Source organism: Clostridium sp. UBA5988, assembly GCF_002435615.1.
In the GTDB taxonomy this organism is placed as follows: Bacteria; Bacillota; Clostridia; order Clostridiales; family Clostridiaceae; genus Clostridium_J; species Clostridium_J sulfidigenes.
In genome coordinates this window covers 1-41,075 of sequence record NZ_DJBA01000065.1, presented here as the reverse complement: position 1 = coordinate 41,075, position 41,075 = coordinate 1, and the positions used below count along the sequence as shown (strand labels likewise).

At 31.5% G+C, this 41,075-nt stretch carries 36 protein-coding genes and 2 pseudogenes; 4 read left to right on the top strand and 34 right to left on the bottom strand.

Features of this window, described 5'->3' with window-relative positions; all coding sequences use genetic code 11:
* Nucleotides 1–400: 400 nt before the first annotated feature.
* From B3J31_RS14175 to B3J31_RS14105, 15 genes are all read right to left on the bottom strand, one after another.
* Nucleotides 401–1,837 carry a carbon starvation protein A gene (locus B3J31_RS14175; protein WP_346868385.1) on the bottom strand — a complete coding sequence of 479 codons (1,437 nt, stop codon included), beginning with the start codon at nt 1,835–1,837 and terminating at the stop codon, nt 401–403.
* A gap of 105 nt (nt 1,838–1,942) precedes the next feature.
* On the bottom strand, nt 1,943–2,644 hold the full coding sequence (locus B3J31_RS14170; protein WP_150845172.1) for a response regulator: 702 nt from the start codon (nt 2,642–2,644) through the stop codon (nt 1,943–1,945).
* Between the two features lie 4 nt (nt 2,645–2,648).
* Nucleotides 2,649–4,322 carry a LytS/YhcK type 5TM receptor domain-containing protein gene (locus B3J31_RS14165; RefSeq protein ID WP_150845173.1) on the bottom strand — a complete coding sequence of 558 codons (1,674 nt, stop codon included), beginning with the start codon at nt 4,320–4,322 and terminating at the stop codon, nt 2,649–2,651.
* Between the two features lie 214 nt (nt 4,323–4,536).
* Nucleotides 4,537–6,051 (bottom strand): xylulokinase, encoded by a 1,515-nt coding sequence (xylB, locus tag B3J31_RS14160; protein ID WP_346868386.1) that lies wholly within the window; start codon nt 6,049–6,051, stop codon nt 4,537–4,539.
* A 25-nt stretch (nt 6,052–6,076) separates the two neighbouring features.
* Nucleotides 6,077–7,114, bottom strand: coding sequence for an NAD(P)-dependent alcohol dehydrogenase (locus tag B3J31_RS14155; RefSeq protein ID WP_346868387.1), 1,038 nt, complete (start codon nt 7,112–7,114; stop codon nt 6,077–6,079).
* 229 nt (nt 7,115–7,343) lie between these two features.
* A complete protein-coding gene (locus B3J31_RS14150) occupies nt 7,344–8,330 on the bottom strand; it encodes a substrate-binding domain-containing protein (RefSeq protein ID WP_150845176.1) in 987 nt (328 codons plus the stop codon).
* A gap of 65 nt (nt 8,331–8,395) precedes the next feature.
* Complete coding sequence (locus B3J31_RS14145) at nt 8,396–9,412, bottom strand: ABC transporter permease (RefSeq protein ID WP_414632087.1); 1,017 nt, start codon at nt 9,410–9,412, stop codon at nt 8,396–8,398.
* 13 nt (nt 9,413–9,425) lie between these two features.
* On the bottom strand, nt 9,426–10,922 hold the full coding sequence (locus tag B3J31_RS14140) for an ATP-binding cassette domain-containing protein (RefSeq protein ID WP_150845178.1): 1,497 nt from the start codon (nt 10,920–10,922) through the stop codon (nt 9,426–9,428).
* 259 nt (nt 10,923–11,181) lie between these two features.
* Complete coding sequence (locus B3J31_RS14135; RefSeq protein WP_346868389.1) at nt 11,182–12,780, bottom strand: response regulator transcription factor; 1,599 nt, start codon at nt 12,778–12,780, stop codon at nt 11,182–11,184.
* Nucleotides 12,767–14,569, bottom strand: a complete 1,803-nt coding sequence (locus tag B3J31_RS14130) for a sensor histidine kinase (RefSeq protein WP_346874150.1) — start codon at nt 14,567–14,569, stop codon at nt 12,767–12,769. Before B3J31_RS14130 ends, B3J31_RS14135 begins: the two co-directional genes overlap by 14 nt.
* Complete coding sequence (locus B3J31_RS14125) at nt 14,566–16,113, bottom strand: ABC transporter substrate-binding protein (protein ID WP_346874149.1); 1,548 nt, start codon at nt 16,111–16,113, stop codon at nt 14,566–14,568. Before B3J31_RS14125 ends, B3J31_RS14130 begins: the two co-directional genes overlap by 4 nt.
* A 148-nt stretch (nt 16,114–16,261) precedes the next feature.
* Nucleotides 16,262–16,498 carry a hypothetical protein gene (locus B3J31_RS14120; protein WP_150844996.1) on the bottom strand — a complete coding sequence of 79 codons (237 nt, stop codon included), beginning with the start codon at nt 16,496–16,498 and terminating at the stop codon, nt 16,262–16,264.
* Nucleotides 16,499–16,638: 140 nt separating this feature from the next.
* Nucleotides 16,639–17,406: an ABC transporter ATP-binding protein gene (locus B3J31_RS14115; protein ID WP_346868392.1), complete on the bottom strand. Its 768-nt coding sequence runs from the start codon at nt 17,404–17,406 to the stop codon at nt 16,639–16,641.
* Entirely contained in the window at nt 17,403–18,215 is an 813-nt protein-coding gene (cbiQ, locus tag B3J31_RS14110) for a cobalt ECF transporter T component CbiQ (protein WP_150844994.1), read from the bottom strand. The genes B3J31_RS14115 and cbiQ overlap by 4 nt, the downstream gene beginning before the upstream one ends.
* Before the next feature lie 14 nt (nt 18,216–18,229).
* The gene (locus B3J31_RS14105) at nt 18,230–19,330 is read right to left on the bottom strand and encodes an energy-coupling factor ABC transporter permease (protein ID WP_150844993.1); all 1,101 of its coding nucleotides are present in this window, start codon (nt 19,328–19,330) and stop codon (nt 18,230–18,232) included.
* Nucleotides 19,331–19,384: 54 nt separating this feature from the next.
* Here B3J31_RS14105 and B3J31_RS17030 point away from each other — a divergent pair, with 54 nt between their 5' ends.
* Nucleotides 19,385–19,537, top strand: a complete 153-nt coding sequence (locus B3J31_RS17030; RefSeq protein ID WP_414632872.1) for a DUF3955 domain-containing protein — start codon at nt 19,385–19,387, stop codon at nt 19,535–19,537.
* Between the two features lie 140 nt (nt 19,538–19,677).
* Here the strand turns inward: B3J31_RS17030 and B3J31_RS14100 are convergent, their stop codons facing one another.
* From B3J31_RS14100 to hypB, 3 genes are all read right to left on the bottom strand, one after another.
* A complete protein-coding gene (locus B3J31_RS14100) occupies nt 19,678–20,664 on the bottom strand; it encodes a DUF5692 family protein (protein ID WP_346868393.1) in 987 nt (328 codons plus the stop codon).
* Nucleotides 20,665–20,730: 66 nt separating this feature from the next.
* Nucleotides 20,731–23,409 (bottom strand): FAD-dependent oxidoreductase, encoded by a 2,679-nt coding sequence (locus tag B3J31_RS14095; RefSeq protein ID WP_150844991.1) that lies wholly within the window; start codon nt 23,407–23,409, stop codon nt 20,731–20,733.
* 242 nt (nt 23,410–23,651) lie between these two features.
* Nucleotides 23,652–24,323, bottom strand: coding sequence for a hydrogenase nickel incorporation protein HypB (gene hypB, locus B3J31_RS14090; protein WP_150844990.1), 672 nt, complete (start codon nt 24,321–24,323; stop codon nt 23,652–23,654).
* A gap of 267 nt (nt 24,324–24,590) precedes the next feature.
* On the opposite strand from hypB, the gene B3J31_RS14085 reads away from it, so the two are divergent.
* Nucleotides 24,591–25,199: a TetR/AcrR family transcriptional regulator gene (locus tag B3J31_RS14085; protein ID WP_346868394.1), complete on the top strand. Its 609-nt coding sequence runs from the start codon at nt 24,591–24,593 to the stop codon at nt 25,197–25,199.
* 88 nt (nt 25,200–25,287) lie between these two features.
* Here B3J31_RS14085 and B3J31_RS14080 read toward each other — a convergent pair whose 3' ends face one another.
* Nucleotides 25,288–25,821: a GNAT family N-acetyltransferase gene (locus B3J31_RS14080; protein ID WP_346868395.1), complete on the bottom strand. Its 534-nt coding sequence runs from the start codon at nt 25,819–25,821 to the stop codon at nt 25,288–25,290.
* A 77-nt stretch (nt 25,822–25,898) separates the two neighbouring features.
* Entirely contained in the window at nt 25,899–26,081 is a 183-nt protein-coding gene (locus B3J31_RS14075; protein WP_346874148.1) for a hypothetical protein, read from the bottom strand.
* A 314-nt stretch (nt 26,082–26,395) separates the two neighbouring features.
* Between B3J31_RS14075 and sstT the strand changes: the two genes are divergently transcribed.
* On the top strand, nt 26,396–27,628 hold the full coding sequence (gene sstT, locus B3J31_RS14070; RefSeq protein ID WP_150844987.1) for a serine/threonine transporter SstT: 1,233 nt from the start codon (nt 26,396–26,398) through the stop codon (nt 27,626–27,628).
* Between the two features lie 168 nt (nt 27,629–27,796).
* Here the strand turns inward: sstT and B3J31_RS14065 are convergent, their stop codons facing one another.
* The 7 genes and pseudogenes from B3J31_RS14065 to B3J31_RS14035 form a co-directional block, all read right to left on the bottom strand.
* A complete protein-coding gene (locus tag B3J31_RS14065) occupies nt 27,797–28,405 on the bottom strand; it encodes an acetate uptake transporter (RefSeq protein ID WP_346868396.1) in 609 nt (202 codons plus the stop codon).
* Between the two features lie 187 nt (nt 28,406–28,592).
* Nucleotides 28,593–29,255 carry a rubrerythrin gene (rbr, locus tag B3J31_RS14060; RefSeq protein WP_150844985.1) on the bottom strand — a complete coding sequence of 221 codons (663 nt, stop codon included), beginning with the start codon at nt 29,253–29,255 and terminating at the stop codon, nt 28,593–28,595.
* A 339-nt stretch (nt 29,256–29,594) separates the two neighbouring features.
* A pseudogene (locus tag B3J31_RS17025) lies at nt 29,595–29,690 on the bottom strand (sigma factor-like helix-turn-helix DNA-binding protein); the annotation flags it as partial.
* A gap of 254 nt (nt 29,691–29,944) precedes the next feature.
* Nucleotides 29,945–30,184, bottom strand: a complete 240-nt coding sequence (locus B3J31_RS14050) for an MTH895/ArsE family thioredoxin-like protein (RefSeq protein ID WP_150844984.1) — start codon at nt 30,182–30,184, stop codon at nt 29,945–29,947.
* 83 nt (nt 30,185–30,267) lie between these two features.
* Nucleotides 30,268–31,272, bottom strand: a complete 1,005-nt coding sequence (locus B3J31_RS14045) for a permease (RefSeq protein ID WP_150844983.1) — start codon at nt 31,270–31,272, stop codon at nt 30,268–30,270.
* 286 nt (nt 31,273–31,558) lie between these two features.
* A complete protein-coding gene (locus B3J31_RS14040; protein ID WP_346868397.1) occupies nt 31,559–33,229 on the bottom strand; it encodes a ribonuclease J in 1,671 nt (556 codons plus the stop codon).
* Between the two features lie 27 nt (nt 33,230–33,256).
* Nucleotides 33,257–33,454, bottom strand: coding sequence for a helix-turn-helix domain-containing protein (locus tag B3J31_RS14035; RefSeq protein WP_198028608.1), 198 nt, complete (start codon nt 33,452–33,454; stop codon nt 33,257–33,259).
* A gap of 355 nt (nt 33,455–33,809) precedes the next feature.
* Here B3J31_RS14035 and B3J31_RS14030 point away from each other — a divergent pair, with 355 nt between their 5' ends.
* Nucleotides 33,810–34,052 (top strand): hypothetical protein, encoded by a 243-nt coding sequence (locus tag B3J31_RS14030; RefSeq protein ID WP_150844981.1) that lies wholly within the window; start codon nt 33,810–33,812, stop codon nt 34,050–34,052.
* A gap of 201 nt (nt 34,053–34,253) precedes the next feature.
* Here the strand turns inward: B3J31_RS14030 and B3J31_RS14025 are convergent, their stop codons facing one another.
* From B3J31_RS14025 to B3J31_RS13995, 7 genes and pseudogenes are all read right to left on the bottom strand, one after another.
* Nucleotides 34,254–36,050, bottom strand: coding sequence for an ASKHA domain-containing protein (locus B3J31_RS14025; RefSeq protein WP_346868398.1), 1,797 nt, complete (start codon nt 36,048–36,050; stop codon nt 34,254–34,256).
* Between the two features lie 2 nt (nt 36,051–36,052).
* Nucleotides 36,053–37,072 (bottom strand): methylcobamide:CoM methyltransferase MtbA, encoded by a 1,020-nt coding sequence (locus B3J31_RS14020; protein WP_346868399.1) that lies wholly within the window; start codon nt 37,070–37,072, stop codon nt 36,053–36,055.
* 57 nt (nt 37,073–37,129) lie between these two features.
* On the bottom strand, nt 37,130–37,999 hold the full coding sequence (locus B3J31_RS14015) for a uroporphyrinogen decarboxylase family protein (protein WP_346868400.1): 870 nt from the start codon (nt 37,997–37,999) through the stop codon (nt 37,130–37,132).
* Between the two features lie 18 nt (nt 38,000–38,017).
* The gene (locus B3J31_RS14010; protein ID WP_346874151.1) at nt 38,018–38,281 is read right to left on the bottom strand and encodes a GTP-binding protein; all 264 of its coding nucleotides are present in this window, start codon (nt 38,279–38,281) and stop codon (nt 38,018–38,020) included.
* A 171-nt stretch (nt 38,282–38,452) separates the two neighbouring features.
* Nucleotides 38,453–38,929: pseudogene (locus B3J31_RS14005) on the bottom strand (GTP-binding protein); the annotation flags it as partial.
* Nucleotides 38,930–39,220: 291 nt separating this feature from the next.
* Nucleotides 39,221–39,907, bottom strand: coding sequence for a phosphatase PAP2 family protein (locus B3J31_RS14000; protein ID WP_346868401.1), 687 nt, complete (start codon nt 39,905–39,907; stop codon nt 39,221–39,223).
* Nucleotides 39,908–40,108: 201 nt separating this feature from the next.
* On the bottom strand, nt 40,109–40,867 hold the full coding sequence (locus tag B3J31_RS13995; RefSeq protein ID WP_346868402.1) for a class I SAM-dependent methyltransferase: 759 nt from the start codon (nt 40,865–40,867) through the stop codon (nt 40,109–40,111).
* Nucleotides 40,868–41,075 lie beyond the last annotated feature (208 nt).

Here is a 41,075-nt window from a genome sequence, read left to right as displayed (position 1 = left end):
AATTCGGTGAATAATTCAGGATTAATATACTCATGATTAATTTACTACGCAAATTATTTTTTTTCATAGAGACCTCCTTTTCATATAAATATACAGTAGTTACCATTTATCTTAAAATACTATTACTTTAATCGACTATGAATCCTAATTATTACAATTGCATACTTCTATAATAAATTTATAGTTACAAATTGTAAACTATTTTATTTATTGTAATATAATCCTTATCCAGGTGTGTAACAACTCTTCACTCACTCTTTAAACTAGATGGAAGTATTAGAGATGGTATCAACCACATAAAAATATATAAAAAAGTACCTATAAGCTAAACACTTTTTGTGTATCTAGCCTATAAGTACTTTTATTCCATTAGTATTTTTATAATGAACTTTATAGAATTTTAAATTTTACCTTTTGCTTTTGTTTCTACTTTTTTTGCTGCTATTAAGAAAACTACCATTGCTACAATTGCACTTACAATTCCTATTGGATATGAAATACTTTGAGAAAGCTTAAAGCCTTCTGGTGCAATTAAAATGTAAGATGTACATACTGCTGTCATAAATGTAGCTGGTATAGTAGCAATCCAGTGTTTTTTACCTTTAGTAACTAAGTACATGCCTGATGTCCATAATACTATTGTAGCTAAAGTTTGGTTAGACCATCCAAAATATCTCCATACTATTCCAAAATCCATCTTAGTTAATATAAAGCCTACTACAAATAAAGGAATACTAATCATAAATCTATTTTTAATAGGTCCTTGATCAAGTTTAAATGTATCAGCTATAGTTAATCTTGCACTTCTAAATGCTGTATCACCAGAAGTTATAGGACATGCTACAACTCCAAGTATAGCTAATAACCCACCAACTCTTCCTAGTAAGCTTCCGCAAATTTCATTTACTACCCAAGCTGCTGTATGACCTTCCATTGCCATAGTTGCATTTAACTCTGCTACTCCACCAAAGAAACTCATTGCTGCCGCTGCCCAAATTAAAGCAACTACACCTTCTGCTATCATTGAACCATAGAATATTTTTCTACCTTGCTTTTCACTAGTTATACATCTTGCCATTAAAGGTGATTGTGTAGCATGGAACCCTGAAATAGCTCCACAAGCAATAGTTATAAATAGCATTGGAAATATTGGGTTTTTATCTGGGTTTGAATGCATATTAATCAAATTAGCAGGTATTATTTCTGGTATATCAAATCCACCAAAAATTAATGCAGCACCAACACCAATTGCCATAACTAATAAACAAATTCCAAAAATGGGGTATATCTTTCCAATAAGCTTGTCTATAGGAACCATTGTTGCAATTAAGTAATAAGCAAATATAATATATATTAATACTGTAATGTTCAATCCTGTTAATCCTTTTAATATACTTGCTGGTCCCGTTACAAATACAACTCCTACAAGAACTAAAAGTATTACTGAGAATACTCTCATAAAGTTTTTGAAGCCTTTTCCAAGGTATTGACCTACAACTTCAGGAATACTTGTCCCATCATGCCTTACTGAAAGCATACCAGAAAAATAATCGTGAACTCCACCTGCAAATATACATCCAAATACAATCCACAAAAATGCTGATGGACCCCACATTGCACCTGCAATTGCACCAAAAATAGGTCCTAAACCTGCTATGTTAAGAAATTGAATTAAGAAAATTTTGTATGCAGGCATTTTAACAAAGTCTACACCATCCTCTAGCCTTACAGCAGGAGTTTGAATTTTTTCATCTGCTCCAAAAGCCTTTTCCACAATTGTACCATAAATAAAATAACCTATAATAAGAGCAATAATCGCTAAAATAAATGATACCATTTGTACCCCTCCTAATTAATTATTTGTTAACAAAATTATAATATGTTTTTTAGGAGTTTATACGGTTTCATACATGAAAAAACAAAAAAAGCACATCAAGTGCTTTTATATGCCCATTATATGCTTAAACTCACCTATATTATTTCTACTTACGGGTATATCAACTTTCTCACCTTGTAATTTTAACATAAAGGTGTTGTTAAACCACGGAACTATCTCTGTAATTTTATCAGTATTAATAATATAAGATCTATGACTTCTATAAAAGAGTTCTTTGGGAAGTTTTTTATAAAATTCTGAAATACTACAGTTTACATTATATTGTACTCCATTAATATAAATTAAAGTTTCTCGTTCCTTTGCTTCACAATAGGAAATATCCATTATATTTTTTACAATCATCTTATTATCTTTCCAAAGGGTTATTTTATTATTTATACACTTTTTATCTGAAAGTTTATCAATTTTCTTTAGTGTACTAACTATTCGTTCTTCTGAATAAGGCTTTAATATATAGTCATAAGCTTGAATTTCAAAAGCATCTACAGCATAATCTTTATGGGCAGTAATAAAAATTACAAGGGATTGTTTTGGAAAATGATTAATAATTTTACATAATGCTATGCCATCTAGTTTTGGCATATTAATATCTAGGAAAATAATATCTGGTTTATTTTCTTCAATATATTCTAAAGCCTTAATAGAATCATCAAATTCATTCACTATTTTTATATTACTGAAATTGTTTATAAAATATTTTAGTTCTTCTCTTGAAGGAGATTCATCATCAACAATAATACAATTCATACCATCACTCCCTTATTTTATTTACATTGAAACTGATTCTAGTACCACTTTTCAATGCTTCTATCTTTAATCCTTCACCATAAATATATTTTAATCTATTATGGACATTTGATATGCCTATTTTATTTTCTTCCATTTTATCTTCATAGACTTTTTCTATAATATCTTCTGAAATTCCAATTCCATCATCTTCAATTGTTATCATAATGTTGTCCTTGGAAACTTTTTTAACTTCAATTGTCACTGTGCCTTCACCTTTACCTTTTAAAATACCATGTTTTATGGAATTTTCAACTATTGGCTGAATGATAAGACTTGGAATCTTAACATCTAAATCATCTTCAATATTATAAACTACGTGAAGTTTCTCTCCAAATCTTGCTTTTTCTATTTCTACATATGCTTTAACCTGCTCTAGTTCTTTATAAATATCTACATGGTTTTCGCCTATATCTAAATTATACCTTAAGTAGGTAGATAAATTAATAATTAACTCTCTTGCTTTATTTGGATTAAATCTAATAAAGGAAATTATTGTGTTTAGCGCATTAAATAGAAAATGCGGATTTATTTGGGATTGCAACGCCTTTATTTCAGCCCTATTTGCCATATTTTTCAGTTCTCCAAGCTTACTTATTTCTAGCTGGGTAGAAATAATTTGGGATAAGCCTACAGCTAAATTTATATTTCTAAAGGAAATAGCATTATCAGTGCAATAATATATTTTTAATGTGCCTATTACTTCATCTCCTTCTTTTAAAGGAGCAATAATTGCAGATTTTAAACTACAATTTAAATTAGGACACTCTATCTGATTTGCATTTGTTAGAGAAAGTAAATTTCCTCCTTTAATAACTTTTTTTGTAGCTTCTGTTATAATCTTCTGACCCTTTATGTGATGGTCAGCTCCTACTCCTACGTGAGCTAATATATTTTCTTTATTCGTTATAGATACTGCATCTGCATTAATAGATTCCCTTATTATTCCGCATATCTGTTCTAAGGAATTTTCATTCATTTCTCTAAAATAAGGTAAGGTTTTATTTGCTATCTCTAAAGCGATTTGTGCTTGTTTTGCTGCAATTTCTTCCTTTTCTTTAAGTATTTTTTGAATTATCAATATTAGAATTGCAATTCCAATACCATTAGCAAAACTCATAGGAAAATATATGCTCTTTACAATGGTTAATGCACTACTAAAGGGATGTGCCATTGTAAGTATTAAAATCATTTCTAAAATTTCAATTAAAAGTCCTCCAAATAACCCATAAAACCACTTGTTATTTTCACTTGATTTACTATATATTAAACCTGCAACTATTCCCGAAATTATAGTAGTTATTGTACAAGGTATTGATGTAATTCCTCCAATATCTACAAGCAATCTATGAATCCCAGCTATAATACCTGCCATTGTCCCTACAAAAGGTCCGCATAGTATTCCCCCAGTCATTACACCAATAATTCTAGTATTAGCAATAGCTCCATTAACCTCTGTTCCTGTGTAGGTTCCCAAAATTCCAAAAGCTCCAAAAATTATTGAAAGCACAATTAGATCTTTCTTTTTAAATTTATCCTTTTGTACTATTTTCTTAAAGCTCCCTAGTCTTGAAACAAAGAAAGCAATAAGGATTACATACCCTAAATTATTCGTAAGATTTCTTAGCAATTCAACCATTAAAATTAACTCCATTTCACTAAACACATATTTTTAAAACATATATCGAATATTTTACCAGTTGTTTTTTATATCTAAATAAACTTCTATAAATATTATATATAAAATTCTAAAATATATAAACAAAGTTATTAATACTTGTGGTGTTAAATAAGAATGAGCACCCCTAGGAGTGCTCATTCTTAACTTAATAAATTGTAATATAATTAATCTATTATAATAATTCAAAAGTTCCTTTTAAATCATTATATATCTTCTTATAAATCTCATAATATCTTTTATATACTAGGGAATTTTCTTCCTTTGGAAATTGTACACTATTTTCAGAAATTGCTATGCTACAAGCCTCATGTATATCCTTATATACGCCAGTTCCAACTCCTGCAAGCAATGCTACCCCTAAGGCTGGTCCTTCTGATGATTTATTTGTAGATACTTTACAGTTAAACATATCTGCTAATATTTGGCGCCATAGTTCACTTTTTCCGCCTCCACCTGACACCATCACATTAGTAGGATTCATTCCTGTGTCTTTAATGATTTCCATGCAATCTAAAAGTGAATAGGATACTCCTTCAATTACAGCTCTTAGCATCTCATTTTTTGTATGAGCAGCTGAAAGTCCAAAGAATACACCCTTTGCCTTAGGATTCAAATGTGGTGTACGCTCTCCCATGAGATATGGAAGATATATTAATCCCCTTGAACCTGCAGGCACTTTTTCTGCTTCTTTAGTCATAAGTACATATGGATCAATTCCCATACCTTTTGCTACTTCAATTTCATTAGTACAAAAATTATCCCTAAACCATTTTAAAGAAAGTCCTGCACCTTGGGTTACTCCCATCATATGCCATGCACCTGGCACTGCATGACAAAAGGTGTGTACTCTTCCTTTCTCATCAATTATAGGTTCATCTAAATGTGCAAATACTACTCCTGAAGTACCTATAGTGGAAGATATTTGTCCACTTTTTATAATGCCATTTCCTATTGCACCAGCTGCCTGATCTCCTGCTCCACCAACCACTGGTGTATTCTCTTTAAGACTAGTAACCTCCGCTGCTTTTTTATGAACTTTTCCACTGACTACAATTGATTCATGTACATCTCCTAAATACTCTATAGGAATATCTAAAGCATTAAGGACTTCCTTAGACCAGCACCTATTTTTAATATCTAAAAGCTGCATTCCTGAAGCATCAGATACCTCCGTAGCAAATTCACCTGTAAGCATATATCTTATATAATCCTTAGGTAATAATATTTTCCTACATTTTTCATATATTTCAGGTTCATTATTTCTAACCCAAAGTATTTTAGATGCTGTAAATCCTGTTAGAGCAGGATTTGCTGTAATATCTATTAATCTTTTTTCTCCAACTTTTTCTGTAATCTCAACACATTCCTTAGCTGTACGTTGGTCACACCAAATAATAGATTTTCTTAATACATTTCCATCTCCATCTAACATAACTAAACCGTGCATTTGTCCAGATAAGCCAATACCACTAATGTATTCCGGATTTATATTACTATCTTTTATAACCTGATTAATTGTTATACATACTGCCTTCCACCAATCTTGTGGGTCTTGTTCTGCCCAACCAATCTCTGGCTGATATAATGGATATTCTGCTGTAGAAGAGGAAATCGGATTTCCTCCCCTATCAAATAGCACTGTTTTAGTACCTGAGGTTCCAATATCTATGCCTAATAAGTACTTCATCTTCTAGCCACTCCAATCAAAATTATTAAAGCTTAATAACTGCCTTTACTACATCATTTTTATTTTCTATAACATAGTCAAAGGCTTCCTTTGTGTCACTAAAATCAAATTCATGGGTAACTATTCCATTAACATCAATTTTCCCATCAGAAATTGCTCCTATAGCTGCTGGATATATGTTTCTATATCTAAATACGCTTTTTATTTCAACCTCTTTAGTCATAATTTGCATAAAATCAAACTCAATTATATCCTTTGGTGCAAGTCCTACTAATACAATAGCTCCACCCCTTTTTACTAAGTAAGGTGTCTGCTTTATTGTATGTTCAGATCCTGCTGTTTCAATAACCACATTTGCACCAGCATTGTTTGTAATCTCATTTATTACAGCTAGTACATCTTGATTTTTAGCATTTATAACTTTAGTTGCACCTAATTTTAGGGCATAATCTAATCTCTTATCTATAACATCTACAACAATAACATTTGTAGCACCATATGCCTTACAAGCTAATAAAGTTACTAGACCTATACATCCTACACCTAAAACTACAACTGTATCCCCTAATTTTACATTTCCTTGTGATACAGCATGTAATCCTACTGCTAAAGGTTCAACTAAAGCACCCTCCTTAGTTGATACATTGTCTGGTAGTTTAAAACACATATTTTCTGGATATGTTATATAATTCATTAAAGAACCATGATATGGTGGTGTTGCTAAGAACTCAACCTCTGGACACAGGTTATACTTACCGCTTTTACAAAACTCACATTGACCACAAGTTTGACCTGGCTCTAATGCAACCCTATCTCCAACTTTTAAATTTTTAACTCCAGGACCTACTTGAACTATTTCTCCAGCACATTCATGACCTAAAATAAAATCTCCATCTACTATGAAGTCTCCTATTCTACCATGCTCATAATAATGTACATCTGAACCACATATTCCTACATATTCTAATTTTATAAGTACTTCTTTATCCTTTGGAACTGAAACTTCAATATCTCTTGTTTCCATATTATGAGTTCCACACATATATACTGCCTTGTTTATCATCTTTATTCCTCCTAAAGTCATCTTAAAATAAATAATAAGTCAAAGATAGGAAGTATATTTTGAGTTAGACAAGGAAACAGGTTCCAAAGATAGTAGCACTATCTACGGGTTCTGTTGACGTAGTATAACACAAAATAGACGAGGATTCTGGCTTATTTTTTTTTGAAGATGCCTAAATTAATTTCAACTATAGACCTTGCACAAAACTGTACAAGGTCTACCTTTTTTGTTAGTCTATATTACCTGCTTTTTTATGAATTTCTATAAACTCATCAGCGTTATCCTTTGTGATTAATGGACAATCTACCATTATAGTATCACGCTCTACTTTACCAGTCATAACATCATATGTTAGCTTAACAGCTTTTTCTGCAAGCTCGTAAGCACTTTGAAGAGTAGTTGATGTCATTTCCCCATTTTTTATAGCTAAACAAGCTTCTGCTGTTCCATCAACACCATAAGATAATATATTTGTCTTTCCTGCTGCTTTAGCTGCTTCAAGAGCTCCTACACACATGTTATCATTCATAGATATTATTGCATCAATTTCTCCATGAGTTTGAATCCAGTCTTCCATTAATCTCATCGCTTCATCTTTATTCCAATTTGCGATTTGCTCATCTAAGATTTTAACGTCTGGTCTCTTTGCAAAGAATTCTTTTTCCCATCCTTCACGTCTCTTATCAGAGTGCATATTACCTGCTGGTCCCATAAGAACTACAACTTTTCCATTTTGAGGAACTTGCTCTAAAGCAAGTTTTGCATTTTTAGCAGCTTGATCAACTGGGTCTGCATCTACTGCCGCTGCTCTATCATTATCATTAATACGGTTGTTTACTGTAATAACCTTAACTCCTTTATCCATAGCTGTCATAGCTGGTGCTACTTGTGCTTCAGAATCAAATGGTTGAAGAAGAATTGCATCATATTTCTTTGTAACCGCATTCTCAATATGAGATGCTATAACTTCATTCTTGCTATCTCCATCAAATATATCTACCTCTACATCCTTATAGTTTGCAGCTACTTCATCCTTTACTGCATTTGCAAGCCAAGCAGCAAAAGAATCTCCTTGTGCTCTTGCAATATATGCAACTTTATAAGTCTTTTCACCTTCTGCAGCTGGTTCCTCCTTTGATGTATTAGTACATCCCACAGTAAGTGATAATGCTAATAAGGATGACATAGCTAAAGCTAATATTTTCTTTGTTTTCATATCAATTTCTCCCCCTAATAATATTATTTTTATTATATTTTGATTTTTACTTAACTTGATTTAATCTAAACAGAACTTCCTTCGGTTTCTACTAGGGTTTTGTCTTTATTTTTATCAGCAATACTACCTAGTTTTCTGCTTTCTCTTTTGTTCTTAGATTTTATATCGTAAATTACTGCAAATGCAATAATTACTCCCTTTACTACTTGTTGCATATAAGATTGTATTCCTACTAGGTTCATTATATTGTTTAAGAATCCCATAATGAATGCTCCTGCAAGGGTTCCACCTGCAGTTCCAATTCCACCAGTAAAGCTTGTTCCACCAATTATTGCAGCTGTCATTCCTTCAAATTCTGCTCCTATACCAGCATTAGGAAGTCCAGCATTAACACGAGACATAAATAACACACCTGCGATTCCAACAAATATACCATTTATGAGATAAGCCTTCATCTTAGTTTTATTTACATCTATTCCTGAAGCTCTTGAAGCCTCTTCACTACCACCTACAGCATAAACACATCTACCTAGCTTTGTATGTTTTAGGATGTACCAAGTTAAAAGAGTAATTCCAGTCATGAATATTACAGGAATAGGAATAAATCCTATAGAGTTTTGTCCTAGTACAATAAAGTCTCCTATTTGATAAATATTTTGACCATTAGTAAACAATAAAGCTGCACCTCTTGCTACAGTTTGCATAGCTAATGTGGCAATAAATGGAGGTGCTTTAAACTTAGTTACCATTATCCCATTGATAAAGTTACATATAACACCTACAAGTACTCCAACTAGCACTGCTATTTCCAAAGAACCTGTAGCCTTAAAGGCTGCAACAGAAAGCAGACCTGATAAAGCCAGAACTGAACCTGCTGATAAATCTATAAGTCCACATATAATTAAAATTGTTTCACCAAAAGCAATAATAGTTGTTATTGATATTTGTCTTGATATATTTGTTAAGTTTTCTCCTGATAAAAATACAGGACTGATTAAAGAACATGCCATAAACATAGCAAGTAATACAACGTAAATACTATATTTACTTGAGGTTCTTGACCATTTATGTCTAATATCTATCATCTTCATCCTTCTATTCCCCCCTTGTAGCTAACTTCATAATAGCTTCTTGTGTAGCCTTTTCTCTATCTATCTCTCCAGTAATTTTTCCAGATGCCATAACATAGATTCTATCGCACATACCTATGAGCTCTGGTAATTCAGAACTTATTATTATTACTGCTCTATTTTCTTTTGCAAGTTCTGTAATAAGTTTATATATTTCGTACTTTGCTCCTACATCGATTCCCCTTGTTGGCTCATCAAGTATAAGAACATCTGGATTTCTAAGCATCCACTTTGCAAATATTACCTTCTGTTGATTTCCTCCGCTTAGAGAATCAATAGAGGTTTCTAAATTAGGACATTTCACCTTCATTCTTTCACATATATTTGATACACTACTAATCTCTTTTTTACTATGTAGATGACCCTTATAAAAGAATTTCTCTAAATTAGATATGGATACATTTTCAGTTATACTTCTAATTCCTACTATTCCATATCTCTTACGATCTTCTGATAGCATAACTATTCCATTATTAATACTATCTTTTACATTTTTTATTTTTATTTCCTTACCCTTAACTTTAATCTCACCTGATAGGTATGGGTCTAGTCCAAATATTGTTCTAGCCACTTCACTTCTACCTGCTCCCATAAGACCTGCAAAACCTACAATTTCTCCTCTTTTCACATGGAAATTAATATCCTCAAAGTGTTTTCCATCAGTTAGTTCTTTAACCTCTAACATGGTTTCTCTGATTTTAATATCTTCCTTAGGATATGCATTGGTAATTTTACGGCCTACCATAAGAGAAATAACCTTGTCTATATCTAACTCACTAGCTGGCTTAGTATCAATAACAACACCATCTCTTATAACTGTTATTTCATCAGCTATTTTAAAGATTTCTTCCATCTTATGAGATATGTATATTATACTTACACCCTTACTTTTTAATTCAGCAATCTTATCAAAGAGAATTCCTACCTCTTTTCTAGTAATTGCAGATGTAGGTTCATCCATGATAATAACCTGTGAATTATAAGACATAGCCTTTAGAATCTCTAGCATTTGTATATCTGATACTGTAAGATCCTTAAATTGTGTTGTTGGCGAATAGGGTAAATTTTCTTGTTTTAAAAGTTCTTCAGTATCTTTTCTAATCTTCTTCCAATTAATTTTCCCTAATTTATTTACAGGCTCTCTTCCTAAAAATATACTTTCTTCAATAGTAATCTCAGGTATATAATTCAGCTCTTGAAATATCATAGATATACCATGCTTACGAGCTTCAATAGGATTCTGTATCTTAACTTCTTTTCCATCTATATGAATACTTCCACCATCAGGCTGATATATACCATTTATTATCTTCATAAGTGTAGACTTACCAGCTCCATTTTCTCCACAAAGCACATGAACCGTTCCCTTTTTAACAGAAAAACTTACATTTGCTAAGGCAGTTACTCCTGGGAAAAATTTCTGTATACCTTTTAATTCTAGCTTTGGTATATTGCTCTCCACCTTTATCCCCCCTTGTAAACTTTTAATTTCACTCTATGGCATAATTATAATAAAAAAATTATTAACCTATAATGGAAAATAACCTTAGTTTTGTGCAAATTATTCTCGCCTAATTTTTCACAAAGTTCTTTGTGTAATATATTAATATATTTGTGCAACACAATTATATATATTTCTACATTTTTTTCATTAATCTTAATTTTGTATAAAAAAAATACTACTTAACATAGTTAAATAGTATTAATGTGCTACACTTTATCTATTTTTGTATGGTATCTTTATATTGACCTACAGTTAATCCTGTTACTTTTTTAAAAGTCTTATAAAAATACTGTTGATCTGTAAATCCCACCCTTTGATAAATAACTTTCATACTGTCTTCACCTTTATTAATCATTTCCTTCGCTTTTTCTATACGCAGATTAATAATATAAGAAGAAATATTTATTCCTGTCTCTTTTTTAAATAAAAATGATAGGTATTGTTTAGATAGATTAATATGAGTAGCGATATCTTCTAGGGTAACTTTACTTGAATAATTTTTTTCAATGTACTCCACAACTTTATTTATAATATATTTAGAATTCTGATCATCCCTTATTCTTAGAACTAACTGACATATTTCCTCTAAAAATTTACACATTAGTTTTGATATAAACATAATTCTTGTAGAATCCATAATTTTATTGTAATAACCCTGATATAAGGAATCATAATCATTACCTTGAAAATATTCTTCATACCTTTCTAATATACTAACAATAATATTACAATACATAAGCTTACATGTTAATTCTGATATTTTACAACCATTTATTTTCTTTTCTATACTCTCTATATGCCTTTTTCCACCCTCTAGATTTCCTTCTTCTATAAAGTTAATAAGAATACTCTTAGATTGTTTTTCGAATTTCAGCATATTTATATCCTTCAATTCTTTATTTTCTCTAGTTTCCACCACAGAACCCAAAGGCAAATAGAATATATCTTTTGATCTTTCTACATATTCCTTAAAATAATTTGGGAATTCTCTAATCTCACTAAATATAGGTGTATATATTACATCTAACTTAATATTAAAATATTGAATTACAGTGGTTTTTATATATTTAATTACTTCTTGCACTTCACCATATTTAATATCTTCCTTGGATATAAAATATATAAGTCCATCCTCCTGTTCCTTCAAAAGACATTGTATTTTTTCTTTAGAAAATATCCACGTTATAAGCTCTATCATAGCATTTTTCACATTTTCTCTTTCTTTAATGGAGGCAATAATATCATTAGCTTCAGGGAAGAAACCTAAAATAGAATATTTCCCTCCATAAATATTAAAGTCTACATGTTTAAACCCCTCAAAATCTACTTCATCAAAAGAACTTGAACCATCTATAAGATAATCTATAAGCTGATTTTTAGTCTTCATTAAGGTTTCACTAGCCTTGTCCTTACCTAGTGCATCCTTATCCATATTGTCTAAATTTCTTTTTACCTCTAGCATGGTACTTATAAGTTCCTCATCCTCTACCTCTGATTTAAGAATATAATTATTAGCTCCACATTTTAGAGCTTGTCTTACATTTGTAAAATCATCATAGCAGGTTAATACCAGTATTTGAGTTACGCTATCTTCTTTTCTTACTTCTTCAGTTAACCATAAACCATCCTTCTTAGGCATTTTTATATCTGTTATAATTACATCTGGGTTATATAGCTTATACATCTCATAGGCCTTTTCACCATTTGGAGCCTCACCTATAACTGTAAAGCCTATGCTATTCCAATCTATTGTGGATTTTAATCCTACTCTTACAAGAACCTCATCATCTACAATTAAAACCTTATAAACTTTCATCACCCTCTTTATCTACTAAAAAGTCACCAGTAGTTTTCCTCATTATACTCCTAGGAATGGTCACCTTAACATAGGTACCTATTTCACTTCTATTTCCTATTTTAATTCCATATTCTTCACCACAATAAAGCTTTATTCTTTCATTAACATTGTTTAATCCAACTTTACTAAATTTATTTACATCCTTTTCTTTAGTAAAGATTTTTTCTAAATCCTCTTCACTAATACCAGGTCCATTATCTTCTACAAGAATAATTAAGTTTTCACTTTCTATACATGCCTCTATAGATATTTCCAATGGTTTCTCTTCTTCATCTTCCCTAATTCCATATATCAAGGAATTCTCTACAATAGGCTGTAAAATTAGTTTAGGTATTGAGCAATTAAGACAGCCTTCATGAATATTATAAATAATGTTAACTTTTTCATTGAATCTTAGATTTTGTATTTTAATATAATTCTTAACGTAATCTATCTCATCCTCTAAAGTAATCATTTCCTTTCCTAAGTTTATACTTACCCTTAGAAGTTTTATCAGTGAAGTTACTGCATTACTTACAGATTTATCCCCTTGTATCTTTGCCATCCACTTTATAGTATTTAAGGTATTATACAAGAAGTGTGGATTAATCTGAGCATGCAATGTCTCAAGTTCTAACTCTTTTTTTATTCTTTCTTCTTCTACTAACTTATCAACAACTTCATTCATCTTCCCTATCATATTATTAAAGCTGTTTCCAAGTTCCCCTAACTCGTCAATTCTATCTATATTTATACGCACATGCAAATCTCCATCTTCAGCCTTCTTCATCATATTTCTCATACTCACCATGGGTTTTGAAATTTGAGACGAAAAGAATAAACAAATTATTATAGTTATAACTACATAAATTATTACACCTATTAACATATATCGTTGCATATTTGTAATTTCTTTGTATAGATACTCTTTAGTTACTATCTTTACAATCTTCCAATCTGTTGATGTAATATTAGAGTATATACATACCTTTTCAACATTATCATCAGTAAACTCTATTGAACCCATATCTATATTAGATGATAGAACTTCTTTTGCATAATTTTTTTCTTCTATATTCTTTCCTATAATTTCTTTATTAGGATGGCTAATTATTTGACCCTTTTCATTACAAATAAATAATTCGCTATTCTCCTCTGTAATTAGACTTTTATAGGAATCCTCTAATATGGTTTCATCTACATCAATAAATATTGTTCCCATATCCTTTAAGCTATTTAAGTCTATTATCTTTCTTCCTAAAGTAAAATAATTCTTAGGAATTTCTCCCGATAATATCTTAACTCTAACAGGAATAGTATCAAACCAAACTAACTCACCATGAGTCTTATTGATATTATTAATATTAATTACCTGCTTCACATAGGTTTTGCTAGCCCCTACATTATAAATATTATGTTTAGTTGTAAGGTATATACTTTCCACCTCTTCATTTGTAGTACAAAAATTTCTCAGTATATTATTTAATTCCTCATGACTTTCAGTTGACGACCCTTTCAAACTTTCAATAAAATCTCTATTAGTAACAACCATGTCTGACAGGTCAGCAATGCTATCAATTATAAAATTAATATTGCTTCCTGCTTCATACACAGATTGTTTTGCAGATTCACTATACTTTGTAGTAATAATTGATTTCATCACATTGTTATAAATAATATATATAAATCCAATAGGTATAAATATTAGTAGAATAAAAATAACTAGCAATTTGTTTCTAAAGCTCTTTCTAATCCATGAAGTTCTCATTTTATCCCCGCTCTTAATTGTAGTAAACTCAACTCTTTAAAAATTTTATCTGCTACTACCTTAGGATCTAAATCATTCTTAACCATATCTCTTACATTATTAATAATTATTTGCTCTACAAAATAGAAATTACTAATCTTAGATCTAAAATATACATTCTCCTCTTTCCAGACCTCTAGTAGTGCAGGTAAGTGATTTAAATTACTTATTTCATTTGTATTACTTTTTACATTTTCTATAATATCTTGTACATCCTTGCTATTATATACAGATTTTCTCGGTGGCATGCTTCCACCTTCTGGTTCCCATAAAACCATACTTTGAGTCTGAGGTGCAGTTGCCCAAACTATAAATAACCAGGCAGCCTTCTTTTCAATTTCTGAAGCATTACTATTAATTCCTATTCCTGCTCCTCCATATATATTGGCACTTCTCACATTTCCATAGGGCAAGATGCTATAACCAACCTTACCTGCCACTTTAGATAAATTAGGATTTTCTACTACAGCTCCATTTTCATCCCAGTTTGCCATCATTGCAATTTCACCATTTTTAAAAGCTTCCGCAGTATCCGTCCAATTCCAATTAATACTATCTGGTGCACCAACTTCTACCATCTGCTTGTACATACTTAATCCATCTTCAAGGTTATTATTTTTAATTGAAACCATTTTTGGTTTTTCTACTCCTAATGTATTAACATAGGGATCATCAAAATAATCCCCTCCATAGGATTCAAGGACATTAGAAAAATCGCAATATACTGAATTATGTAATTGAGCCATTTGTGCACTTCCATATTTAACTTCTTCATCTGGAACATTTTCATCAATCCATTTTGAAACAATACAATACCTTTCCCAAGTAAAATCTTTCTGTCCTGGAGTCCAATCAAATCCATTTTCAGCCATAAACTGTTCTCTATACTTTTCGAAAATATCCTTTCTATAAAAGAAAATCATAGTTGTAGTATCAAAGGGTATGGCACATAACTTAGTTTTATCTCCAAAGTAGGATAAAATATTTACCTGATCATCAAAGAAATCCTCCATACCACCTGGTATATGAGGCATTCTAGGATCATTATTATATAAATTTAAATCCTCTAGATTATTATGAAACCTGTTAAGAGTTTGATATGGATCTACATAAACAAGTTGAAACTTTGCTCTTTCAGATATAAAATCGTTATTTATCTTATTTATCATTGTACTATAATCCATTGGTCTAATGTTTACTCTAATACCAGTTTTCTCAGTAAAATTTCTACACTCCCTAGAAAGAATATTAGCATTTATATTATTTTCTACTACAAAATTAAGGGTAGTACCTTGAAATTCTCTCCATTGAAATCCCTCTGGTGTTTCTATATTGGGTAATTCATTATCCCATGGATAAAAAGGCGCTTTAATTTTATTACTATTTAATTCATCATCTTTAGACCTAGCCATTATTATGTTTTCGCTATAAGTAGTTAAACAAAGCATCATTACAGTCATAATTACAATAAAAATATAAATTATTTTATTCCTAATAATAATCACCTTCCTCCTTTGTTTTTATATAAAATTCTATTCCATTTAGCTACATTATACATATTTAAATGATTAAATCACTATTTTTTCATTAAAATGCTACTCTATTAAAAAATACTAAAAAAAGAACCCTCATAATGAGAGTTCTCCAATGAACTTATTTTTCTTTTAATGATTCTGGTAATAATTCTTCAATCTTGTTTACAGGTATACCATTTCTGAATTTAACATCCATTCCACAAACTACAGCATAAAACCTAGCATATACCTGTTGAATTTCTTCAACTTCTGGTGAATCTGTTCGATATGAAAAATATAAATTAGTCAATTCAATGGCAACATCATATTCATTCCTTTGTATTGGTGTTGATTTCAACTTCATGTCTTCTTCCATCTAATCACCCCCTAATATTATTTTACATTAAATACCATGGTAATGCAACTAAGAATACTTTATGATGAATCTCAAAGTAAAGTTTATAAAAGTTAAAGCCGCTACTTAAAAACATAAGTAATGGCTATTTAATAAATATATTAAACTTTTATATTTTTTGAAGCTCCACAGATTGGACAATTTTGAAGTGAAAGAGGTATTTCTAATCCACAGTCATTTAGTAATTCCTCGTTATTTAAAATATCCACAGTGTTTCCGTCTGCAGCAATTTCACCTTCTTTTATCACGATAACCCTTTTACAAGTATCAAATACCATATCTAAATCATGACTAGTTATTATCTTTGTATGCTGAAAGCCTTTTAATAAATTGATTAATCTTCGTCTTGATTTAGGATCTAAAGCTGCTGTTGGCTCATCCATAACTAATACATCCGGTTCCATTGATAGAACCGATGCAATTGCAGCAGCTCGCTTTTCTCCACCTGATAATTTAAAGGGTGCCCTATCTTTCAAGTGAGATATTCCTACTAACTCTAAAGCCTTTGTAACTTTGATTTCAACCTCTTTTTCATCAAAGTTATAATTTCGTGGTCCAAAGGCCACATCATCATATACAGTTGTCATAAACAACTGATCATCAGGGTCTTGAAAAACCATTCCTAATCTCTGGCGTATCAAGGGTAATGTTTTTTTTGTTACATTCACATCTCCTATGGCCACCTCTCCGTTGTTTGGAAAGAGAACTCCCATCAAAAGCATCAATAGTGTGGACTTTCCTGCACCATTGGCACCAATAATTCCCACAGATTCACCATGTCGGATTGTGAATGATATATTTTTTACTGCTACATGTCCATCAGGATAAGAAAAATGCAATTTCCTTACCTCAAGTTTATGACAACTCATATACTTAATCCCCCCGTAATTAATGAACCTATAAGCATAGGTATATTATAAATTCTTGCTAAAATGAAAAATATGCTCCAACCTGTTAAATACGCAAAATCACTAAAGCTTAATTTTTCAATATGTCCTGTATTATACTCACCCGTAAAGCCTCTCATATTCATAGATTGATACACCCGCTGTGCCCTATCAAATGTCCTAAGTATCAACTGTCCTGCAAAAGAACCCCAAACATTTCTATGTATTCCCTTTTGTCCAGGCGCCCTAAGGAAATATGCTCTCATCATTCTAGAAACCTCTTCTATCAGCACAGATATATATCTATATGTTAATAATAACTGTAATACAAAGATTTTAGGAACTTTCAGCATACGCAATGCTACAGCCAATTTATCCATTCCTGTAGTTGCAATTAATAAAATACTAACAGTCACCGTTAACCCACCTTTTATGAAAATAGATAAAAATGTTACCCATCCTCTTGAAATAACAATACCTCCTAGAGCCATTGTATGATGATTAAATAAGGGGTTTAATATACCAATTCCAATAATAAAAGGCTCTACAAGTAATAGTCTTTTAAGGATTGGAACAACTGGCAGCTCTGCTAACACAAAAATAACCACAGGATAGAAAACAAAAGACAAAAGACTACTAATTTCATATCTTCCAAATGATACAACTACAGTTAGATAAACAATTGTAGTTAATAACTTTGTAATGGGATGAAGCCTATGTATTGTGGTTTCTTTCCCTGCTAAATCATCTAGAAGTCTCATATTATAAAGAGAATTTATTACTTTTGCCATGTAAAATCAAATCCTTATTGTAGAATTTTACTGGTGGTTTCATTACCACCTAGCTTATTTTTATTATTATACTTTTCTTTTCTTTTTTTAACTAAGCTGATAACAAATCCTGTGAATGCTGCCAGTGCAAGTGTCAATACTCCACCAACAATACCCGAAACACTTGTTCCAGCACTAACTGCAGGCCATTGCTCTTCAACTGCTACAGCTGTTTTTTCTTCACTTTTATCTTCCTTTGCCTTAAAACTGTAATCAGGCAAAAAAGCTGTCTTACTTTGTATTTCTGATAATGTATTATGAATTCCATCTGGTGTTTCAAGTTCTGCTGTTCCTGAAGTTTTTTCCATAGCCCATTCCAATCCATCAGGATTTGAAGATGCAAACCATGAAAGCGCTCCGCCAACTAAAACTACTCCAATTGCCAAGCTAGTAAGTATCTTTTTCATAGATATATTACCAAGAGCTTCTCCTTTACCTACCTTTTCTAGAATTTCCGGTCTAGCCTTCCATACAAAAGTAACAATTGCTGAAGTAACAAACCCTTCTGCTACTCCGATTGCTAGATGTATTGGTTGCATTAACAATAAAAAGGTTCCAAAAGGCAATTCAGTCTTTCCCGACATAAGAGTTTGAAGTACAACGCTAAAAGCTCCTATTTGAAGACCAACTATAGTAGATGCCATTGAGGCGCTAAAGATCTTCTTAGTAGTAATCCCTTTACGTGTAAACCATTTGTAAATTAAAGGGTATGCTATAAAACAAGTATAAAATCCAAGGTTAAATACATTGCAACCATAGGCAAGTAACCCACCATCTCCAAAGAACAGTGCTTGAATTAACAAAATAGAAGCCATAGTTAAGAATCCCGCGTAGGGTCCTAATAATATTGCAAGTAGTATTCCTCCTCCAATGTGTCCACTAGAACCAGTACCAGGGATTGAAAAATTAATCATTTGTGCGGCAAAAACAAAGGCTCCCATTACCCCCATTAAGGGAATTTTCTTTTCATCCATATCATTCTGTATTTTTTTAATTGAATAAGCTGTAATTCCAGTAGTAGCTGCCAACATAGTTCCTCCCACCACTGGTGAAATCAAAGCATCAGCCATGTGCATAATATCCACTCCTCTACAAAATAAAATGCCCCAAAAAGTCAAGCATTTAAAACCATCTATTTTATCTCCTCAGCTGTAAATCGAAATGCAACTCTATCTGAACCATTCTTTCTTATACCAATAGGATTTTTATTTGCTGGCATAGCTATTATATCAGCAATAATAATTTATGTAGTATCTAGATTTGTAAACAACAATAACCAATAGGTATATAATCAATTATTTTCAACTAATAGATACGTATTAGAACTTAATTATTGTATATTGTATTATCTTAATAGTTCTAGATAGCAAAAATAGGCCTATAGGCCTATTTTTTGCCTTCTATAATCATAATATATATTGCTTTACATCATCATTTTAATTTCTTTAAACTCATCAAGGTCAGTATAAAGTTCTCCCTTGTATGGATTTCTCTTAGTTTTCCTTATTTTATATATCATATAAACAAATACAGCTATATTACTTGCAAGAGCTATAGCTCCTAAAATTGTATAAATAGTAGTATTGTAAGTTGATTTAACTACAAACATTCCTGTGTCCTGGAAATTTGGAAAAGTTTGAGCAAACATGCACCATACAGCTAAGGTCTGAGCTCTATGCTGTAGCCAAGCACCCTTTCCAACAGTAAATGCACAAAGAGTTGGTGCAATGAGTAATGCTAAGCCTGCATACCAAGAATGAGTAGGTATGCAATTATAAGTGTATACAAAATTCCATAAATCATATGCAATAATCCAGAACCAGAGCATATCAGGCCATAGCATATCCTTACTTTTGTCCTTTTTAGTTTGTTTTCTAATTACTATTCCAAACCAACCAGTTATAGCAATAATATTTAGTATACCAGCCGCTGCATTCATATAATTCCATGGACCACCCATTACACCTACTACTTCTCCCTCAATAGCTCCTGAATTTATCATCCAATAAGTGGATCCAACCTCAATATCTCTTGCCACTGCTTCTATAATGTTAATAGCTAGAATCAATGGTGGAAAGCATAGTGCAATTTTATTATCAGCGAGTCTCCAAACAATCTCACCAGTAATTTTATCCTTTTTCTCAATATGACGAATACACCAAAAGCCAATACATCCTGCTGTTGCAGAATAAACTTTAGCTAGATGGAACCAGTCAGTATAGGTAACATCCTTTAAAACAGTCATCCAAACAACTGTTAAAATAATTGGCAGAATAACAAAACTAAAAAATCCTGCCCACTTCTGTCTTCTAGAAAATTCATTGAATAGAAACAAACCTGCAAATACTACAAACCACATTCCCCATGCAGAAAACATTGTTGCTCCTTCAACATAATTAAATTCAAACATTTTATTCACCCTCTACCCCTATTTAAATTTAAAATTACTTTATAAAATCTTTTATAGTTAACTAAGTTATTTAAAAAGTTTCTTTACTTTTTTAGTTGTAATTTTCACTTTACGTTTAAGAATTTGCTTTATAACTACAGGTTTTAGATCCTCATAGGCTACACCCTCACCATCATATTTTCTTACAAGGGAAATAGCATCAAACTTACATTTAGTGGTACATTGACCACATCCTACACACAGGAATTCATCTACAACCGTTGCACCACAGCTAAGACAACGTTCTGTTTCTCTTTTTATCTGGTCTTCAGTAAATGTTTCGCGTAAGTCTTTAAAGGTTTTTCTTGATTTACTTCCATCTACATGACCTATGCTCTGTCTAGGAGTACTATCATATCCTTGAAGTTCTATATTTTCCTTATCTAATGCATGATACTCTTTTCTATCTCGACCAATAACCAAACTTTGTCCTGGCTGAACATAGCGATGAATTGAAATTGCACCTTCCTTACCTAAAGCAATAGCATCTATTGCAAACTTAGGTCCTGTTAATGCATCACCACCAGCAAAAACATCAGGTTCACCTGTCTGTAATGTAAATGGATCTGCTTTAATAGTATTATTTCTATTTAGTTCAATTTTGCTATCCGATAAAAGTTCTCCCCAATTCATTCCTTGACCTATTGAAAGTAGTACAGTGTCAGCCTTAACTATAATAGTGTTATTTTCATCATAAGATGGATTAAATCTTCCACTTTTATCAAATACAGAAATACATTTCTTGAATTCCACTCCTGTAGCACGACCATTTTCAACAATTACTCTCTTTGGTCCCCAAGAATTATTAATTTCAATATCCTCTGATAATGCTTCCTCAATTTCCTCTGGCAGTGCAGGCATTTGTTCACGACTTTCCAAACAGTACATTTTAACTTGTGTATTTCCAATTCTAGTAGCTGTTCTCGCCACATCTATAGCAACGTTACCACCGCCGATTACGATTACATTGCCTTCAAGTTTTAACTCCTTACCCAAGTTAACATCTCTCATAAAATCTATACCGGTTATAACATTTTCTACATCTTCACCTTCAATGCCAAGGTTCCTTCCCATACACGCACCAATTGCAATATAGAAGGCTTTATAACCTTGATCCCTTAATTCATTAAGACTTATATCTCTTCCAACCTCAACCCCTGTCTTAAATTCAACACCTAATTCTTTCAGTATGTCAATTTCAGCATTTATTACATCCTTTTCAAGTCTGAATGAAGGTATTCCTAAAGTTAACATTCCACCAAGAACCTTTTCTTTTTCAAACACAGTTACTTTATACCCATCAATGGCTAAGTAGTATGCACAACTAAGACCTGAAGGCCCTGCTCCCACAATAGCAATTTTTTTACCGTACTGGTGCTTACGTTTAGGCACATATCTATGATCAGTATTTAAATCTTGTTCAGCAATAAATTTTTTGATTTCATCAATAGCAACTGGATCGTCAATATCTCCCCTAGTACAATCTGTTTCACACTTTCTTGGGCAAATACGTCCACATACTGCAGGAAAGGGATTTTCTTGTTTGATAAGTTCAAGAGCTTCCCTATATCTTCCTTGAGAAGCAAGTTTAACATAACCTTGAACTGCAATATGAGCTGGACAATTGGTTTTACAAGGACTTGTACCTGTATCAACTACATCTTTTCTATTGGTTCTATAATCAGGATTCCATTTATCTGGACCCCATTCAGTATCTCGTGGAGTATCAATTCTCTTTATCTCAGTAGTTACTGGTGTTTTTGAACATAACTTTTGCCCCAATTGTAGTGCATTAACAGGACAATTCTGAACGCACTCTCCACAGGCAACACACTTTTCTTTGTCCACTTTAGAAACATAGTTTGAACGTACCATGTCAGCGTTAATAAACATACTAGCAGTTCTTAAAGCCAGACAAGAACATCCACAGCAATTACAAATAGCATGAGTTTTACCAGAACCATCTAAGTTAGGTATTTGATGCATTAAACCGTTTTCTTCTGCTCTCTTAATAATTTCAAAAGCTTCTTCACGAGTAATCTGTCTACCTCTCTTCGTACGTATATAGTATTCTGCTGCGTGACCCATCTGAATGCACATATCTTCCTTAAGATGACCACAGCCTTCTCCCATAGCTTCTCTTGCTGTACGGCATGAACAATCAGCAACTGAGAAAATATCATTATCATTGAGATACTTAGAAACTTCCTCATAGGATGCTCTTCTAGTTTCACCTTCAATGGCATGTTCTATAGGTATAACACGCATAAGACCTACTCCTACAGGAAAACTTCCTGCTGTCTTAGGTCCTCTTACTCTTCCATAAGCTTCAAAAGCCCTAGGAATCTGAGGATACTTTTTAACGTTCTCCTTATTGTTAACCATCATTTCCATGATACCTGGAACCCAGGTCTCATACCAAAATGTATCTATCCCATCAATTTCATTTACAAAACAAACCCCTGCATCTGCTAGTTCTAACAAAAGTTCTGTTGTTCTCTCTACAGATTTGCCACATAAAGGAGCAACATCTTTAGCCGTAACCTTTTTACGTATTTCCATACAAAGTACCACTTCTGCCATTTCTTCTGAAACAACAGGTTCAAGAATCATATACTCGGGATCTGTAGCTTTGATTTCATTTTTCGAGCCACGTTTCTTATTACTGATGTGATTTGCAAGATCAAGTACCTTTTCCTTGACCATATAATATCCCTCCCCAAAATAATTATATGTCATCATAAACAAAACTATAAACACCAGTGTTTACAATGGATTGCAAAGATGGCAACACTCATTATTAGTATTAATTATATTAAAATAATCAGCACTTTTAGGTTTTATTAAGTTATTAAAACAAAAGTAACCGAAAGATGCTGATTATTATATATAGTCAAAATATTTTAAAGAAAGTTTATAATATTTTTAATGTTATGAATTATTTAAAGTTATTTATTTTTCCAATTATCTATTTGTCCACGTATCCAGTCAGCCCACTCTCCAATTCCCTCTCCAGTTTTAGCTGAAATTGGAATAACTTTAATATTTGGATTCAGTTTTTTTACCCTCTCTTTTACTGCCTCCATATCAAATTCAAAATAGTCCGCCGCATCTATTTTGTTGACTAATAAAACATCAACTATTGAAAACATTAAAGGATATTTTAAAGGCTTGTCATCTCCTTCTGGTATGCTTAGAATCATAGCATTTTTTGATGCACCAGTGTCAAATTCCGCAGGACACACTAAGTTTCCAACATTCTCTAATATTGCAAAATCAATGTTATCTGTTCCAAGACCTTTTAAACCTTGTCTAGTCATATCAGCATCAAGATGACACATTCCTCCTGTATGCAGTTGAATTACTTTAACTCCAGTCTGTGAAACCTTGTGTGCATCCACATCTGAATCAATATCAGCTTCTAAAATACCAATGTTCATTTCATTTTGAAGAGCTTCAATTGTTCTTAAAACAGTTGTTGTTTTCCCTGAACCAGGTGATGACATAAGATTTAATAAAAAGACCCCATCTTTTTTCAATTCTTCTCTAAGTAGCTCAGCCTGACGATCATTGTTGTCAAAAACACTTTGCTTAATTTCTAAAACTTTAAATGCCTCCATGTAAACTCTCCCCCATTTCATATTTAATTTAAGTTACTTTATTGAAGTAGGTTACAATATATTATTACCAACCGTTCCACAATATAACATAACAGTTGTTATGTTTATAATATAATATGCACCTACCTTTGTCAATGAATTAACATTCTAAATAGTAAATATGTTATGAAAGTGCAGACTATTATGTCTTTAATATGATAGTCCTATGATACGTGAACCATGATGTTGTAAAAATATGATATACTATCATTAAATGGGGTGAATAAAATGAACGCTAATGAACCTAATGAAAAAAAGCAACATATTTTAGATGCTGCAATTAGTGTATTTATAGAAAATGGCTTTGAAGAAACAAGTATGCGTCAAATAGCCTCAGCTGCTGGGCTTACTACTGGTGCAATATATCATCATTTTAAGAATAAGGACGAGCTATTCTACCACGCAGTAAAGGAAGCTATGTACTTTGCTCAAAAACTTTCTGAAAAAGATGAAAGTAGTAATCTTAAAAGCACTGAAAATATGTTAAATGAAATTAGTAATAAAGTTAGAGAACGTATGTCTAAGGTTGATGAGCAACGCATTTTAGTTTTATTAATAGGCTACGTATTATCCAAAGGTGGCTCTCTTAGTGAAAGCCTTAAACAAGATTATAATGAAATAATAAACAAGGTAGCAGATATGTACTTCTACGCATTTGGTATCGAAAATAAAAACTGTAAAAAAAGTCTTGCTGCTATTTTAATAGCAGCTCTAGATGGTGTTGCAATGCAATATTCCCTAGGGGTTTTAAAACAGGAAGATCAAGAATTTAAAGACACCTTTGTGAGATTTTTTGCAGAAAGTATTCCTGCATTTATGGAAAAAAATAAATCCTAAGCTAAGTTACATAAAACAAGGATATTTGTAATTTTTACACAGTATCCTTGTTTTTTTATTGCTAAAACAAATAATATATGTGTGATTTTTATAATGAAAATTCTAATTGGTAATCCCTTGGATCATTTTCATATAGTTCTTTATTTATTTCCTCTACTTCTTTACAGCCTATTGAAAAATAAAATGCAATTGTTTCTTCAGCAGAACCTGCACAAATATAAATTTTATCTGCTTTCCACTCTCTTGCAACATTTGCAGAAAGCATAAATAAATTTTTTCCTATTCCTTTATTTCTACATTCTAAGGTTATGAAAAGTTGATCTAATAAAACGTAATTAAATTTTTCACCAAAAAATTCACGATTAACTGTTGAAAACCCCAGTAATTTATTATTATCATCAAAAGCAGCAATGGCACTTCCACCACTTAAGATAGTTTTTTTCAAATTTCTGAGATGATATTCATAGCCGTTTGGCCAATCACAATCTTGGTAATTTATTTCCACTAATTTACGTTTGCCATCCACATCTCTCCATGCTTTTCCTACATATTGAGATGGATTCATTTTGTTTATATACTTACATTCCTCTAATTCTAATTTTCTATATATAACATTTGCCATACTTCTACCTCCAAATACTCATGCAAAATAATCCTATTCTATAACACTTTCAACACCTTAGAAATTCTCTCTTACCACTAATTTTTTACAGTAACTTCACTTTTATATTTACTATTTAAATAATACACATATTCTAGTAAAAATCCAATAACTCTAACATCAGTAAAATCTGTATTCTCATTTAAATTTTTATTTTCAATGAATAATTTTAGAACTGTTATCCCAAAATAGTATAGAGATATGTGGTGGCATCTTTCCATAATGCTTGAAAAAATTTTTTTCTTGCATTTTAATGGATTTTATCAATATTAAAAATTATATTTACACACCCCATAAGTTAAGTGTTTATAGGACTTAAGATATATTTTCAAAACAAATTTTATTTTCAAATTGTTTATTATATAGGTTATTTATGTAAGGGTGACCATTAATTAATTGAAAATTCATTATGCTTTTCCACTTCACATTAGTGAAGATTCATGATAAACTTATTTTTACCAAAGAATTTCCTAGTAACAAATTTAAAGCCACAGAAACTTATTTTTTTTATTTAACGTTATAGGAGGAAAATATTATGAAGAATCTAATGAAGAAATGGAATGGATTAAGTTTAGTAAAACGTATAATCATAGGTTTAATCATAGGTATTATATTAGCCGTAACCATTCCTAATGTAGCAAAACCATTATCAATTTTTGGATCTTTATTTGTAGGTGCTTTAAAAGCAATTGCACCTATCCTAGTCTTATTTTTGGTAACCAGTGCTATTTCCCAACACAAAAGTGGTCATGAAACCAATATGAAAACCGTTATTATTCTTTATCTTTTAGGAACATTCTTCGCCGGACTAGTAGCTGTTATTGGAAGCTTTTTATTCCCGGTGACCCTAACCCTTGTAGCTGGGGTAGAAAACATTACTCCTCCTGGCGGTGTAGTAGAAGTTCTTAAAGCATTACTATTAAACCTAGTTGATAATCCAGTAAAAGCACTTTTTAACGCTAACTATATTGGTATATTAGCTTGGGCAGTAATTCTTGGTTTTGCCTTAAAAAATGCTGCAAGTTCTACAAAATTAATAATTTCCAATGTTTCTGATGCATTATCTCAAATGGTTGTATGGGTAATAAACTTTGCACCCTTAGGAATCATGGGACTTGTAGTTGATACTATCGTTACAAGTGGAATAGCTTCACTTCTTAGCTATGGAAAATTACTTTTACTTCTACTTGGAAGTATGGTTTTTGTAGCTCTTGTAGTAAATCCAATTATGGTGTACGTAGCTATTCGTCAAAATCCATACCCACTTGTATTTAAATGCTTAAAAGAAAGTGGAATTACAGCATTCTTTACACGTAGTTCTGCTGCTAATATTCCTGTAAATATGAGTTTATGTGAAGAACTTGGTTTAGACAAAGATACATATTCAGTATCAATTCCATTGGGCGCCACAATCAACATGGCTGGTGCAGCTATTACTATTTCTGTTTTAACTCTTGCAGCTGTTCATACTCTTGGTATCCAAGTAGATATTGGTACAGCAATAATTCTTAGTGTGCTTTCTGCGGTAAGTGCTTGTGGTGCTTCTGGAGTGGCTGGAGGTTCTCTATTACTTGTCCCTCTAGCATGTAGTTTATTTGGAGTCCCAAGTGACATTGCTATGCAAGTAGTTGGTGTAGGTTTTATCGTAGGTGTTATACAAGATTCTGCTGAAACTGCTCTTAACTCATCCACAGATGCACTTTTCACAGCAACAGCTGAATTTAGTAAGTGGCGTAAAGAAGGTAAAAAAATAAATATTTCTAAATAAAAATTAAATACTAGTGTAATTCTTATATTTATAAAGATAAAAGCCTCCTTAGATAGCTTTTAAACTATTCTAGGAGGCTTTAAACTATTATAATTACTTTAAAATTAGAATCTAATTTTGTATATCATGGATATACAAAAGGTGATGAAAAAATTCATCACCTAAATATTACTTCTTAAATATTCCAAAAGGTTTTCCAACAGGTAAAAATACTCTTCCAAAGTGAGTATTTAATACTGCAGCTGCTGAACCATAGAAAGATACTAAAGCTATTCCTAACTCAGAATAAGCAGCTAGCATATGTGTTCCATGCTCCATTATTCCAAAAGTTGTTAGTGTTAATCCTAAGAATAGGAAATCTATCAATAGGAATATTGTAAATAACACCTTATGAGTTTCCATTGCACCTATAGTCATAAATATTGTAAAAATTAAATACCCTAAATAAGCAACTCCTAATTGATTTATGTCAGCTTTAGCTGCTAGGGCTGGTCCAAATACTCCATTTTGAATTAACCAAGTAAAACCAACACCATACCAAAAGAATGCATAAGCACCAAAAGCAGTTGCTCCAAAAGTATTGTTATGCTTAAAATCATTTAAACAAGCCAACAATTGTGCTGTTGCTCCTAAAAATATTGCCCATGGTAATACTAAAGATACTCCCTCTGTTAATCCTAACTTTTGAGATGATGCTACTAATGTTACCATTGCTAGTCCAAATAAACCTATTGCCGACGGATCAGCTACTACTACTTTAACCTTTGTTTCTTGCATAATATCCTCCTAATATAAGTTCACACAAATTTCATACTTTTAAACAATAACAAAAATATTATCCATTGTCAATAAAAATTATAATGTTTACATATTTATAAACTATTACTTTGAATTATATAAAGAACTATCCATTGATATTAATATGCAAAATAAAAAAACCGCCACAATAAGTGACGGCTTACAACTAATAATTTTCTTTTCTAACTTCGAAATAACTTTGAGAATATTTACATACAGGACAAACTTCAGGAGCCTTTTTTCCCATTACAAGATGTCCACAAACACGACATTCCCACATAGTTTCTTCACCTTTTTCAAATACCTGTTGCATTTCAATATTTTTTAGTAATTTACGATAACGCTCTTCATGAGATTTTTCAATAGCAGCCACTCTACGGAATCTTTCAGCTAACTCCTTAAATCCTTCCGCTTCTGCATCCTTTGCAAAACCATCATACATGTCTGTCCACTCATAGTTTTCACCTTCAGCTGCATGTAAAAGATTTTCAGCAGTCTTTCCCAAATTACCCAATTCTTCATACCATATACGAGCATGCTCTTGTTCATTTCTAGCTGTCATTAGAAAAATTTCAGCTAATTGATCATATCCTTCTCTTTGTGCAATATTGGCGAAGTATGTATATTTGTTTCTCGCCTGGCTTTCACCTGAGAAAGCTTCCATCAAATTCTTTTCTGTCTTTGTTCCTGCATAAATATTTTTAGTCTCTTTTTCTTCTTCAATTTTAACAAATACTGAGGCTGGTTGTTTACATTTAGGACATCTAAAACCTTCTGGCAACTCCCCTTCATGAATATAACCACATACTGAACAACGATATCTTACCATTTTTTTATTCCCCCTAATTTTAAATTTATTATTTGGAATTTTATTTATTTATTTTTTCACAATCCATTCCTACTATTTCTTATTATACCACATAATATTTGCTTTCCCAATATTAATTAGACCCTCGAAATTTTGTAATAGAAGATATATTATGTGTTTCTGTTATAAGTAAATTAATTTTTAAAAAATCTACTTAAATATTAGTGACTTTTACCATTTCTATATTCTCTTATTAAACTGATAGCAGATAGGAATCCAATGTATAGTAGAATCATCACTAGCAAGATAGCAAAAAAATCCCTTGCTGCAGAATATGATGACGTTGTAAATCCTTTAATTCAAACATGCAATCTGTTTGAAGCTCAATTCTCCAAAAACTCGCAGTGAAAATACTTCTTTATATGGTTCGTCAAGATTATGAAGAATTTCGTGAATTTCCATAGATTCTTCTGTTGAAGATATTATTTGTTTAAAATTAAAATTATCTTTTTGTTCAGAAAGTTCATCTAAATGTACAGTTTTTTTCTTCTTTCTGAGAAAAGAAAAGTAGCAATTTTCTTGAATTAACAATTCTAACATAAATAAACAGATTAAGACCTATAGGTTACCTAACTACCATATCACACGTATTACGAAGAATGGTAATAGAAAGACAACCCATAGGTCCCTAAAAACTTACTGATAAACTTTTATTTAAAACCTTCAAGAATCTTTATAATTTCTTTTGGTTTTAATACCTTTCCAAAGGAAACAACTTTTTCATTAATAACTAGTGCTGGAGTTGTCATTACTCCATAAGCCATAATGTCCTTAAAATCCATAACTTTAATTATCTCAGCTTCCATCCCTGTTTCTTTTAATGCTATTTCAGTATTTTCTTTTAATGTAACACATTTTTTACATCCTGATCCCAGAATCTTAATTAACATACATATCACCCCTTAAATATTATTTTTAAAAATCTAAATAAAATATATTCTATTAAAATTATAAAATATCTTAATAAGTAATCTTATAGTAGAAGATAACCAAAAGCATTAAAGACATAACCTATGATAATGATTCCTATAGTAACAATTCCTATAAAAATACCTAAAAGTTTTGGTTTAACTACTTTCTTTAGCATAATCATAGATGGAAGGGAAAGTGCAGTTACACCCATCATAAATGATAAGGCTGTACCAATCCCTACCCCTTTAAGCACCAATGCTTCTGCAATTGGTAGAGTTCCAAAAATATCAGCATACATAGGAACTCCTACAAAAGTTGCTATTAGAACAGAATACCATTTATCCTGACCAAGAACAGCAGTAATTACATTCTCTGGAATCCAGTTATGAATTGCAGCTCCAATTCCTACACCGATTAAAATATAAAGCCATACTTTTTTTATAATGTCCAAAACCTGATTTTTAGCAAAAATCATCCTATCTTTTTTAGTCAGCTCTTCTTGCTCTACTTCAATCATCTTATTGTTAAAAACGAATGCTTCTACATATTTTTCAAGTTTCAATTTACTAATAATTGAGCCTCCAATAACTGCAAGAACAAGACCTACAACCACATAAGCAATTGCAATCTTCCAGTTAAATATGCTTGCAAGCAAAATAACGGAAGCTAAATCTACAAGAGGTGAAGATATTAAGAATGAAAATGTAACCCCAATTGGTAGACCTGCACTAGTAAATCCTATAAACAAAGGAATGGATGAGCAGGAACAAAAAGGTGTAACAGTTCCAAGTAAGGCACCCAATATATTGGCCCAAATACCATTAAATCTTCCTAAAATTTTCTTAGTTCTCTCTGGTGGAAAGAAACTTTGTATATATGAAATTAAGAATATTAATACTGAAAGTAGTATGAATATCTTTATAACATCATATATAAAGAAGTGAATACTTCCTCCAATTCTGCTATTAACATCTAGGCCAAATAAATTTTTTACTATAAGGGTAACTAAATTACTAAGCCATTCCATTTTCAATAGTTGATTATTTAACCATTCAAATATAAACACATTCCCATCTCCTTAAATTATATTTTTTAACTTTAATTAATTCCAATATTGCAAAGTGAACTTTTTTTACTTAACTCAATTCAAAAGTTACATAGATAACTGTCTATATCCATTATATGACTACACATAGATAACTGTCAATATGTTTTTGTAATTATTATTTTAGGACTCAAAACAAATAAGCTTTGAATCTAATTTACAAGATTCAAAGCTTATTATAATTTACTATTATATTGTCTTCTGATAGTTTTTAAATAAATAGATAATCTATAATTGTTTTTACATTTTAAACTTCCATAATTATTGGCATAATTATTGGTCTTCTTTTAATCTTCATATATATGAATTGTGATAGAGAGTTTTTAACTGCAAATTTTATATTTCTTCTACTCATATCCTTAGCTGCTAATTTCTTTTCAACTTCTTTTAACACAATATCTCTTGCTTCATTAATGATGTTTTCTGATTCTCTAACATAAACAAAACCTCTAGTTATTATATCTGGTCCTGCTACTATAGTATAAGAATCTTTTTTAATTGTAATTACTACCGTTAGAATTCCATCCTGTGCTAATAATTTTCTATCATGTAATACACTACTTCCAACATCTCCTACACCTAGTCCATCTACCATTATTGCTCCTGTTTTTACTTTACCTGATATGGTAGCTGCTTTGCTATGGACTTCCAATACATCACCAACTTGGGATACAAATATATTAGACTTATCCATACCTAACTTCTCAGCAAGTAATCCATGCTGCATTAAATGACGATACTCTCCATGTACAGGCATAAAGTATTTTGGTTTAACTAAAGAGTGGATTAGCTTTAATTCCTCTTGACAAGCATGCCCTGAAACGTGGATTTCTTCTAAGGAATTATATATAACTTCAGCACCCCTTTTAAATAAATCATTTATTACATTTGATATACACTTTTCATTTCCTGGTATTGGAGATGCAGATATAATAACCAAATCACCTTTTTCTACTTGAACACTTCGGTGTATTCCTGCAGCAATTCTTGTAAGTGCAGACATCGGCTCACCTTGGCTACCAGTTGTGATTATTGTAATGTTTTCACTATCATACTTACCAATGTCATTTATACCAACAATACTCTCTTCAGGAATGTTTAAATACCCAAGATTCATTGCTACTTGAGATATTTTTTCCATACTTCTTCCACTAAAGGCTATTTTCCTTTCATAGAAAATAGATGCATTTACAATCTGTTGTAGCCTATGGATATTTGATGCGAAGGTTGCCACTATTACTCTTCCTGTTGCTTTACCAAAAATCCTATTAAGAGATTCTCCAATTACCTTTTCTGATATGGTATACCCCTGACGTTCCACATTAGTACTATCAGCAAGTAGCAATAATACCCCTTGCTTTCCCAAGGTTGAAAGTCTTTGTAAATCCATAACCTCTCCATCAATTGGAGTATAATCTACTTTAAAATCTCCGGTATGAACAACTCTACCGATAGGTGTATGCACTGCAATAGCACAGGAATCTGCAATGCTATGACTATTTCTTATAAATTCTACACTTATATTTTCTAACTTTATAGTACTTCCAGCTTTCACAACATTAAGGTCACAATCTTTTAGTATATTATGCTCTTCTAATTTACTTTCCACCAACCCTAAAGTTAGACGAGTTCCATACACTGGAACATTAAGTTGTTTTAACACATAAGGTAATGCTCCTATATGATCCTCATGTCCATGAGTCAAGAAAAAACCTTTTACTTTATCCTTATTTTCTAGCAAATAAGTTACGTCTGGAATAACTAGATCAACACCATACATATCTGGCTCTGGAAATGAAATTCCACAATCTATTACAATAATTTCATCCTTATATTCTATGGCTGTTATATTTTTACCAATTTCTCCCAGTCCCCCTAGAGATATAACCCTAATTTTATTTTTAATCTTACTTTTCAAAACATATCCTCCTATTATAAACTAAGTTTATATTCTTTCTCCTCGTTTTAACTTTTCAATAAACTCAGTTAAATCACTTCTTTTTACTCTCCAATGCCTACCAATTTTAAAGGCTGGAATTTTCCCTTCTTGCACTAGTTTATATGTAGTAACTTCACTTATTTTGAAATATTCTGCCACCTCACTAACAGTCATAATCTCATTATCACTCATATTATCATTCATTAAAATTTACCCCCATTTATGTTTAGGATCTTTCTATTTGCTTTTAATTTAAAATCTAAATATGTTAATTCACAAGTTAAGCTTTCTACTTACCCTTGACTTATTCAATTATTATCACTTATATATCATTATATATATATAGTTATAATTAATCAAGTTAGATTAAACTATACTTTGATTAGTTATATTATATTTTATATTATTATGTTAAAATATAAGTGATTATATTTAATTATATTTATACCCAAATACAATTAAATTTATTCCAAAAGGTATAAAACACAGATTTATAAAATATAAAGAGTAATATCGATGATTCTTATATTTTATAATTTTACTTTAAGGAGGCCTGAATATGGATTTTATAAAAAACAACTATAATACTCTGCTTATGGAATGGATAAGATTAAAAACAAAGCAAGCAGATATTGAAAATTCCCAAGATGGAACTTTAGAAAAAATAGAGGAAGCACTGTTAAATTTAGATATAATTGATATTGAGCTTATTAATATTTCAAAGGATTACTATACCTTAAAATTTAAGCATGGAGGCTTATCTAAAATTAAGCAATTTATTTCACAGCAAATAGAGAGCTAACAACTTAATAATTGAAACTCGACTCACTGCGTTCGCTGAGTAAGTGATTTACACCAAATCATAGATTTGGGTTCTCTACTTAAACGAGAATAAAAAAATATATGAATTACCTATGCTTTTTCAAAGGTAATTCATATATTTTTATTTTATGACCTATGCTCTACGTCATATGCCTTTTATTTATCTGTTTAATGGGATTTCTTATTTATCTCCAAATATAAGACACTGTGAAAATAATTTTTCATATCCCTCTGAGGCTCCAAGTTCCATGTACTCCATTTCACCTGCTAATTCATCTATTTCTTTCTTAACTTTAACAGACATAAGTGCCATGTATGCTCCAGTTTTAGAAGAATTCCCTACATATACTAGTTTATTCTTTACCTCTTCTGGCAAAATTCCTGTTCCTACAAGGCTATCTGCTGGTAGATGAGCGCCAAATTGTCCAGCTATCATCACCTTATCTAATTCACTCATATCAATCTTAGCCTGTTTTAACAAAGCGTAAAATCCTGAAAGGAGAGCTCCTTTTGCTAATTGTACCTGACGAACATCCCCTTGGGTTATTAGTAGCTGCTCTGGAGTACTTTTCAATAGAAATTCTCTTTTATTCCCATTTAATTGTATCATTTCATAGCGATAATCAGATTCTTCTAGCTGTTCTTTTTTTATAAATGCTCCATTGTTTTTTACAATTCCTGTTCTAAGAAGCTCTTTCACTGCTGCTAGTATTCCACTTCCACATATCCCTATAGGGTCTTCCTCTCCTATAACCTTAAGGTATACTCCTTTTTCAGTGATTTCCACATCTTCAACAGCGCCCTCTGCTGCTCTCATACCTGAACTTATATTCATTCCTTCTAATGCTGGTCCTGCTGCACAGGAACAGGAAAGTAACTTTCCACCCTTAGATAAAACTATCTCTCCATTAGTTCCAATATCTATAAATAGTATATTTTCCTCAGCTTTATGCAATTCACAAACATAGGCACCTGCCACTATATCAGCTCCAATATAAGAGGATACTGAAGGAAGGCAATATACTCTTGCACACTTAGCAGCCTTTATACCAAGGTCACTTGCTGATATGTTTTTTGCCTTTGTAAATACGGGAGCATAGGGAGATTTTCCAATTGATGTTGCATCAACACCTAAAAGGAAATGCATCATGGTACAGTTTGCAGCAATAGAAATTTCATAAATATTTTCTTTTCTTACTTTTCCCTCACTACATAGCTCTTCAACCATTTCATTGATAGCCTCAACAATGGTTTTCTGTAACTCTTCTTTTGAACCTTCTGGATGTTCTAATTCATAGGTTATTCTAGTTAAAACATCTAACCCAAACTTCTTTTGGGGATTAATTCTTGAAGCTGTAGCTAATTCCTCACCATTGTTCATATCAATTAATGCTGCAACCACCGTTGTAGTTCCAATATCAATGGCAACACCATAGAGAAACTCAGTAGTATCCTCTGCTTCAATGGCAATTAACTCGCTGTCATTAAATACTCCAGTTACAGTTCCATAGCTGCTTTCATAGTCTCTTAGTAATTTCCAATTTACCTTTTTAGTCCCAAGGGCCTCACATAAAGAATCTTCAAAAGGACTTTGGTTTTCTAAAGTAGGCATTTTTATTTCAAAGATTTTTTTACAAAGGGCAGGATTAAACTCAAATTCAGGTACATACCCAGTAGTAAGTATTTTATGTTTTCTTTCCTTTTGAAGAATTTCAACTTTAATATCTTCTTCTGGTACTACCAAGCAGGAAAGCCTTATGCCTGCGTTTATTTCATCTTCTTTCAATAGCTTTCTTTCCCCTTTGGAAAGTGGAGGAAGATTTCCTTCCAAAATCCTGACCTTACATTTCCCGCAAGTACCATTTCCATTACAAGGATTGTCTACAAAAATATCATTTTCTAATAAAAGCTGTAGTAAGTTTTTCTTTGGAACATACTCAAAGTCCTTACCTAACTGTTTAATAAAAATCTTAGGCATTTCTATAGCATCTCCTTTTTTAAAGTCTCAAGGATTGCTTTGACATTTGTAAGAGGAGATTTCATTCCAAGTCCACAGGCAGGTGAAATTATGTTCACTCCATCTTTAACACATTTTTCAGTCAAATCTGAAACCTTCTTAGGCTCTCCAAATTCAATTGTATAGGTACTTACATTACCCATAAGTAATCTGTCTCCTAAATTCTTTCGTGCCTCACTCATACTAACAATGGAGTCAAAGCTTAGAACATCACTTTTTATTCTATTTACCTCTTTATACACATTTTTCATTTGGCCACATATGTGCACAATGGTTTTTCCCTTTAATTCTTGAATAGCATCCACTAGCTTATTAATATATTTCACAGCAAATTCTTCAAATAGCTTAGGTCCTAAGATTTCACCAGTTCCACTAGGGTCAGAAATAGCAATTATATCTGCCCCTGCTTCTATTTGTTTCTTTGCAAATAAAATTAATTGATCCGTAACATAATCAACATATTTATGAGCTTCTTCATTGTTTTTTCTCAGCTCTTTATAAAATACTACAGGTTCCATAACAGAACTAGCAGTGCTTATTGGCCCTGTTAAATTCCCTATAATAGGAACATTATTTCCCTTTGCTTTTAATAATTTAATTGCATCAATAACTACTTTAGCTCTTCCCTCCTGAAAATTAATTTCATGGAGTTTCGTCCATTCCTTTACTGAATCTATTGCATACTCCACAACATGAGGTTCATATATGTTTGACCCCATATTCACCGTTGCTCCAAACTCTTCAGACTCAATGGTCATACAAAAAGGAACTCCATAATTTTCAAAACAGCCCTTTTCATATACTGCAGTAGCCAAATCAGCCATAGTTTGCGCATTACTATGAGCCTTTGAAAAATCTATTCCAAGGTCTTCAATTACTTCTGTTGTAACCATGTTCATCATGCCACCAGGACAAATACATGGAACTCTATCAACCTGTTCTCCGCTCAAAACCATATTTAATCGTTCTCTTGGAGATATCATATTACATCCTTCTTTCTAAGCTATATTAAGCATTTTTCTTTTTAAGGTGTTATTTATTTATAGTAATTCAAGGGTTTTAATAACCCCATCTTTTAACTGAAAATCTTTATTTTTCATGCATGTTTGTCCAACAAATTTTGCTAGTCCAATAGCCTTGATGCAGCCTTCTTCATAGTTTGAAGGTCCTCCTAAGGAAACATCCTTCCACACTGCTTTATCTGTTCCTAGTAAAGAAAAAGTAGTTTTCGGACAAAGTACTATTATGATTTCTTCATTTATGATTTTATCCATTGTTTTTAATAAAGGATAAGTAAACATTTCCACTACTTGTTCTGCAAACTTAGGTCCAAGAATATTAACTCCCCCAGAAGAATCTGCATAGCTAATGATGTTTACTCCTACTTTTTGTGCTTCTTCTATAAATTCAATTATTTCATGTTGAAATTTATTAAAAACTTCCCTAATTAACTCTGGATTCTTTCTAAAGCTTTTGAAAACAACCCTTGGTTCAATTAAAACATTCATTATTGTAAATGGTCCCGAAACATTTAAAACCACATTTTCACCTTGTTGTCTCAAAGATTTACAGGCTTTTAATACTTCGTAAATTCTTCCCTTTGAAAAATCAATTTTAGGTAAATCTAGCAGTTCTTCTGTAGTTGTACAAATATATTCTTTGGCTCTTGGTCCTATGTTCTCATCCCCAAGATTAACTTTTCCCCCTAGTGCCTCCCCTTCCACAGTATGACAGAAGGGTAGTGTACAAACATTTGCCTTATAGTATTCCTTAAGCTCCTTGGCAAGTGTCACCATACTATCCCAATTTTTATATGCATCGGGAAACTTCAAATTGGTTTTTTCAATAATTTCTTTACTAATTACCTGTTCATTACCATATGTACATTTATAATCAATTATTTTTCCCATGGTACTCCCCCTAATTTATTAATAAAAAATTCCTACTATTTTTTTCTTATCTAAGTTACTGCCAATTACGGTTACCTTTGTGATTTTTACCGTTTCTAAATACTCCCAATGATAATGATGTGGGGTATAATCAAAGTAAACCAGTTTCTTTGTAGAAAGCTGAACAATTCCCTTAGCTCTTACAATAAAACCATACTCCTGTTGATTTAAAGAAAGTAATATTTTATCTATTTCTTCCTCTGAAAAAGCCCTTAGCTTATCTATAGAAAAAGTTTCAAACATCTTATTAGCTGCCAGAAAGGCAGGCCTATCCTTTAACTCAATATCATAGGATTCCATACTGTTTATTGTTTCAACAATTTCTTCCCCTGATAAAGAAATCCATGGCTCTTTAAAAATTGTAGCCTTGGGATTTATTAAACTTATTTTCTCAATAATCTCTTCAACTTCACTATCCACTAGATTCTCAAAATGACTTAAAAAAATTATCTGAGCATTTTCTATTTGATCTGAATAAAAACTTCCAAAGTTCTCACTGTAATCATTGAAGGAATCTACATCTACAATGGTGATAACATCCCTAATCTTTACATTTAAGGTTGAATTTGAGGAAACCCTATTACAAACCTTTAGTATATCTGATAAACTACCTACACCAGAAGGCTAAATAAATATATTATCTGGTTTATACTCTAAGACTAACTCCTCTAAGGCTTTATTAAAATTTTCTTTAACTGTACAACAAATACATCCTGAATAAATCTCTTTAATTGGAAGGCTATGTTGTATTAAATCCCCATCAATGCCAATATTGCCAAATTCATTTTCAATTAAAGCATTACTTCCTTGCATATTTGGAATTACTTTATTTAAAAATGTTGTCTTTCCACACCCTAAAAATCCCGAAACAATATTTATGTTAGTACCCATAATTCCCCTCCATACATCAATACTCTTAATTATAGCTTTTACACTTAAGGCAGTCTAATTTGAATTTCAAATAGAAAGTTGCCATTTAATTGAATTTACCTATACATTAAATTTCATTATATCTTCAGCTCTAACTTTGATATGGAAATTAATTACATGGATTTCTTTGATATGTTGTAGTTACCCAGCACAAAATTAAAAATATGTTTATAAAAGAACAAGAAAAATGACACCATAAAAAGACCCCTCTCAAACATAAGCCTGAGAGGGGATAATATCACAACTTCATAGTTATTGTGCCATACCCTTTTCATCATCTTTCTTTTTATTTTTAATAAATCCCTTTAGGTAATTTTTATTGTAAAATAAGTATTCTATAATCTTATAAACAGCCTCCACTAAAACTAATCCAGCCAACAAATCTATAATCACATGTTGTTTTACAAATTGAGTTGAGATTATAATTAACCATCCAACTATATTAAATCCAATCTTATATTTTGTTGTCATATTTTTAAGCTTATTTATTCCCTTTAAAGCTGAAAAAGTTGCTGCTACATGAATACTAGGAAAACAATTATAGGGGTTGTCCCTACTATAAATAAACTTTACAAAATTGCATAGAAAATCATCATGGATTATTATTGGCCTTGGAACATAGGTTTGAAAATTTAGATAAATTATAAGACAAATACAATTAACTATATTTAAAGTCAAAAGTGAAATGAAATATCTTTCCTCATCACAATAACACATTATTATAAGTGAGATTATTAAATTTGGCATATACATCATATATGGAATAATGAATACACTTACAAAAGGAATTAAATCATCTATATCTGTATATAAAGAATGTAATTTGGGATTTTGATAATGATTTATAAGAAAGTAGCATATACTAATTACTCCTATGGAAAATATCCATAAATATGGTTTTATAGTTTTCACATTATATTTTTCTAGTAACCATTTCATAAATTTCACCTTCATACGAGAATATTATATATTAATATTATATTATTTGTAATTTTTTATCTACGTTAACATTTATAATTAATCAAAAATTTAAATATAACTTTTTATATCTACCACACAAAGCCATTACTTTTTCGTATTTGTTCACTCCCTAAAGGAAAAATCCCTCAAACCGTAGTCTGAGGGAACATTAAGATACTTCTATTTAACAGCAACAGCTTCAAAGGTAACGACTTGCTCAGAATTCGATGGATACTGACCAAATTTATAGTCTGAAGAAATCACAATATTTTTAAATCCTATACTTTCAAGTATTAGTCTGAACTCTTCTACACCATACCATCTTAATGGGAACCGCTCCAATTCAGTTTGTAAAAGTACCCCTTCACGCCACTTTTCATATCTCCCATGGGAAATGGTATATTGATTTATATAGTCAACCTCTACAATTTTATTTTCTAATGTGATTATATCTCCATTAGTGCAGTCCCAAGTTTTTGTGGAAACTGTACCTGTTGAAATATCTGTTTGCAAAAATATATCAACAATTAATCTACCACCATTAGACAAATGCCTATAAAAGTTTTGTAATGCTTTTATTGAATCTTCTCTATTATGTAGTAGAAGGAAGGTTCCCGTTGGCACTATAATAGCATCATATTTTGTATCTTGTGAAAAAGACTCCATTTTAGCTTCAAAAAGTTTAGGATTCAAACCTCTTTCTTTACAATTATGCTCACATATATTTAACATTTCTTTTGAAATATCAAATGCATCCACATTTAATCCTTTTTCTAAAAGCGGAATTAATATACGCCCCGTTCCTGTTGCAGGTTCAAGAATAGGTCCTTTGCAAGACTCTAATCTATTCATGTAAAATTCTACATCTCCAAAAGAATGCCCTATAGGCTTATCCATATCATATACTTCTGAAGATAATCTACCATAATAACTTAACATCATTTATCACCTTTCTTCCTTGATTTATCATAAATACTTATTGGGGGACATACTATACAATGACCTTGTACTAATACGATTTTCCATTCTTTCTTTAATTCAATGTCACCTCTAACTGCCCCCTTCTAATAAGTTAATTTTATTATAACAACAACCTTAAAAGAAAACTGTTCCTGTTTTGCTAAGTATTTATCCTGAATTATTCACC

Excerpts from the sequence above, each read along its gene's own strand:
- B3J31_RS14175 (WP_346868385.1), bottom strand. The coding sequence starts at position 1,837 with ATGGTATCATTTATTTTAGCGATTATTGCTCTTATTATAGGTTATTTT.
- B3J31_RS14170 (WP_150845172.1), bottom strand. The coding sequence starts at position 2,644 with ATGAATTGTATTATTGTTGATGATGAATCTCCTTCAAGAGAAGAACTA.
- B3J31_RS14165 (WP_150845173.1), bottom strand. The coding sequence starts at position 4,322 with ATGGTTGAATTGCTAAGAAATCTTACGAATAATTTAGGGTATGTAATC.
- xylB (WP_346868386.1), bottom strand. The coding sequence starts at position 6,051 with ATGAAGTACTTATTAGGCATAGATATTGGAACCTCAGGTACTAAAACA.
- B3J31_RS14155 (WP_346868387.1), bottom strand. The coding sequence starts at position 7,114 with ATGATAAACAAGGCAGTATATATGTGTGGAACTCATAATATGGAAACA.
- B3J31_RS14150 (WP_150845176.1), bottom strand. The coding sequence starts at position 8,330 with ATGAAAACAAAGAAAATATTAGCTTTAGCTATGTCATCCTTATTAGCA.
- B3J31_RS14135 (WP_346868389.1), bottom strand. The coding sequence starts at position 12,780 with ATGAAAGTTTATAAGGTTTTAATTGTAGATGATGAGGTTCTTGTAAGA.
- B3J31_RS14130 (WP_346874150.1), bottom strand. The coding sequence starts at position 14,569 with ATGAGAACTTCATGGATTAGAAAGAGCTTTAGAAACAAATTGCTAGTT.
- B3J31_RS14120 (WP_150844996.1), bottom strand. The coding sequence starts at position 16,498 with ATGGAAGAAGACATGAAGTTGAAATCAACACCAATACAAAGGAATGAA.
- B3J31_RS14115 (WP_346868392.1), bottom strand. The coding sequence starts at position 17,406 with ATGAGTTGTCATAAACTTGAGGTAAGGAAATTGCATTTTTCTTATCCT.
- cbiQ (WP_150844994.1), bottom strand. The coding sequence starts at position 18,215 with ATGGCAAAAGTAATAAATTCTCTTTATAATATGAGACTTCTAGATGAT.
- B3J31_RS14105 (WP_150844993.1), bottom strand. The coding sequence starts at position 19,330 with ATGCACATGGCTGATGCTTTGATTTCACCAGTGGTGGGAGGAACTATG.
- B3J31_RS14100 (WP_346868393.1), bottom strand. The coding sequence starts at position 20,664 with ATGTTTGAATTTAATTATGTTGAAGGAGCAACAATGTTTTCTGCATGG.
- B3J31_RS14095 (WP_150844991.1), bottom strand. The coding sequence starts at position 23,409 with ATGGTCAAGGAAAAGGTACTTGATCTTGCAAATCACATCAGTAATAAG.
- hypB (WP_150844990.1), bottom strand. The coding sequence starts at position 24,323 with ATGGAGGCATTTAAAGTTTTAGAAATTAAGCAAAGTGTTTTTGACAAC.
- B3J31_RS14085 (WP_346868394.1), top strand. The coding sequence starts at position 24,591 with ATGAACGCTAATGAACCTAATGAAAAAAAGCAACATATTTTAGATGCT.
- B3J31_RS14080 (WP_346868395.1), bottom strand. The coding sequence starts at position 25,821 with ATGGCAAATGTTATATATAGAAAATTAGAATTAGAGGAATGTAAGTAT.
- B3J31_RS14075 (WP_346874148.1), bottom strand. The coding sequence starts at position 26,081 with ATGGAAAGATGCCACCACATATCTCTATACTATTTTGGGATAACAGTT.
- sstT (WP_150844987.1), top strand. The coding sequence starts at position 26,396 with ATGAAGAATCTAATGAAGAAATGGAATGGATTAAGTTTAGTAAAACGT.
- B3J31_RS14065 (WP_346868396.1), bottom strand. The coding sequence starts at position 28,405 with ATGCAAGAAACAAAGGTTAAAGTAGTAGTAGCTGATCCGTCGGCAATA.
- rbr (WP_150844985.1), bottom strand. The coding sequence starts at position 29,255 with ATGGTAAGATATCGTTGTTCAGTATGTGGTTATATTCATGAAGGGGAG.
- B3J31_RS14050 (WP_150844984.1), bottom strand. The coding sequence starts at position 30,184 with ATGTTAATTAAGATTCTGGGATCAGGATGTAAAAAATGTGTTACATTA.
- B3J31_RS14035 (WP_198028608.1), bottom strand. The coding sequence starts at position 33,454 with ATGAATGATAATATGAGTGATAATGAGATTATGACTGTTAGTGAGGTG.
- B3J31_RS14030 (WP_150844981.1), top strand. The coding sequence starts at position 33,810 with ATGGATTTTATAAAAAACAACTATAATACTCTGCTTATGGAATGGATA.
- B3J31_RS14025 (WP_346868398.1), bottom strand. The coding sequence starts at position 36,050 with ATGCCTAAGATTTTTATTAAACAGTTAGGTAAGGACTTTGAGTATGTT.
- B3J31_RS14020 (WP_346868399.1), bottom strand. The coding sequence starts at position 37,072 with ATGATATCTCCAAGAGAACGATTAAATATGGTTTTGAGCGGAGAACAG.
- B3J31_RS14015 (WP_346868400.1), bottom strand. The coding sequence starts at position 37,999 with ATGGGAAAAATAATTGATTATAAATGTACATATGGTAATGAACAGGTA.
- B3J31_RS14010 (WP_346874151.1), bottom strand. The coding sequence starts at position 38,281 with ATGTTTGAAACTTTTTCTATAGATAAGCTAAGGGCTTTTTCAGAGGAA.
- B3J31_RS14000 (WP_346868401.1), bottom strand. The coding sequence starts at position 39,907 with ATGAAATGGTTACTAGAAAAATATAATGTGAAAACTATAAAACCATAT.
- B3J31_RS13995 (WP_346868402.1), bottom strand. The coding sequence starts at position 40,867 with ATGTTAAGTTATTATGGTAGATTATCTTCAGAAGTATATGATATGGAT.